Annotated in this window: 61 protein-coding genes, 1 tRNA gene and 1 riboswitch (1 of these 63 only partly in view); of the genes, 57 read left to right on the top strand and 5 right to left on the bottom strand. The window is 58.6% G+C overall.

From position 1 onward, the window contains the following. The 8 genes from VL688_08620 to VL688_08585 form a co-directional block, all read left to right on the top strand. Positions 1-515 carry part of the coding region annotated (locus VL688_08620; GenBank protein HTL48105.1) for a DEAD/DEAH box helicase on the top strand (this coding region is incomplete at its 5' end). The annotated region extends 1363 nt beyond the left edge of the window, so 515 of the 1878 annotated nt are shown. Continuing rightward, positions 512-1228 (top strand): hypothetical protein, encoded by a 717-nt coding sequence (locus VL688_08615; protein ID HTL48104.1) that lies wholly within the window; start codon positions 512-514, stop codon positions 1226-1228. The genes VL688_08620 and VL688_08615, both read left to right, overlap by 4 nt. Further along, positions 1225-1818 carry a hypothetical protein gene (locus VL688_08610; protein HTL48103.1) on the top strand — a complete coding sequence of 198 codons (594 nt, stop codon included), beginning with the start codon at positions 1225-1227 and terminating at the stop codon, positions 1816-1818. Before VL688_08615 ends, VL688_08610 begins: the two co-directional genes overlap by 4 nt. Further along, entirely contained in the window at positions 1815-3818 is a 2004-nt protein-coding gene (locus VL688_08605; protein ID HTL48102.1) for a CHASE2 domain-containing protein, read from the top strand. Before VL688_08610 ends, VL688_08605 begins: the two co-directional genes overlap by 4 nt. Then, positions 3815-4066 carry a hypothetical protein gene (locus tag VL688_08600; protein HTL48101.1) on the top strand — a complete coding sequence of 84 codons (252 nt, stop codon included), beginning with the start codon at positions 3815-3817 and terminating at the stop codon, positions 4064-4066. Before VL688_08605 ends, VL688_08600 begins: the two co-directional genes overlap by 4 nt. A 73-nt stretch (positions 4067-4139) precedes the next feature. Continuing rightward, positions 4140-4331 (top strand): hypothetical protein, encoded by a 192-nt coding sequence (locus tag VL688_08595; protein ID HTL48100.1) that lies wholly within the window; start codon positions 4140-4142, stop codon positions 4329-4331. 22 nt (positions 4332-4353) lie between these two features. Beyond that, a complete protein-coding gene (locus tag VL688_08590; GenBank protein HTL48099.1) occupies positions 4354-5754 on the top strand; it encodes a tetratricopeptide repeat protein in 1401 nt (466 codons plus the stop codon). Between the two features lie 81 nt (positions 5755-5835). Further along, a complete protein-coding gene (locus VL688_08585) occupies positions 5836-6933 on the top strand; it encodes a hypothetical protein (protein HTL48098.1) in 1098 nt (365 codons plus the stop codon). Positions 6934-7013: 80 nt separating this feature from the next. On the opposite strand, the gene VL688_08580 is transcribed toward VL688_08585, so the two are convergent. After that, positions 7014-7553 (bottom strand): transglutaminase-like domain-containing protein, encoded by a 540-nt coding sequence (locus VL688_08580; GenBank protein HTL48097.1) that lies wholly within the window; start codon positions 7551-7553, stop codon positions 7014-7016. 60 nt (positions 7554-7613) lie between these two features. Continuing rightward, positions 7614-7691: riboswitch (cyclic di-GMP riboswitch) on the bottom strand. A gap of 135 nt (positions 7692-7826) precedes the next feature. Between VL688_08580 and VL688_08575 the strand changes: the two genes are divergently transcribed. The 10 genes from VL688_08575 to VL688_08530 all read left to right on the top strand — a co-directional run bounded on the left by VL688_08575 (position 7827) and on the right by VL688_08530 (position 16887). Further along, the gene (locus VL688_08575; GenBank protein ID HTL48096.1) at positions 7827-8585 is read left to right on the top strand and encodes an exodeoxyribonuclease III; all 759 of its coding nucleotides are present in this window, start codon (positions 7827-7829) and stop codon (positions 8583-8585) included. Between the two features lies 1 nt (position 8586). Further along, complete coding sequence (locus VL688_08570) at positions 8587-9513, top strand: EamA family transporter (protein ID HTL48095.1); 927 nt, start codon at positions 8587-8589, stop codon at positions 9511-9513. A 32-nt stretch (positions 9514-9545) separates the two neighbouring features. Further along, positions 9546-10049, top strand: a complete 504-nt coding sequence (locus VL688_08565) for an FKBP-type peptidyl-prolyl cis-trans isomerase (protein HTL48094.1) — start codon at positions 9546-9548, stop codon at positions 10047-10049. Positions 10050-10051: 2 nt separating this feature from the next. Continuing rightward, a complete protein-coding gene (locus tag VL688_08560; protein ID HTL48093.1) occupies positions 10052-10372 on the top strand; it encodes a hypothetical protein in 321 nt (106 codons plus the stop codon). Positions 10373-10377: 5 nt separating this feature from the next. After that, positions 10378-10962, top strand: coding sequence for a GDSL-type esterase/lipase family protein (locus VL688_08555; protein ID HTL48092.1), 585 nt, complete (start codon positions 10378-10380; stop codon positions 10960-10962). A gap of 88 nt (positions 10963-11050) precedes the next feature. Continuing rightward, complete coding sequence (gene cysD, locus VL688_08550; protein ID HTL48091.1) at positions 11051-11932, top strand: sulfate adenylyltransferase subunit CysD; 882 nt, start codon at positions 11051-11053, stop codon at positions 11930-11932. Further along, a complete protein-coding gene (locus VL688_08545; protein ID HTL48090.1) occupies positions 11932-13779 on the top strand; it encodes a GTP-binding protein in 1848 nt (615 codons plus the stop codon). Before cysD ends, VL688_08545 begins: the two co-directional genes overlap by 1 nt. A gap of 191 nt (positions 13780-13970) precedes the next feature. Then, positions 13971-15785: an ankyrin repeat domain-containing protein gene (locus VL688_08540; GenBank protein ID HTL48089.1), complete on the top strand. Its 1815-nt coding sequence runs from the start codon at positions 13971-13973 to the stop codon at positions 15783-15785. An 8-nt stretch (positions 15786-15793) separates the two neighbouring features. After that, on the top strand, positions 15794-16255 hold the full coding sequence (locus VL688_08535) for an EVE domain-containing protein (protein HTL48088.1): 462 nt from the start codon (positions 15794-15796) through the stop codon (positions 16253-16255). Beyond that, positions 16225-16887 (top strand): class I SAM-dependent methyltransferase, encoded by a 663-nt coding sequence (locus VL688_08530; protein ID HTL48087.1) that lies wholly within the window; start codon positions 16225-16227, stop codon positions 16885-16887. Before VL688_08535 ends, VL688_08530 begins: the two co-directional genes overlap by 31 nt. Here VL688_08530 and VL688_08525 read toward each other — a convergent pair. Beyond that, on the bottom strand, positions 16870-17100 hold the full coding sequence (locus tag VL688_08525) for an RNA-binding S4 domain-containing protein (protein ID HTL48086.1): 231 nt from the start codon (positions 17098-17100) through the stop codon (positions 16870-16872). The genes VL688_08530 and VL688_08525 overlap by 18 nt on opposite strands. A 128-nt stretch (positions 17101-17228) precedes the next feature. Here VL688_08525 and VL688_08520 point away from each other — a divergent pair, with 128 nt between their 5' ends. The 5 genes from VL688_08520 (at position 17229) to VL688_08500 (ending at position 22755) form a co-directional block, all read left to right on the top strand. After that, a complete protein-coding gene (locus tag VL688_08520) occupies positions 17229-17867 on the top strand; it encodes a GDSL-type esterase/lipase family protein (protein ID HTL48085.1) in 639 nt (212 codons plus the stop codon). Continuing rightward, the gene (locus VL688_08515; GenBank protein ID HTL48084.1) at positions 17864-18787 is read left to right on the top strand and encodes an HAD family hydrolase; all 924 of its coding nucleotides are present in this window, start codon (positions 17864-17866) and stop codon (positions 18785-18787) included. Before VL688_08520 ends, VL688_08515 begins: the two co-directional genes overlap by 4 nt. Positions 18788-18872: 85 nt before the next feature. Further along, positions 18873-19475 (top strand): SPOR domain-containing protein, encoded by a 603-nt coding sequence (locus VL688_08510; GenBank protein ID HTL48083.1) that lies wholly within the window; start codon positions 18873-18875, stop codon positions 19473-19475. A 21-nt stretch (positions 19476-19496) separates the two neighbouring features. Beyond that, entirely contained in the window at positions 19497-21323 is a 1827-nt protein-coding gene (locus VL688_08505) for an AsmA family protein (protein ID HTL48082.1), read from the top strand. Positions 21324-21345: 22 nt separating this feature from the next. Further along, positions 21346-22755 (top strand): TM0106 family RecB-like putative nuclease, encoded by a 1410-nt coding sequence (locus VL688_08500; GenBank protein ID HTL48081.1) that lies wholly within the window; start codon positions 21346-21348, stop codon positions 22753-22755. Here the strand turns inward: VL688_08500 and VL688_08495 are convergent, their stop codons facing one another. Next, complete coding sequence (locus tag VL688_08495; protein HTL48080.1) at positions 22756-23472, bottom strand: lipoate--protein ligase family protein; 717 nt, start codon at positions 23470-23472, stop codon at positions 22756-22758. A 181-nt stretch (positions 23473-23653) separates the two neighbouring features. Here VL688_08495 and aceE point away from each other — a divergent pair, with 181 nt between their 5' ends. The 8 genes from aceE (at position 23654) to VL688_08455 (ending at position 32809) form a co-directional block, all read left to right on the top strand. Further along, a complete protein-coding gene (aceE, locus tag VL688_08490) occupies positions 23654-26359 on the top strand; it encodes a pyruvate dehydrogenase (acetyl-transferring), homodimeric type (protein HTL48079.1) in 2706 nt (901 codons plus the stop codon). A 26-nt stretch (positions 26360-26385) separates the two neighbouring features. After that, a complete protein-coding gene (locus tag VL688_08485) occupies positions 26386-27762 on the top strand; it encodes a 2-oxo acid dehydrogenase subunit E2 (protein HTL48078.1) in 1377 nt (458 codons plus the stop codon). Continuing rightward, entirely contained in the window at positions 27759-29198 is a 1440-nt protein-coding gene (lpdA, locus tag VL688_08480; GenBank protein HTL48077.1) for a dihydrolipoyl dehydrogenase, read from the top strand. Before VL688_08485 ends, lpdA begins: the two co-directional genes overlap by 4 nt. Positions 29199-29255: 57 nt before the next feature. Further along, positions 29256-29603 (top strand): 4a-hydroxytetrahydrobiopterin dehydratase, encoded by a 348-nt coding sequence (locus VL688_08475; protein HTL48076.1) that lies wholly within the window; start codon positions 29256-29258, stop codon positions 29601-29603. 37 nt (positions 29604-29640) lie between these two features. Next, complete coding sequence (locus VL688_08470) at positions 29641-30417, top strand: dienelactone hydrolase family protein (GenBank protein ID HTL48075.1); 777 nt, start codon at positions 29641-29643, stop codon at positions 30415-30417. Positions 30418-30437: 20 nt separating this feature from the next. Then, complete coding sequence (locus VL688_08465) at positions 30438-31946, top strand: glycerol-3-phosphate dehydrogenase/oxidase (GenBank protein HTL48074.1); 1509 nt, start codon at positions 30438-30440, stop codon at positions 31944-31946. A 121-nt stretch (positions 31947-32067) separates the two neighbouring features. Then, complete coding sequence (locus tag VL688_08460; GenBank protein HTL48073.1) at positions 32068-32361, top strand: hypothetical protein; 294 nt, start codon at positions 32068-32070, stop codon at positions 32359-32361. Positions 32362-32440: 79 nt separating this feature from the next. Beyond that, the gene (locus VL688_08455; protein ID HTL48072.1) at positions 32441-32809 is read left to right on the top strand and encodes a response regulator; all 369 of its coding nucleotides are present in this window, start codon (positions 32441-32443) and stop codon (positions 32807-32809) included. Between the two features lie 17 nt (positions 32810-32826). On the opposite strand, the gene VL688_08450 is transcribed toward VL688_08455, so the two are convergent. Beyond that, positions 32827-33072 (bottom strand): hypothetical protein, encoded by a 246-nt coding sequence (locus VL688_08450; GenBank protein HTL48071.1) that lies wholly within the window; start codon positions 33070-33072, stop codon positions 32827-32829. A gap of 45 nt (positions 33073-33117) precedes the next feature. Here VL688_08450 and VL688_08445 point away from each other — a divergent pair, with 45 nt between their 5' ends. From VL688_08445 to holA, 25 genes are all read left to right on the top strand, one after another. Continuing rightward, positions 33118-33516: a nucleotide pyrophosphohydrolase gene (locus VL688_08445; GenBank protein HTL48070.1), complete on the top strand. Its 399-nt coding sequence runs from the start codon at positions 33118-33120 to the stop codon at positions 33514-33516. A 73-nt stretch (positions 33517-33589) separates the two neighbouring features. Next, positions 33590-34207: a hypothetical protein gene (locus VL688_08440; GenBank protein HTL48069.1), complete on the top strand. Its 618-nt coding sequence runs from the start codon at positions 33590-33592 to the stop codon at positions 34205-34207. 131 nt (positions 34208-34338) lie between these two features. Then, positions 34339-35172 (top strand): response regulator, encoded by an 834-nt coding sequence (locus VL688_08435; GenBank protein ID HTL48068.1) that lies wholly within the window; start codon positions 34339-34341, stop codon positions 35170-35172. 74 nt (positions 35173-35246) lie between these two features. Further along, positions 35247-35660: a hypothetical protein gene (locus tag VL688_08430; GenBank protein HTL48067.1), complete on the top strand. Its 414-nt coding sequence runs from the start codon at positions 35247-35249 to the stop codon at positions 35658-35660. An 83-nt stretch (positions 35661-35743) separates the two neighbouring features. After that, a complete protein-coding gene (locus tag VL688_08425; protein HTL48066.1) occupies positions 35744-35887 on the top strand; it encodes a hypothetical protein in 144 nt (47 codons plus the stop codon). Between the two features lie 9 nt (positions 35888-35896). After that, the gene (locus VL688_08420; GenBank protein HTL48065.1) at positions 35897-36268 is read left to right on the top strand and encodes a CrcB family protein; all 372 of its coding nucleotides are present in this window, start codon (positions 35897-35899) and stop codon (positions 36266-36268) included. Positions 36269-36271: 3 nt separating this feature from the next. Further along, entirely contained in the window at positions 36272-36631 is a 360-nt protein-coding gene (locus VL688_08415; GenBank protein HTL48064.1) for a YkgJ family cysteine cluster protein, read from the top strand. A gap of 122 nt (positions 36632-36753) precedes the next feature. After that, positions 36754-37344, top strand: a complete 591-nt coding sequence (locus VL688_08410) for a thioredoxin family protein (protein ID HTL48063.1) — start codon at positions 36754-36756, stop codon at positions 37342-37344. Further along, the gene (locus tag VL688_08405; GenBank protein ID HTL48062.1) at positions 37341-37793 is read left to right on the top strand and encodes a 23S rRNA (pseudouridine(1915)-N(3))-methyltransferase RlmH; all 453 of its coding nucleotides are present in this window, start codon (positions 37341-37343) and stop codon (positions 37791-37793) included. Before VL688_08410 ends, VL688_08405 begins: the two co-directional genes overlap by 4 nt. A gap of 228 nt (positions 37794-38021) precedes the next feature. Next, a complete protein-coding gene (locus tag VL688_08400; protein ID HTL48061.1) occupies positions 38022-38540 on the top strand; it encodes an O-acetyl-ADP-ribose deacetylase in 519 nt (172 codons plus the stop codon). Further along, positions 38537-39031 carry a histidine phosphatase family protein gene (locus VL688_08395; GenBank protein HTL48060.1) on the top strand — a complete coding sequence of 165 codons (495 nt, stop codon included), beginning with the start codon at positions 38537-38539 and terminating at the stop codon, positions 39029-39031. Before VL688_08400 ends, VL688_08395 begins: the two co-directional genes overlap by 4 nt. A 67-nt stretch (positions 39032-39098) precedes the next feature. After that, entirely contained in the window at positions 39099-39779 is a 681-nt protein-coding gene (gene radC / locus VL688_08390; GenBank protein ID HTL48059.1) for a DNA repair protein RadC, read from the top strand. 9 nt (positions 39780-39788) lie between these two features. Beyond that, positions 39789-40151 carry a hypothetical protein gene (locus VL688_08385; GenBank protein ID HTL48058.1) on the top strand — a complete coding sequence of 121 codons (363 nt, stop codon included), beginning with the start codon at positions 39789-39791 and terminating at the stop codon, positions 40149-40151. After that, positions 40151-40714: a thermonuclease family protein gene (locus tag VL688_08380; GenBank protein ID HTL48057.1), complete on the top strand. Its 564-nt coding sequence runs from the start codon at positions 40151-40153 to the stop codon at positions 40712-40714. Before VL688_08385 ends, VL688_08380 begins: the two co-directional genes overlap by 1 nt. Positions 40715-40716: 2 nt before the next feature. Next, positions 40717-41259: a peptide deformylase gene (gene def, locus VL688_08375; GenBank protein HTL48056.1), complete on the top strand. Its 543-nt coding sequence runs from the start codon at positions 40717-40719 to the stop codon at positions 41257-41259. Positions 41260-41561: 302 nt separating this feature from the next. Beyond that, positions 41562-41645: transfer RNA gene (locus VL688_08370), tRNA-Leu, on the top strand. Between the two features lie 51 nt (positions 41646-41696). Continuing rightward, positions 41697-44168 carry a leucine--tRNA ligase gene (leuS, locus tag VL688_08365; protein HTL48055.1) on the top strand — a complete coding sequence of 824 codons (2472 nt, stop codon included), beginning with the start codon at positions 41697-41699 and terminating at the stop codon, positions 44166-44168. Between the two features lie 89 nt (positions 44169-44257). After that, positions 44258-46297, top strand: coding sequence for a beta-galactosidase (locus VL688_08360; protein HTL48054.1), 2040 nt, complete (start codon positions 44258-44260; stop codon positions 46295-46297). A gap of 169 nt (positions 46298-46466) precedes the next feature. Next, entirely contained in the window at positions 46467-47276 is an 810-nt protein-coding gene (locus VL688_08355; GenBank protein HTL48053.1) for an AAA family ATPase, read from the top strand. Beyond that, the gene (locus tag VL688_08350) at positions 47273-47788 is read left to right on the top strand and encodes a hypothetical protein (protein HTL48052.1); all 516 of its coding nucleotides are present in this window, start codon (positions 47273-47275) and stop codon (positions 47786-47788) included. Before VL688_08355 ends, VL688_08350 begins: the two co-directional genes overlap by 4 nt. Before the next feature lie 46 nt (positions 47789-47834). After that, a complete protein-coding gene (locus tag VL688_08345) occupies positions 47835-47996 on the top strand; it encodes a hypothetical protein (protein ID HTL48051.1) in 162 nt (53 codons plus the stop codon). Beyond that, the gene (locus tag VL688_08340) at positions 47993-50227 is read left to right on the top strand and encodes a ComEC/Rec2 family competence protein (protein ID HTL48050.1); all 2235 of its coding nucleotides are present in this window, start codon (positions 47993-47995) and stop codon (positions 50225-50227) included. Before VL688_08345 ends, VL688_08340 begins: the two co-directional genes overlap by 4 nt. Before the next feature lie 110 nt (positions 50228-50337). Further along, a complete protein-coding gene (gene bamD, locus VL688_08335) occupies positions 50338-53487 on the top strand; it encodes an outer membrane protein assembly factor BamD (GenBank protein ID HTL48049.1) in 3150 nt (1049 codons plus the stop codon). A 2-nt stretch (positions 53488-53489) separates the two neighbouring features. Continuing rightward, positions 53490-54011, top strand: a complete 522-nt coding sequence (locus tag VL688_08330; GenBank protein ID HTL48048.1) for an LptE family protein — start codon at positions 53490-53492, stop codon at positions 54009-54011. A 53-nt stretch (positions 54012-54064) separates the two neighbouring features. Continuing rightward, positions 54065-55027, top strand: coding sequence for a DNA polymerase III subunit delta (gene holA, locus VL688_08325; GenBank protein ID HTL48047.1), 963 nt, complete (start codon positions 54065-54067; stop codon positions 55025-55027). A gap of 140 nt (positions 55028-55167) precedes the next feature. Here the strand turns inward: holA and rpsT are convergent, their stop codons facing one another. After that, entirely contained in the window at positions 55168-55449 is a 282-nt protein-coding gene (gene rpsT, locus VL688_08320; protein ID HTL48046.1) for a 30S ribosomal protein S20, read from the bottom strand. Positions 55450-55546: 97 nt separating this feature from the next. On the opposite strand from rpsT, the gene VL688_08315 reads away from it, so the two are divergent. Beyond that, the coding region (locus VL688_08315) for a lipid II flippase MurJ (GenBank protein ID HTL48045.1) at positions 55547-56115 on the top strand (569 nt) is incomplete at its 3' end.

Below are 56115 nucleotides of genomic sequence, written 5' to 3'. Positions count from 1 at the left end.
ACATGCTCGAAGAGGTCCTGGCCGAAGGCGACAAGGCGCTGGTCTTCACGCAATTCGCGGAAATGGGGGCCCTCCTGAAGCCTGAGCTGGAAGAAAAGCTCAGGCGGCGCGTGCTTTTCCTGCACGGCGGGAGCGACGCGGCCGAGCGCGAGGAAATGATCGGGCTTTTTCAGGAAACGCAGGATTATCCGATTTTTATTCTGTCGACGCGTGCGGGCGGGCTAGGCATCAACCTGACTGCGGCGTCGCACGTTTTCCATTACGACCGCTGGTGGAATCCGGCCGTGGAAAACCAGGCGACGGACAGGGCCTTTCGCATCGGTCAGACGCGCAACGTCCAAGTGCACAAATTTATCGCCGCGGGCACGCTGGAAGAAAAGATCGACGATCTTCTGGAGCGCAAAGCCGCGCTCGCGGACAAGATCATGGGCGGGCTCGAGGAATTCCTCACGGAAATCCCGATCGAGGAATTGAAAGAAATCGTCGAGCTCGGCGGCGGGGCGGTGGCGGAATGAAGACCTGGTGGGCGCAAAAGTGGCTGGCGGCGTTTGGGGCCGATGCTCCGGGGCCCGCGGACGACGTTTTTGAATTTTTTACGGTGGAACCGGGCGAGATCAAGGCTAAGCGCGACCAGTGTTTCGTCAAGATTGCCTGGCCCGCGATTCCGGGCGAATCCTGGGAAGCCCTGCGGAAGGAAATGAAAGGCCGCGCCATCTGGGCCGCGAAACTCATGTCGGGTGAAATGCCGGAAACTCTCGAGCCGCTTTTCCAAGGCAAAGGTTTGAAGCTTTTTCCCGAGGCCGGAGAAACGTTCCGGCTTGTTTGCTCGGAAGACGGGGAGTCCGTCTTTTGCCGGCACGTTTCCGCAGCCGTTTCCCGCTTTGCGCGCGATTTTTCGGAGAGTCCATTGCTGCTTTTCGACTTCCGCGGGAAAAAAGGCGCGGACCTTTTGCGGGAGCTTCATAACGCGCCCGTAGGCGGACCGCGGCAAGCCCCGCGGCCGGAGCCCGTGAACCCCGCTTCGGAGCAATCGGGACGCGCCGCCCATTTCTGGAAACCGGCCGTGGAGGTCCGCGGCCTTGCGTCGCGGGCGCTTGAAAAAGTCCAGCCCGCACGGCCCTGGGAAAAGAGGTCCGCAGGCAAGGAAGCATCTGCGGCATTGATGGAAAAGGCGGGGCAAAAGCGCGGCGCCTTGTTGGACGATACAAAGAGGAGGCTTTCCAGATGAACCTGTGGTCTTGGCTGGCCCGGCCCGAGCGTTTTTCGGGCACGGACAAAAAAACTTACGAGAAGGGCCGGGAACTGATGGCCTCCAGCGAGAAGCGGTTCCGTCAGGATGCGGACGATCTCGGCGTGACTCCCGGGCCGGCGGCGCTTTTTCAGGCGCGGCTTTTCGGCGCCAACTTTGCGGTGAGCGCCATGACGCTCTGTTACGGCGAAGCGCGCAAAGCCGAAAGCGAAGCGGTCTACAAGGCTTTATATAAGGAAGCCGGGCAGGGGCTCGGATTAAAACCGGAAGAGGCGCGGGGATTGTCCACGGCGCTTTTGAAAGAGCAGACGCGCGCGCTGATCGCGGAAATGAGGAATGTGGGCTCGGGCCAGTTCGCGCTGGCCGCGCTGTACGAAACCGCGCTCGAGTCTTCGGCAGGAGCCGGGATCGATCCCGCCGCAGCCGCGGAAAGATGCGGGCGCGCGGCGGCTGAAATGCTCGGCCATTGGGCGGCCTTGTACGCGGAACTCGGAGGCAAGCCCATGCAGACGTATGCTTTGGGATTCAAAAAATCGGCGCGGGATTCCCAGCGCCTGGGAGACGCATGATCGAGGCCGTAAAAAAAATATTTTCGGACAAACACCGCCGTTGGGAACTCGTCATTGGCCTGAGCGTGCTTTCGGTGATGCTGCTCATCGCGTCCCGCGGCGTGCTCGAGCCGGTGGAATCGCTGCTGCTGGATGCGCGCTTTCTCATGCGCGGCGAACGCAGGCTGCCGCCGGGGGTGGTCATGATCGGCATCGACGAGGCCAGCCTCGACCATCCGCGGTCCGGGCCCTGGCCGTGGACGCGGTCCAATCACGCGCGCCTGCTTTACCAGCTCGATCAGGACGCGTCCAGGCCTGCGGCGCTGGGCTACGACCTTCTTTTCGAAAGCGAAGACCCGAAAGACGAGACCGGCGATTCCTCGCTCACGGTCCGCGCGGAAGAATGGGGCGGCCGGCTGACGCTCGGTTACTTCTTCGAGAAGGGCTACCGTTCCCGCTACGAAAAAGACCCGGCCAAAGAACAGCGGCTGAAAGAATTCGCGCTGCCGGTTTCCGGGCCGCCTCCCGCGCACCTCGAAAAATTCGACAAAGTGGCGCTGCCTTTTTCCGGGCTGGCCAAAAGCACGAGCCTGGGATTTTCCAACATCCCGCGAGACCGCCAGGGCGTGACGCGGCGCCTCAGGCTCATCGCGGGCTACCGCGGTTCGGTCTATCCTTCGCTGGAGCTCATGCTGCTGCTCAAATTCTGGAACGCGGCGCCGTCCGACGTGAAAGTCATGAAAGACAAAATCGTGGTCGGAAGAAAAGAAGGAAAAAAAATCATCCCGCTAACGCCGGAAGGCGACGTGCTGATCAATTTTTACGGCAAGACCCTGCCGCCTTCGGCGTATTACCCGTTCATTCTGGCTTCGGAAAGCGAAGACCTGATGACGCCCGCGCAGGCGCAGGAAATGAAAAAGGCCATGAAGGACGCGATCGTGCTGGTCGGAAGGACAGCCTTGTCGCTCCAGGACACGCACAACACGCCGTTCGACCACAGCGAGCCCGGACTCATGGTGCGGGCGCAGGGACTTGCCAGCATCCTTGAGGGCAAAACACTCCGCCGCGCCGGACCCGCGGCTTCGGCGGCCGTGCTGTTTTTGATGGGGGCGCTCGTCATGTTCGTCGTCATGTTCCTCTCCCTGCCTCAAGCCATGGCGCTTACGGCCGCGCTGGGCATCGGCTATTTTTTGGCTGCCTACGTTTTTTTTCTGAATAACATCTGGCTCGACGTGGCCGAACCCGAAGCGGGATTGCTGCTGGTTTTCCTGAGCATGGTGTCCTTCCGCTATTTCACGGCGCTGGAAGAGCTGAAAAAAATGCAGCAGGAACTCATCCATTCCGCGAAGCTCGCCACCGTCGGGCAGATCTCGTCAGGCATGGCGCATGAATTCCGCAACATCCTGCACGCCATCAAGCTGCACGTGGAAGGCTGCACGCGCGAAGGCGTTTCGCCCGAGCGCATCCAGAAATACATGGGCGTCATTTTTAAGACCATGGAAAACGCGGAGATGATCCTGAACGGCATCCTGACGTTTTCGCGCAAAAACCAGTCGGACAAAAAACCGGGCAGCCTGAAAAAAACCGTCGAGGACACGCTGCTGCTCCTCAACAAGGAGCTGCTGTACCAGCGCATGCACGTGGAAACCCAGCTCGACGACGTCGCGATTTTTGATTTCGACGCGGGGCAGATGTCGCAGGTGATCATGAACATGATCAATAACGCGCGCGACGCCTTGAAAGAAAGCGAGAACAAGGTCGTGATGATCCGGCTCCGCGAAGACGCAAGCAGCGCGTATCTCGACATCGCGGACAACGGCCCCGGCATTCCGCCGCATGTTCTCAAAAAACTCTTCCAGCCTTTTGTCACCACCAAAGCCGAAGGGCAGGGGACGGGCCTCGGGCTTTCCGTATCGCGCTCGATCGTCCATAACCACGGCGGAGAGATCACGGTCAACACGGTTCAGGGGCAGGGCACGGCCTGGCACATCATGCTGCCGAAGACCGGAAGCCAGGCTTGATGGACGAGTCTCAGAAGATTTTCCTTTTTAATCTGATCGGCGCTTTTTCCACGGCCGCTCTGGTCATGATCGTCTTCTATGTCCTGCCGGGCGCCATTCACGGCGATTTTTCGGTCATCGGCCGGTTTTTTAATGCCTACCCCGGCAGCCAGCCCTTTGTGATCTACGCCTTTCCCGTTGTCCTTATTCTCGGCGGCGCATGGACTTGGAGAGTTTTGACCCGCTTGTTTTCAAAGCCGCCGCGTTAAACCGCCGTAAGTCCGTTCCCCGTCAGGGATTTTCCCTTGATTCGGCCTCAAAATTCCCTATGATAGTCACGCTATGAGACTCGTCCCCCTGCTGATTTTGACCTGCGTCCTTTTCTCCGGATGCTCCCTCTTTCATTCCAACCGTGAAACCGCGGTGGATTCCGAACTGAGCCAGGGTGTTTCTTCTTCTCAGGCGCCTTCCGTGGAACCGGGTGATCCTCAGGCGGGGTTCAAACAAGAAGTCCCCGGAGCGCAGAACCCTTAACCGGGTTCCGAAAGGAAGTCCGATGCCCGGCATCTTCAAATCCCGCGTCTTGCGTTCCTCCGTGGCCTTTCTCGTTCTTCTCGCGGCTGCCAGGATCTCCAGCCATTCTTTCGTTTTTGCCGAGAACGGGGACGCTTCCGTGAAGCGCATCGCCGCGGAATCTTTCATCGAAAGCCCCGCGGGTGTTTTGTTTCAAAAGGGCGATTATCAGGGCGCGCTGAGCGCGACCGACGAGCTTCTCGTTCAATATCCCGAGGACCCGCTGCTTCTCCGCTACAAAGCCATTATCCTTTCCCGCCTCGGACGCAACGACGAAGCCATTGCGATTTTCCAGAAACTCCTGGACCAGGACCCGGCCCACACGCCCACGCATTTCTTTCTCGCGCAGGCTTACGAAAACGCGGGCCGCGGCGATGAAGCGCAGAAAGAATACCGCTGGGTGATGGACCGCGGCGAGGCCAGCGCCTACCAGCAGTGGTCGTCCGAAGCGCTCGAACGTTCCGGTAAAAAGCCGGCGGCCGCCAACCGCTGGGAGGTCGGCGCGCGTTACGGCTACGAGTACGACAGCAACGTGACCCTGAAGCCGGACGACCGCACGGTTGCGGCCCCGGGCGATCAGAACGCCGGACGCCAGACGCTGGATTTCACACTGGGATACCGCGCGTATTCGGACCGCGACAAGGCTGTGGATCTTTATTACGCCACGCGCCAGTCGTTCCATGACGACAGCCTGAACGAATTCAACTTCCATTCCGAGGAATGGGGCATCAGCTTCCGCAAGCGGCTTCAGATGGGCCAGTATGACGTGATCGCGGGCCTGCGCTACGATCTCATGCTCGGCTTTCTCGACGACGAGATGTTTTCCCTGCGCAACATCTGGACACTCAGCGCGGACACGCGCCTGACGCCGTATACGCGTACCGTGGCTTACAGCCGCTCGTCCGCCGATAATTTCGGGCAGGACGGCATTCTCCCGGGACAGACCTCACGCGACGGCTATTACCAGGACCTCGGCGTGACTCAGTATTTTTACTCCAAGGATTTTGCCCGCTACGCGTTCGTGAGGCCCGAAGTGAATGGCGCCATGACGCGCGGCGATAATTTCGATTCGCTCGGATGGAACGTGCGCACGGGTTTCCGCTCGCTGCTTTCCACCAAGCGGCCGCTCAACCGTTTTGCCGTGGATTTTTCCACCGGGCTCGGCTTTGGCTACTATCCGAATTTCTCGTCCCTTTCCACCGCGGACGTTGCAAGGCGCCGCGACGTCGACTGGGACATTTACACCGCGCTGACTTACCAGCTCACGCGCGACCTGGGCCTGCGCGCCTATTACCGCTTCATTGATTCGTGGAACCAGAACAATTTCTACGATTACACGCGGCACATCGGCGGCACGCAGCTGATTTACACGAAAAAGTTTTAACCCCTCACCCTTCCTTCTCCCCTCAGGGGAGAGGATTAAGGAGAGGGGATATCAATTCCGAGTCCAAAGGAGGACTTTAACATGACGTCGTTCAACTTGATTCTCAGGAGATCCGGGGAGGCCGCGCTTTTGGCGCTCGCTTTCTGCCTGACTTCGGTTCCGGCCCGCGCGGCGGAGACGCTCTGGAGCCGCGACGCGGACGTGGACGCGGCGCTTACCGGGCCGTCTTCGCTTTCGAGCAGTTCGCTTCCGGCCACGGGAACTCCGGCCGGCTTCAATCCGCTTCCGGCTTTTCCCACGGGCGCCGGCATGACGACGGCCGCGCTCGCAGCGCACCCTGGAGGCGCGGTGGATAACGCCAGCCGCTCCGACGGCAAGGCCGAAGTTTTCGGCTTCAAAGGCAAGGCGCGGATCATGAAGAAAGGCACGGAATACTGGACGCCGGTTTACAAAGGCATGATCGTCCAGGCCGGCGACAAGGTGCTGACCTATGACAAGAGCAGCGTCTCCGTGCGTTACGACAAGAATTACAAGAACCTGCTCCAGGTGGAATCCGGCACGGTGGCGGAATTCCGCAGCATCGAACCCACCGATATCCATCTGGAAAAGGGAACGCTTTTCCATTATCTCGACGCGCTGGTGCACGGCAAAAGCTACCGCGTCTCCACGGACACGGTGTCCATGGGCGTGCGCGGCACTTACTGGGTCAGCTCGGTCGTGGGCGACACGACGTCCGCGGGCACGATTCCGAACAACGACGACCATCAGAGCGAGATCGAAATGTCGCCGCTGGACGGCGGGGAAGGCGTCGAGATTCCCGAAGGCAAGCAGCTCGACGTGAACGGCAACAACGGCCCTGATCAGGACGGGATCCGTGATCTCGACAAGGACGTCGAAGAAGAAAGTCATCAGATTTTCGAGCAGTTTTCGTCTTACGATCCGAATTTCAACTCACAGCGCGAGCAGAACCAGGAAGGCGCCACGCTTCCTCCGACAAGCGGCAGCGGCCTGGACGCGGGCGGCGAGAACGTCGGACAAAACGATACCAAGCTGGATCCGCTCCTGGACACGCAGTCCGCGGGCGTGGAACAGTCTTCCGAGCCGGAATTACCGCCTGAAGAATCGCATGAGCCTCCTCCGGGTGGCGGTTGCCAAATTGATGGAACGAATTGCGAATAATTAAGTCTAATTTGATTTTTAAAACGATAAATAAGCGAAGGGACAGGTCAAAAACCTGTCCCTTTGTTTTAGTCAGCGTTCTAGGCGAGATCGGGATTGTCGAGACGCCGGACCATTTCGCCGCGCGTGTTGTTGCGGACGGCGACCGCGGCCCAGGTCCATAGCGGATGAATGCGCGTGAGCGCTTCTTCGATCGTGGGGGAGCGATAGGCGTAAAAGCGGTCTTCGTTCATGACGTTGTACCGCCCGTCTTCCTTGAAGAGCGTCACGGTGTGGCCGTAGCCCGTGATGTCGTAAAGACTCACGACAAACGCTTCCTTCCCCTGGAGGCTCAGCACGTACTGGCTGAACAGCGCATAATCCTCGCAGTCGCCGGTTTTCCTCCGCCAGAACTCTTCGGGCGATTGCCAGTAATCTTCCTGCCGGAAAATCCGCGCGTCGTCCTGGAAGCGAAAATTTTTCCTCATGAACCTGGCAAGGTCTTTAGGGGAAAGGGAAATCAGGTCCGCCATGGCCGGAATGCGGAGCGCGGCTTGAAAGGAGACTTGAGCGGGCAAGGGCGCGCCGGAAATCATTTGAAGGCCGATCATCAAAGCGAAGAAAGCCGCGGTTCTTTTCATTGCCGGTTCCGTTGTGTGGGAACTGCCGGCAAATTCCGCGGAGCGGAAGACGACCCGAGTGGTGGCGGCCCAGCCTCCCATGATTCAGGGACTGTGGCTTTGCGTCCTGCCCTTTCGGGCAGTTTGCCTAAGGCACGCGTTGTGCCAGACCCGCGGTATGCGGGTTTTCAGTTCTCCCCAAAAGTATGCCCGGCCCTGGCCTGCCTTACAACGCCCGGAGTACCTTTCCGGCGCCTTTTAATGCTATAATGCGCGCCTGCGAAAGGGGCGCTTATGAAGCTTATTTCCTGGAATGTCAATGGGTTGCGTGCAGTCCTGAAGAAGGATTTCCTGGGTTTCGTGAAGAAAGAGGATCCCGACATCCTTTGCCTCCAGGAGGTCAAGGCGACCCGCGAAGACGTGGAAACCCCGCTCCCTTCCCACTATGAAATCTATTGGAACGCCGCCGAAAAAAAGGGCTATTCCGGCACCGCCATCTTCACCAAGACGAAGCCCGAAAAAGTGACTTACGGCATCGGCGCGGACAAGCATGACAAGGAAGGCCGCGTCATCAACGCCGAATACAAAAATTTTTTTCTCGTCAACGTGTACACGCCGAATTCCAAGCGCGACCTTTCGCGGCTGCCGTACCGCGAGCTCGAGTGGGACGTGGATTTCCTGAAGCACGTCAAAAAACTCGAGAAGAAAAAGCCCGTCATTTTCTGCGGCGATCTCAACGTGGCGCACACCGAGATCGACCTTTCTAATCCCAAATCGAACGTGAAAAACCACGGCTTCACGCCGCAGGAGCGCGCGGGTTTCGACAACATCGTGGCCGCGGGTTTTCTTGACGCGTTCCGCGTCTTTCAGAAAGAAGGCGGCCATTACACCTGGTGGGCGCCCTTCGCCAATGCGCGCGCCCGCAACGTGGGGTGGCGCATCGATTATTTCTGCGTCTCCGGTTCGCTCCGGCCAAAACTCAAGGCCTCGTCGATCCTCCCGCATATCATGGGCTCGGACCATTGCCCGGTCAGCATCACCCTGGATTTTTAACGTGTCCGCTTCTTCCGGCCGGCATCCAAGCCGCGCGGTCATCGCCGCGGCTTTCTTCTGTATCTACGTGCTCTGGGGCGCGACCTTCCTCGCAAGGCAGCTCGCACTGCGCAGCATTCCGCCTTTCATGGAATCGTCGCTCCGCTTTTTGATCGCGGGCGCGGCGCTTTTTGCTTTTTCGAAAGCCAGGGGGCACCGGTTTCCGCCGCGCCGCGAGGCCTTGTCGCATGCGGCCGTGGGTTTTTTCCTTTTGTTCGGAGGCACGGGCGTGGTGTCGTGGTCGCAGCGCCTGGTTCCGTCCGGCATCGCATCGCTTTTCGTGGCGTCGGTGCCCATGTGGATGGTGCTGGTCGACTGGGCCTGGAACCGGGAGCGGCCGCATGGCGGCATTTATGCCGGACTATTTCTGGGTTTTTGCGGCATTGCAATGCTCGCGCGCCCTTCGGCGGTGACGGGCGGCATTAATCCCGTAGGCGCATGTACGCTGCTGATGGCGTCGTTTTCCTGGGCACTGGGTTCCGTGTTCGCCAAGAAATTGCCGGCGCCGGAATCGGATGCGATGGTCGTCAGCATTCAAATGCTGACCGGAGGCACGCTGCTTATGCTGTTTGCATTTGCGGTCGGCCAGACGCATGAGTTTTCATTCCAAAGGCTGCAGCCGGTTTCCCTGGCCGCCATGGTCTATCTGGTGGTCTTCGGCAGCATCGCGGGATTTACCGCGTACCAATGGCTTCTCAAGATGACAAGCCCGGCGATCGTGGCCACGCACGCTTACGTGAATCCTCTGATCGCCGTGCTCCTTGGCTGGACCGTGCTGGGGGAGCCGTTCTCTTTCCGCATCGCCCTTTCCGGCGTCTTGATCATCATTTCCGTGGCGCTCATCATCACAGCCTCTCCGAGACGGCCGCCCGAAACGCAAGGCGCTTGAAACCGCCGGGACAATCCGTAGAATACCTCTCCATGGAAGCCAAAAATGAAGTCATCCAGGAAGGTAAAAGCGTGCGGCTGCATTACACCGTGACCTCCGAAGGCAAAATCATCGAGAGCACGCGCGGCAAGCCGCCTTTTTATTATGTTCAGGGCAATCCCCGAGTGCTTCCCGCCTTGCAGCGCAAGGTGGAAGGAAAGCGGGAGGGCGAGACGCTGGAATTCACGCTGGCGCCGGAAGAGGCTTACGGCCTTTTAAAACCGGAAGCTTTAGTCGAACTCCCGATGAGCGAAATGCCGCAGGGCCGCGAGCTCAAAGTCGGCATGGTTCTTCAGGAAGAACAGCCGGACGGCAGCCTGAAAGTCGGGCGCATCCACGAGATCAAAAAAGATTCCGTCATCATGAATTTCAATCACCCCATGGCCGGAAAAACGCTGACCTACCGCGTTGAGGTTGTCAGCGTGACTTCGCAAAGCGCGTCCGGCGGACCGTTCCCTTTCATGGAAGATTTTCCGGACGATAAGGAAAAAGATTGACCATGAACCGCGAGCTCGCGGGCATCATCGCCTGCATGCAGGAAATCGAGATCGCCTGCCGCGTCCTCAAAAAGAGGGACGACCTCAAATGGGTGCACGCCATCCCGGAGATCCAGGAGCGCCTCGTGCGCTTTTTCAGGGAAGCGTCGGTGCCGCGCGCCAAAGAAGTGGAGCAATTCGTCCAGGATTTGGGCTCGGGCTACCGGAGCGACGACTCCGAAGATAACATCCTGAACGCGCGCATTGAAATCGACAGGACCCGCACCACGCTGGCTTCGCTTTGCGAGGAGCTGCGCGAAGTGATCGAGGACAGCATCTCTTGAAGATCGTGGGCCTTGGCGCGTCGGCGACGGCCGGCACGCCCGGTTTTTTTTCCCCTCGCGAGCGTCCGCCCGCAGGCGAGGGCAACGAACAAAGCCAGTACGCCTACTGGATGATGAAAGCCCGCCCGGGCTGGGAAGTGCTGAACCGCGGCATGCGCGGCCAGCGCACCGACCAAATCCTCCTGCGTTTCGACTACGACGTGCTCGACAATCATCCTGACGTGGTCATCATCATGGCTGGGACGAATGATCTTTATCAAGGGCATGAGCCTGCCGAGGCCATGGCCAATCTCGACGCAATGTACGAAAAAGCGCGGGGGGCGGGCATCCGCGTGATCGCGTGTTCGATCATTCCGCTCAATCTCGCAAGCGCCGAAATCAAAAAAAAGATCGTGGAGTTGAACCGGCTCGTCGGGGCGCGGGCCCGGGAGTCCGGGCTTGTTTTTGCGGACGTCTATAAAATCATGGAAGATCCGGCGCGGCCCGGTTTCATCGCGGTTTCTCCGGACGAAGTGCATCCGGACGTGAACGGCTACCGCCGGATGGGGGAAGCGCTCGTGAAAGCCGTCGAGTTCCTCGGGAACCCGTAAAAAACTCCCGGAAAACCGATGTCTGTGATAGAATACGCCTCTTACCCCGCCAAGAAAGGCAATCCCAATCGTTGTAAGGGTAATTTAGATGGACCAGTTAGAAAAACTCGAAAGCCAGTCGGTTTATATCCTTCGCGAGGCCTACAGCCACTTCAAGAGCCTGGTAATGCTGTGGTCGATCGGCAAGGACAGCACCGTCCTTTTGTGGCTGGCGCGCAAAGCCTTCCTCGGCCATGTGCCGTTCCCGCTCGTCCACATCGACACTTCTTATAAGCTCCCGGAAATGATCGAGTACCGCGATAAGCTCGCGCTCGAATGGGGCCTGAACATGGTCTACGGCCAGAACACCGAGGCGCTGAAAGCCAAGCAGACCTTTCCGGACGGCGCGCTCGACCGCGTGTCCTGCTGCAAGGCGCTGAAGACCGATGCGCTGCGCAATACGCTCGCCGGCACCTGGACGCGCTACCGCATGGATCACGACAAGAAAAAATATGTGACCGACACGAACACTGAACCCTACACGGGCGTGATCGTGGGCGTGCGCGCGGACGAAGAGGGAAGCCGCTCCAAGGAGCGTTATTTTTCGCCGCGCGACAAGCGCAGCGACTGGGACGTCGGCGACCAGCCGCCGGAACTCTGGAACCAGTTCAAGACCGATTTCGCGCCCGGCACGCATATCCGCATTCATCCGCTGCTCGACTGGACTGAGCTGGACATCTGGGAATACATCGACCGCGAAAATATTCCGGTCACGTCGCTTTATTTCGACCGCGGCGAGGGCAAGCGCTACCGTTCGCTGGGGTGCTTTCCCTGCACGTTTCCCGTCGAATCCACGGCGAAAAACGTGAAAGAAATCATCGAAGAGCTGAAGACCGGCAAATTCAAAAACATTGCCGAGCGTTCGGGCCGCGCGCAGGACAAAGAAGACGGCGGCGGCCTCGAGACCCTCCGGCGCGGCGGGTACATGTAATGCCCTCCACTCAGAAACAAACGAAATCCAAAGCGTCCGCGAAAGCGCCCCAGGAAAAAATGAACATCGTGATCGTGGGCCATGTGGACCACGGCAAAAGCACGGTGGTGGGCCGTCTTCTGGCCGACACGGGCTCACTTCCCGAGGGCAAGCTCGAGCAGGTGAAGGCCGACTGCAAGCGCAACGCCAAACCCTTCGAATACGCCTTTCTCCTCGATGCGCTCAAAGATGAGCAGGCCCAGGGCATCACGATCGATTCCGCCCGCTGCTTTTTCAAGAGCAAGAAGCGCGAGTACATCATCATCGACGCGCCTGGCCACATCGAGTTCCTGAAGAACATGGTCTCCGGCGCCGCGCGCGCCGAAGCCGCGCTTCTCATCATCGACGCCAAGGAAGGCATCCAGGAAAATTCCAAGCGCCACGGTTATCTTCTCTCCATGCTCGGCATCAACCAGGTCGCGGTCTGCGTCAACAAAATGGACCTCGTGAACTGGGACGAGAAGGTTTTCCGGAAAATCGAAAAAGAATACCGCGCGTTCCTGAAGCAGATCGGGCTCACGCCCAAATTTTTCATCCCGATCTCCGCGCTGAACGGCGTCAACATGGTCCCGGGATCCTCGCTCAAGGGAAAAGAGTGGGCGAACGTTGACACGGTCCTCGATGTGCTCGACGCTTTCGAAAAATCCGCGACGCTGGATAAAAAGCCGTTCCGCATGCCCGTGCAGGCCATCTACAAATTCACCGAGTCGGGCGACGAGCGCCGTATCGTGGCGGGCAAAGTCGAGGCGGGCACCGCGGCCGTGGGTGACAAAGTCATCTTCCTGCCCTCCAATAAACGGTCGGAGATCAAATCGATCGAAGTCTTCAACGCGTCCGCAAAGCAGCGCATTGTGGCCGGCGCTTCCAGCGCGGTCACGCTGAAAGAGCAGATCTACATCAACCGCGGCGACGTCATGTGCAAGCTGGATGAACCGCTGCCGCTTGTCAGTACGCTGGTGAAGGTGAAGATCTTCTGGATGGGCCGCCAGCCCATGGTGAAGGACAAGGAATACAAGCTGAAGCTCGGGACCGCCAAAATTCCGGTCACGCTCAAGGAAATCAAGAAGGTGATCGACGCGTCCGAGCTCAAGAAAGCGGATAAAAACAAGATCGAGCGCCACGACGTGGCCGAGCTCGTCCTGGAATGTTCGTCTCCTATTGCCTTTGACCTGGCCGGGGACATCGAAGCCACGGGCCGTTTCGTCATCGTGGACCAATACGACATCGCCGGGGGAGGCATTATCACCGAACTCGTCAAGGACGAGCAGGCCGACGTGCGTGAGCAGGTGCTGCGCCGCGAGGAAAAGTGGGATTTCAGCATCGTGGATCCGGAAGAGCGCCGGAAAAAGTACGGGCATCTGACGCGGCTGCTTCTTCTCACGGGAAAAGTCGGTGTGGACAAGAAGACTATCGCCAAAGAGGTCGAAAAAGCGCTTTTTGAGCGCGGCTGCAAGACGTATTTCCTCGGCATCGGCAACCTTCTCCGCGGTTTGGACGCGGACATGGAAAAACACAAGGCGGCGCGCCGCGAACATGTCCGCCGCCTGGGCGAAGTTTCCCACATTTTGATGGACGCGGGGCTCATCGTGCTCGCGACCGCCAGCAATTTGAATGACGAAGAGTTGAGCCTGCTCCAGGAAGTCACGAGCCGCGACGCGATCACGATCATCAACGTCGGCAAGAACGAATTCCGGCAGGGCATCGTCGATCTCAACCTTAATCCGAAAGACAGCGCGGAAAAAAACACGTCTAAAGTGATCGAACTGCTCGAAGCCGCGAAAATTTTTCGTCCCTCCGATTCCAAATAACGCGAAATCCCGCCGCGATTTTTTTTCTCACGATAATTTTGCTTGATATTTTTCGACAGATGACGATGATATGGAAAAGGTAGCTCATCGTTTCCTTTGACCCCTTTGTTTTCTTTGGATTTTTTTGGGCGCTTACGGCGTCAATCGGTGGACACGTTGCGCATCAAAGTGACAAGCCTTAAAAGGATGTGATGAAGACCATCAAAGTCTCCTTCATCCTTTGCATGCTCGTCGTTTCAGCCTTCGTCATGATTTACGTGGGCGAGGGCTTTTACGAAAGCCTCCCTGTCCCTTCTTCCCAGAAAGCTTTTCCTTCTCTCCCTGAAGCGGGTCCGCCCAAAACCCTGTTCACGCGCGTCAAAGACATGCTCCGGCCTTCCTTTATAAAGAAGCCTGCCCCGGAACCGGAACCGGCCGCGGCCGAAAGCCAGGCCGAGGAGAAGACCTACGAGGTGCATCACGGCCTCTGCGTCGCGGCCATGACCGGGGACCTGGCGAAGACCCGGGAGCTCCTGGACGCCGGGGTCTCGGCCAATGCGCGGGATTCTTTCGGCATCCGGGCCATTGCCCGTGCCACGTTGTGGGGCCATTACGATGTGGTCAAGATCCTCCTGGAAAAGGGCGCGGACGTGAACGAAAAAGAGCGCCTCGGAGTCAGCCTTCTCATGCTGGCCGCCAACCAGGGCGACGAAAAACTCCTGGAACTTTTCCTCGAGCACGGCGCGGACGTGAACATCAAGAGCGAAGACGGGGAAACCGCGCTCTCCACCGCCGCCAAGAAAGGTTTTCATGAGATCGTGGACCGGCTGAAGCAGGCAGGCGCCAAGGAAGAACCGGCACCGAAGCGGGAGATTCTCAAACAGACGGCGCCGGAAAAAAAATCGCCTATCCCTTCCCATTCTCCGACCGGAAAAGAATTGATGGAAGCGCGCAAAAGCGCGGCGCCCAAGAAAATGGAAAACGTGGTGCGAAACCGTCCCGCCCGTGTGCCGACTCAATTCGCGGACGGCGTGGAAAATCCTCCTCAGCCGCTGGAAGCCGCGCTCCCTCCCGCGGAGGGGGACGAAGCCTCGACGCCTTCTCTGGACGCGTTGACATGGGCCGCCAACATCTCGCAGGAATCCATCTCCTTTGACGAGGAAAACATGGCGCGTGAAGCTGAAGAAAAAGAGGCCGCGCCGGTGGAGACTTCATCCGCGCCCGTTTCCGCGGCTGCAAAAAAATCCGTTCCTCCCGTGAAGGCCGGGATTCCCGAGCCGCAGCCGGTCGCGGCGCCTGCTCTCAATTCGGAATCCTCGCCGCAGGATGACGTCGAACTTGAAAGCATTCTCAAAGACCTGCGCAGCCTGCGTGTCGCGGATATCGCGCCGAAGGCGCCGAAAGCTCCCGAAATGTTTTCGCCGTCCGCCGCCCGGATGCCGGCCTTTCCCGGGGCGCCGAAGCCCATGCTCAAGCCGCAGGAAATGAAGAAAGCGCCGGCTGCGGTCCAGGCCCAGCACGTGCCCGCGATGAAACCCATGGCGGTCGCGCCGATCGCCGCACCGAAGAAGAAAGTCCAGGAAGCGATTGTTGTGGAACCGCCCCAGCCGCTGCCGCCCCTTCCGACATCGCTGCGCGGAAACAAGCCCCTGAAAAAAGCGCCTCTTGCGCCGGCTGCCAAGAAAGCGGCGGCGGTGCCCATGAAGAAAAAAGTGCACGAAATGACGTTTTCGAAATCCCATCACGCGCCCGAAGAACTGCTGCGCGCCGCGCTCATCGGCACCCCGGAATCGGTCCAATCGCTCATTTCACAGGGGCTCGACGTGAACATCCGCGGGGACCTGGAAATGACGCCGCTCATGCTCGCGGCCCAGGACGGACGCCTCGAAGTAGTGAAACTCCTGCTGCAGCACGGCGCGGACGTCAACGCCCAGAACATTGTGGGACAGACCGCGCTGCGCCTGGCTTCCCTGAAGGAGCATCACGACGTGATGCTGCATCTCCGGCAATACGGCGCCAAAGATTAATCCCGCCCATGGCACGCCGTCACTGGCTCATGAAGAGCGAACCCGATGTCTATTCCATCGCCGACCTCGAAAAGGACAAGGCCACGTTCTGGGACGGCGTCCGCAATTACCAGGCGCGTAACTTCATGCGCGACGACATGAAGCCGGGCGATCTCGTGTTTTTTTATCACAGCAACGCCGAGCCCGCGGGCATTGCCGGGATCGCGGAGGTCGCGGCCAAGGGCCGGATCGACGAAAGCGCGTTCAATAAAAAAAGCCCCTATCACGATCCGGACAGCGATCCCGAGAAGCCGGGCTGGTACGGCGTCGATCTCAAATTCGTGAGGAAGTTTTCAGCGCTGATACCGCTCGAGGAGCTCCGGCGCAAGGCGGGGCTGGAGAAGATGCCGCTTTTACAGAAAGGCCAGCGGCTTTCCGTGCAGCCGGTGGCGGAAAAAGAATGGAAAATCGTGATGGAGATGACCTCATGAAACCGCTCGTGGACGAAGCTATCGAAAATTATGCGGCCGCAAAGTCCGCGGCCGAATCTGCGCTTTTCAAGGAGCTCGCGTGGAGAACTTACGCGGAAGCGAAGTGGCCGCAGATGCAGGTCGGCCATCTGGAAGGAGCGTTCCTCAGGCTGCTCGTCCGGATTTGCCGCGCGCGGCGCGTCCTCGAAATCGGGACGTTCACGGGTTACAGCGCATTGGCCATGGCCGAAGGATTGCCCGCGGACGGGGAACTCGTCACGCTGGACTTGGATCCCGAGAACACGCGCATGGCGCGGGAATTCTGGGACAAAAGCGGACAGGGGAAAAAAATTCGTCTCGTGCTCGGGCCCGCGCTGGAGACGCTCGCCACGCTCACGGGGCCTTTTGATCTGGTCTTCATCGATGCGGATAAGGAGAATTACAAGAACTACTGGGAGGCCTGCCTGCCCAAAGTGAGGCAGGGAGGCCTGATCGTCGCGGACAATGTGCTATGGAGCGGGCGCGTGCTGGATCCGCAGGACGAGACCGACCGGGCCATCGCCGCCTTCAACGAACACGTGGCCCAGGACGGACGCGTGGAAGCGGTCATGCTTCCGGTGCGCGACGGCATGACCTTAGCCTGGAAGCGGTGACGTCCGGCATTTGATCGTGATGACGCGGCCCGCCCACTCCACGCGGTCAGAATCCCGGACTTTACGCCCCTTGCGGGTTTCCACCACGCCGTTCAATTTGATTTCCCCGTGCTCGATGGCCAGTTTGGCTTCGCCGCCGGTTTGGGCAAGCCCGCTGTATTTGAGGAGTTTGGAAAGCTCGATGAAAGGTCCCTTGATGGTGATTTCAGTCATGGCGGATTTTAACACGGCTTGCGCGGGCGCACCAAGAGGCGTTCATGTATAATAGCGCTGCCGCAGACCGGGAAAAAAGCAGGCGCCGGAAGGGGTGGGCGGCGGCCTTATTTTTTTCGGGGATGGCGATGACTTCAAATCTGAATGCGGCACCTTCTTTGACCATCATGGGCCTCGGAGATTCGACGACCGCGGGCACGCCGCAGTTTTTTTCGCCGCGTGAGGTTCCGCCCGACGGGCAGGGTAATCCCGAAAGCCAGTATTCGTACTGGATGATGAAAAAACATCCGGAATGGAAAGTGCTGAACCGCGGCGTGCGCGGCCAGCGCAGCGACCAGATCCGCTCCCGTTTCGATTACGAAGTCGCCGAAACAAAGCCGGACATCATGATCATTCTCGCGGGCGTCAACGACCTGTACCAGGGGGCTGCGTTGAAGGACATCAAAAAAAATCTGGAGATCATGTATAACAAAGCCGCGGACCTCGGCATTGCGGTGATCGCCTGCACGATCCTGCCCTACAACGGCGCGGACGAAAACGTGCGGCGCGGCATGCAGGAAGTCAATGCGTGGATCCGCGAAACCGCGCAGCGCCGCGGGATGGGATTCTGCGACACGTATGCCGTGGTGGAATCTCCCGACAGGCCCGGAGAGCTGAGTTCCTCTTACGACGGCCTGCATCCGGACGTGGCGGGTTACCGCCGCATCGGCGAAGCCCTCGCGGCAACACTCGAGGCCTGGGCGAAAAGTTCGCAGGCGGCGTCATGAAAAAGACTCGCGCTTCCAAACCTCCGGCGCTCACCCAGAACATCATCGGCATCGTTTACGATTTCGATGGCACGCTGTCCCCGAACAACATGCAGGAAGACACGATCTTTCGCGCCTACGGCATCAATAAGGACGAGTTTTGGGCCAAGGCCGACCGTCTGGTCAAAGAAAAAGGCTATGAGCGCACGCTGGCCTATTTGAAGCTTCTCATTCACGACGGCGCGTTCCGCGACAAGCCGCTGCAGCGCGAGGACCTGAAGGCGCTCGCCTGCCAGATCGAATATTATCCGGGCGTGAAAGATTATTTCGATAATCTCGCCCGATTCCAAAACAGCATTCCGGAAGTCGAGAAGCTGGGAATCACGGTCGAGCATTACGTGGTTTCGAGCGGCATGAAGGAAATCCTGGAAGGCGCGGACATCTACCGTTTTTTCAAACGTGTTTACGCCTGTGAATACGAGTACGACTCAAAAGGCCCCGTGTTTCCGAAGCTCGTCATCAACGACACGAACAAGACGCAATTTCTTTTCCGCATCGTGAAAGGAAAGCTCGACCTCAACGAAGACGTGAATTCGCATATGCCGGATTCGGAACGCAGGATTCCTTTCAGTAACCTGCTTTACATCGGCGACAGTTTTACGGACATTCCGTCCATGACGGTCATGCAGCGTTATCGGGGCAGCGCGATCGCGGTTTTTGACCCGCGTCATGCCGTGCCCCCCAAAGTCATGGACATGGTCCATGAGCGCCGCGCCGACCACTTCGCGCCCGCGGATTATCGTGAAGGATCTCTTTTGATCAAGATCATCCACACGGCATTAAAGAAGATCATCTATCACATGGCCTACGACGATTCCTGCCGCATGTCGCAAGATTGGGTCAAGCGCAACAAGGACTTAGCGCTGAAGGGGAGCCTTTAATAAAGTCGTTTAAAAAGGTCTGTCCTATTGACTCCCTCCCTCAGGTTGGGCACAATACTCTTTGCGCTCTAAGAGCGCCCCAAATATGAGCAAAATCACTTCAGCTCTCGAAAAAGTCCAAAAGCTTTCGCGCTCCGAGCAAACGTCGTCGGGCCCGCACTCGGTTTTTGTGGGACCTTTGTACGAAAAGCTTCGCACGCCCACGCGCTTCGAACGCTTCATGGCATTTCTTTCGAAGGCGCGTTTCGTCCTGATCGGCGCGGGAGCGATCCTGTCGCTGGTGGTTTTTATGTTCGGCGTGCACCAGGGCATGAAAATCGAAAAGGCGATTACCGCCGGCGTTCCCGTTTCCCGGACCAAGGCCTTTGCGGAAGCCAAGGCCTCGCCCAAAACGCCGGCCAAACCCGCTCATGCCGCGAAGAAGTTCAATTTCTTCGCGCCGGCGCCCACAGGCCCCTTGACACTTCAGCTGATTTCCTATAAAAGCCAGAGCCGGGCCGATGAAGAAATCAACAAATTGAAGGCTGAAGGCTATGCCGCATTCCGCGTCAAACAAGGCAGGTATTACCTGGTCTGCATCGAACGTTTCGACACGCAGAGCCAGGCCCCTTCGATTAAAGAGCGCCTCCAGAAAGACGGCCTCCTTAGAAAATATCCCGGCGCTTTCGTCCGCAACGCGGAAGTTTAAAACCCTCCCCTTTAAGAACTCATGAAAAAAATTCTTCTGGTTCTCGGCGTGCTTTTTCTCGTCCTCGTCGTGGGGCTTGTCGCCTTCGTCGCCACGTTCAACGTGGACCATTACCGGCCGCTCCTTGTTAACCGGCTTTCGGAAATCACCGGCGAACCTGTCGAGATCCAGAAGATCACGCTCGGCTGGAGCAACGGAGCGGCGCTCGCGATCAAGGGCGTGCGGGTTTTCGACGGGCCTCAGCAGGGCGCAACGCCTTTCATCCTCGCCGACGAAGCCAGCGCTGAAGTCGATTTGAATTCGCTCCTGCATGGCCGCGTCGAGGTTTCGGCCGTGAGGCTGGAAAAACCGTTTGTTAGGCTCGTGCGCAATCCCGACGGCACGATCAAAGGCCTCGAAAAGCTGATGTCGGGGGAAGCCAAGGCCACGCGCAAGGAAACCAATGCGGCGCTCGCGCTTGCATTTTTCATGAAGAAGGCGGTCATCGAAGACGCCACGATTATTTTCCGTGACGAAGGCGCGGCCAAGCCTGCCGAATACAGCCTCGAGCAAATCGATGTGCTGCTGTCGGACGTGGCGCTGGAACGTTCGGTGCCGCTCCAGGCGTCGGCCCGGCTTTACAGCGGCGAAGATAATGTGCAGCTGAACGCCTCGCTGAAATATTCGCTTTCCAACCGGACATTTACCGTGGAAGGCGCGCGTCTTTCCCTCGACCTTGCGAAGATCGATCCCTCGCGTCTCGCGAAGGTCCTGCCGGATTTCGATCCCGCGGGTTTTCCGAAACTCCGCGGGCGCGTGAACGCGGTGCTCGACAATCTTACGGCCGCGGCGGGTCAGGAACCGGTTTTTTCTCCTGTGAAGATCACGCTCGAAGAAGGCTACGCGCAGATGCCCGATCTCCCCGCGCTGGAAAACCTGCGGGCGGAAGCGCAGGCCACGCCGGACGTCTTGACGCTGGGAAGCCTTGGCGCGGATTTCGCGGGCGGCAAGATCGCGGCTTCCGGAGAAGTCCGCGGCTTGAAAGGCCAGCCTCAGTCGCAGCTGCGCGCCTCGCTGACGGGGCTTGATTTGACGAAAGTGGCGCCGGTGCGGAACGCGGACGCCGAGCCGTGGCCTTCCGGGATTCTCGGAGTGACGCTCGAACTCCAGGGCTCGGGCCTGGAGAAGAATTCGTTCCTGCAGACGCTTGCGGGCCAGGGGCAGATCACGCTGCGCGATGGGACCCTGCACAACGTGAACGTGATCCGGGACGTGTTCCAGAAGCTGTCCATCCTTCCGGGCCTTTTGCAGCGCCTCAAGGACCGCCTGCCGCCGTCCTACCAGGAAAGATTGGAAAGGCAGGACACGCGATTTGCTCCGGTCCAGACGCCTTTTGTTTTTCAAAACCAGCAGCTGCATGTCCCTGAAATCGCGGTGATGTCCGACGAATTCGCTTTGAACGGGCCGCTGGACGCGTCCTTTGACGGCATGGTGGCCAGCCGGCTTCAATTGCGCATCGAGCCCCAGCTTTCGGAAGCCATGATCCGCACCGTGAACGAGCTTCAATATCTCACCAACGGGAACGGCGAACTCGAACTGCCGGTCGTGATCCAGGGCAAATTGCCCCAGCCGAAAGTCATGGTGGATTTGCAATACATCGGCTCCCGCCTTGCGACCGCCAAAACGCAGGAACTCCTCGGAAGCCTCTTCCAGAAAAAACAGCCGCAGACCCAGCAGGGTCAGGCGCCGCAGCAGGCCGCGAGTCCGGCCGGGGGACAACAGGTTTCGCCCACGGGCGAGCTTGTCGGCGAGCTTTTGAATTCGGTCTTCGGGGGCGGGAAGAACTCTTCCTCGCAGCCCCGGTCTTGAACGGACAGCAACGGAACCTTACATGAGTAAAGACCCGCTCATCAGCCCCAGCCAGCTGCTGCGCAGCAACATCTGCCTGCACGCCTATGCTCTCGACTGCCACGGTGACCGGTCGCAGAAGCGGCAGGAATCCCTCGCGGAAAAAAGCGTCAAGCAGGAAGGGCTCGCGTTCCAGGAAGCCATCGTGCGCAATCTCCCGGGAGTGAAGCTGCAGGAAAGTACTTACGCGGACATGGCGCAGGGCGCGGCGCTCACGCGGCAATGGATGACGGAAGGCTCGCCCTGGATCTCGCAGGGCGTGCTCACGCGCGAAGACCTGTGCGGCATTCCGGACCTTTTGAAAAAAATCCCCGGGCGTTCGGCGCTCGGACCTTATTCCTACCAGCCCGTCGAAATCAAAAGCCATCGTGCACTCAGCCTGCAGGACAGGCTCCAGCTTTTTTTCTACGCGCACCTGCTCGAGCCCATGCTTGGGCACAGGCCTCCCTCAGGCGTCGTGATTTCGCCCGACGGCGTGCAGCGCGATGTTCCTTTCTCGCCCCATCTGGAAAAATATTTTTTCGACCTGCTTGGCCAGATGAAACAGGTTCGGAACGGGGAATTGGAGACCGAACCCGTCCGGTGTTCCGGATGCGCGCGCTGCCTTTGGTCGGACGTGTGCCTTTCCGTGTGGGAAGAGACCGGGCACATTTCCCTGTTGTCAGGCGTGGGGCTCACCATGTCGCGCAAGCTCGCGCAGGAAGGCATTTCCACCTGCGCGCAGGTCGCGGCCTGCGACGAAGCCGTGCTGTCGGAAATCACGGGTATCCCGCACAAAAGCGCGCAGCGCATGGTGCAGGCGGCGCGCGCACGCGTCGAAAACCGGCCGTTCGTCATTCAGGAACCGTCTTTCGCGCCGGGCGGCACGCATTATTTCTACGACATCGAAACGCTCGACGACATCGTCTTCTGCCACGGCGTCGTGCGCGTGCGGAACGGCAAGGCCGAGGAACGGTCCTTTTTCGCCCGCTCCCCGCAGGAGGAAAAAAAGATCTGGCACGAGCTGCTGGATTTTTTTGCGGAAGAGAAATCGGAAACCATCTACTGCTGGACTTTTTACGAGCGCTACTTCGTGGAATCCTCCTGGAAAAAATTCCAAGGCAACCGCAAAGGCTACGAGAACCTGATCCGCGGCCTGAAAGACCAGTGCGCGTTCGTGCGCGATCATTTCGCGCTGCCGTGCCGCGGCTACTCCATCAAGGTCGTGGCCCCGTATTTCGGATTCGAGTGGCAGGGGGAGGATGCGAACGGCATGAACTGCGTGGCCTGGTACAAGCGCTGGCTGGAAACCGGCGGCGAAGAGTGGCGCGAGCGCGTGGTGCAGTACAACCTCGACGACGTGCGCGCCATGGTGCACGTGGACCGCAAGCTTCGCGTGCTGTTCGCGGAGTAGCTAGAACTTATGGATGAATTCCGGATCGGAAAACATCCGGTCGAGTTCCGCCGTGAGTTTCTCGGGGATTTCCTTCATGCGTTCCGACGCGCCCCAGCAGGTTTTGAGCGCTTCCTTCACCGTCTCCCTTTTCAGCGGGACATTGGCCACGAAGTCGCGGTGCGGCCTGTTTTTGCGGTAATCCGGCTGACGGGACGGCATGGACAGGGTTTTTTCGACGAGCGGCAGGTCGAAGTCGAGCAGGAACGTGCCGTGGAACAAAAGAAAATTCCGTTTCCGCCGCTGGGCATTGCCTGAAAATTTCAGATCACCGTGGGCCAGGTCCGTATGCCCGCGCACGCGGACGGGCGATCCGAGCAGTGCTTCCAGGCAGGCGCGGTGTTTTTCCATGATGAAGCCGTTGGTCCGGGTGATGTTGGAAGTTTCGGGCCGGCGTTCCGAAGCCAGCACCAGGGAATAATTCAGGCAGCCGGGCCCCTGCAGGACTGTGCCGCCGCCGCTGGTCCGGCGCAGGACCGGGATGTTGTTTTCCCGGCAATAAGAAAGATTTACTTCCGAAAGGACTTTGTTAGAATACCCCAGGACCACGAAGGGTTCCCGCGGTTCCCAGAACCGCAGGACCTCGTCGGAAGAGCCTTCTTCGCACTGGTCCAGAAGTGCTTCGTCCAGGGCGAGATTCAGGGATGGAGAGGAAAGTGTCAGGTCCAGCCAGTTCATAAAGGGCGTTATTATACAGAAATTCAGGCTTTAGGAACATCTCCGGAGTCTTCCCCGGCTCCAACCCCCGACTGATTTGACAGGGATGAGATAATAAAAAACATTTAAATGCTCTAGTCATCAAGCCTTAGGTACTAAAAAAAGGTCCGCCCCCAGGGCGGGTAACGGAAACGTGCAAACCATGTCCAATACGAAACGCAATACCGGCGCCTCCCAGGGTTCGGCGTCTGTCTCCGAACAGGATAGCCATTGGCTCGAATCCCTGGAATACGTCGTCTCCGCCGTCCTCAGAGAAAAGTCCGCCAAGGGTTCGCATCTTCTCCTCGACCGTTTGATCAAGCGCCTTCGCGACAACGGCGTCCAGGCCCCGGACCTCGTGGCCACTCCTTATATTAATACGATCCCGCCGGAAGAAGAGACGGCCTATCCGGGCGACCGCGAAGTGGAGCGGCGAATTAAAAGCTACATCCGCTGGAACGCCATGGCCATGGTCGTCAAAGCCAACCGCCTGCACAACGGCCTGGGCGGCCACATTTCGACCTTTGCTTCGTCGGCCACGCTTTATGAAGTCGGCTTCAATCATTTCTTCCGCGGCTGGGGCGGCAACGAGCCCGGCGACTTCCTTTATTTCCAGGGCCATGCTTCTCCGGGCGCTTACGGCCGCGCCTATCTCGAACGCCGGCTGGATGCCAAGCACCTGCATAATTTCCGGCAGGAACTCGCCGAAGGCGGGGGACTCTCTTCTTATCCGCATCCTTACCTCATGCCGAATTTCTGGCAATTCCCGACCGTGTCGATGGGCCTTGGCCCGATCATGTCGATTTACCAGGCGCGTTTCAACCGCTATCTCCGCAACCGTGGGTTTCTCCCGGAAGGCGCGCGCGAATCCAAGATCTGGTGCTTTGTCGGTGACGGCGAAATCGACGAACCCGAATCGCTCGGCGCGCTCACGCTTCCCGCGCGTGACAATCTCGACAACCTTTGCTGGGTCGTGAACTGCAACCTGCAGCGTCTCGACGGCCCGGTGCGCGGCAACGGCAAGATCATCCAGGAACTCGAAGGCGTTTTCCGCGGCGCGGGCTGGAACGTCGTGAAGGTGATCTGGGGCTCGCAGTGGGATGAACTCCTGCAGCGCGACACCACGGGTCTTCTGCGCAAGCGCATGGAAGAAGTGGTCGACGGCGAATACCAGAAATATTCCGTGGAATCCGGCGCGTACATCCGCAAAAACTTTTTCGGGAAATATCCCGAGCTCCTGCAGCTGGTCAACCACATGACCGACGAGCAGATCCACAAGATCCTGCGCGGCGGCCATGATCCGCAAAAAGTCTACAACGCGTACAAGAACGCGGTGGACACCAAGGGCCGTCCGACGGTTATTCTTGCGAAAACCGTGAAAGGCTACGGCCTCGGCGAAGCGGGCGAAGGCCGCAACATCACGCACCAGCAGAAAAAGCTGAACGAAAAAGAACTGCGTGAATTCCGCGCGCGGTTCAACATTCCGATTCCCGACGAAGACGTGGTCGACGCGCCGTTTTACCGGCCGCCGGTCGACAGCAAGGAAAACGAATACCTCATCAGCCGCCGCAAGTCGCTGGGGGGATTTCTGCCGGAGCGCAAGATTCGCGCGAAGCCGCTGAACGTCCCGGGCATCGAATACTTCCAGGAATTTTTGAATTCCCCGGGCACGCAGGAAGCCTCCACGACCATGGCATTCGTCCGTATTCTGAGCCGGCTGCTCCGGAACCCGGACATAGGCCGCAACATCGTGCCGATCATTCCGGACGAAGCGCGCACGTTCGGCATGGACGGCCTTTTCCGCGAGATCGGCATTTATTCGCCCAAGGGCCAGCTGTACGAACCCGTGGACAGCGAGAGCCTCCTTTATTATCAGGAATCCAAGGACGGCCAGATCCTCGAAGAGGGGATCAACGAGGCCGGCTCCATGAGTTCGTTCATCGCGGCCGGCACCAGCTACGCGACGCACGGCTTTTCCATGATTCCGTTTTTCATCTATTACTCGATGTTCGGTTTCCAGCGCGTCGGCGATCTCATCTGGCTCGCGGGCGACATCAAGGCCAAGGGATTTTTGCTCGGCGCCACGTCCGGACGCACCACGCTGAACGGCGAAGGCCTGCAGCACCAGGACGGCCACAGCCTCCTGGCTGCGAGCACCATCGCGACCTGCTATGCGTACGATCCGGCTTTCGCGTACGAGCTTGCCGTGATTTTCGAGGACGGCATGCGCCGCATGTACAAGGAAGGCGAGGACATCTTCTATTACATCACGCTTTACAACGAGAATTACGCGCAGGTGCCCATGCCCGAAGGCGCACGGGAAGGCATCCTTCAGGGACTTTATAAGTTCCGCAAAGCCGCGTCCGAAAAAGGCCCGAAGGTGCAGATCTTCGGAAGTGGTTCGATCCTTTTGTCGGCGCTGAAGGCGCAGGAAATTCTCGCGGAGAAATACGGCGTGTCCGCGGACGTGTGGAGCGCGACAAGCTACAAGCGCCTGAGAAACGAAGCTCTCGCGGCCCGGCGTTGGAACATGCTGCATCCGGAAGAGACGCCGAAAAAGTCGTATCTCGAAAAGACGCTGGAAAAAGAAAAAGGCGCGTTCGTCGCGGTCTCGGACAACATGAAGATCGTCCCGGGCCAGATCCAGGATTGGGTTCCCGGCGGCCTGTTCTGCCTCGGCACGGACGGCTTCGGAAGAAGCGAAACGCGCGAGAATCTCCGGCGGTTTTTCGAAGTGGACGCGGAAAGCACGGTCATTGCCTGCCTCTACGCGCTCGCCCAGAAAGGCGAGATCAAGCCCAAGGTCGTTTCCCAGGCCATCAAGGATCTCGGCGTCGACCCCGAAAAAGTTTATCCGATCTGCCATTAAGAAATAATCACCCAAAGGGATAAGTCATGGAAATCAGAGTACCCAAGCTTGGTGAGACCGCGGAATCCGGGTCCGTCATTAACATTTTGGTCAAAGAGGGCGACAAGGTTAAGAAAAACCAGACCGTACTCGAGCTGGAAAACGAGAAAGCGGTTGCCCCGATTCCCGCCACGGAATCCGGCGTGGTCACCAAAGTCCACGTGAAGGTCGGCGACAAAGTCAGCGTGGGCCAGGCCATCCTTTCGATTTCCGAAAACGGCAGCGCGTCCGCAGAAAAACCCGCGGAAAAACCCGCGGCGGCTCCCGCGTCCAAGACGCAGGCACCCGTCCAGGCAGCCCCGGTCCCTTCGCAGGGTCCGGTCCAGCCCGGTGCTTATCAGTACGTTTCTTCCAGCGGTTTCGCGCCTCCGGCCGCGCCTTCCATCCGCAAAATGGCTAGCGAGCTCGGCATTGACCTCGGCCGCGTGCGCGGCTCCGAACGCGGCGGCCGCATCATTCTGCAGGACGTGGCCAATTACATTCGCTATCTCCAGTCCGTGGTTTTTTCCGGCGGCGCTGCTCCCGCGGGAGCGGCCCAGGCCCCCAAGCCCGTGGCGGAAAGCATCGACTTCTCCAAGTGGGGCCCGGTCACCAAGAAGCCGCTCACGTCGCTCCGCAAGAAGATCGCGGAGAAGATGCAGGAATCCTGGACCACGATCCCGCACGTCACGCAAAACGACGAAGCGGACGTCACGGCCGTCATGGCGCTCGTGAAGAAGTACGCGCCCGACTACGAGAAAAAAGGCGTGAAACTCACGCTGACCGCCGTCATCCTGAAGGCCTGCACGGTCGCGCTCAAAAAGTTTCCGGGCTTCAACGCCAGCCTCGACGAGGCGGCAGGCGAGCTCGTCCTCAAAAATTATTATCACGTCGGCGTTGCCGTGGATACGGAGCAGGGGCTCATCGTCCCGGTGCTGCGTGACGTGGACAAGAAAGACCTGCTTCGCATTTCCAAAGAGCTCGGCGAGCTCGCGGAAAAGACGCGCCAGCGCAAGGTCGGCATGGATGACCTGAAAGGCGGCACGTTCACGGTGTCGAATCTCGGCGGCATCGGCGGCCAGCACTTCACGCCGATCATCAACAAGCCCGAGGTCGCGATCCTGGGCGTTTCGCGCGGCATGGCCAAAGCCGTCGTGATCGACAAGAAAATTGAGCAGCGCGTCCTGATGCCGCTCTCGCTCTCCTATGATCACCGCGTGGTGGACGGCGCCGACGGCGCGCGCTTCATCCGCGAGCTGGTTCAGGCGATCGAAAAGTTTCCGGAAGACGAATTGCGGCTGGGAAAGACGTCCCTTGCCGAGCCCGCTTCCGCCAAAAAAGATTCCAAGAGCGCCCCGGCGCCGGTGAAGAAAGGAAAGAAATGAATCCGACCAAGACCGATATCGTCGTCGTAGGCGCTGGGCCCGGCGGTTATGCCGCGGCCTTTTACGCGGCCGACAAGGGCAAGAAAGTCATCCTCGTCGAAAAGGAAAGCCGGCTCGGCGGCGTGTGCCTGAACCGCGGCTGCATTCCGTCGAAAGCGCTTTTGCACGCGACGGAGATGATCAAGGAAGCCAAGGAATCGGCCAAGCGCGGCATTACGTTCCAGGACCCGAAGATCGAGCTCTCGAAGCTCGTCGCGTGGAAGGAATCCATTCTTTCGAAGCTCAGTCAGGGCATCCAGGGCCTCGCGTCGCGCCGCGGCGTGGAAGTGTGGCACGGCCGCGGGCATTTCGAAGACTCGCAGACGCTGCGCGTCGAGACTTCCGAAGGCCAGAAGTTCATTCGTTACGACCAGGCCATCGTCGCCGTGGGCTCGCTGCCGGCCATGCCGTCGGCGTTTGACCTCGGCAATCCGCGCATCATGACGTCGACCGAAGCTCTCGAGGTCCAGGAAATTCCCGAGAGCCTCCTCGTCGTGGGCGGCGGCTACATCGGCATGGAACTCGGCACGGTATACGCGGCGCTCGGCAGCAACATCGTCATGGTCGAAGCCATGGACTCGATTCTCGCGGGCGCGGACCCGGATCTCGTGCGTCCCGTGGCGCACTTCGCGGAAAAGAATTTCAAGGAAGTGCGGCTGAAGACCAAGGTTTTGAAAATGGCCACGCAGAAAAAGCAGATCTTCGTTTCCATGGACTGCGATGGGAAGAAAAAAGAAGAGCTCTACGACCGCGTGCTCGTTTCTGTGGGCCGCGTGCCGAACGTCGAAGATCTCGGCCTGGAAAATACCAAGATCGAACGCGACGACAAAGGCTTCATCAAAGTGGACGAGCATCAGCAGACGTCCGATCCGGCTATCTACGCGATTGGCGACGTGGCCGGCGGCATGCTCCTGGCGCACAAGGCTGCGAAGGAAGCGCGCATCGCGGTGGAAGTCATCACCGGCGAGCCCAGCGCTTTCCGTGATATCGTGATTCCTGCTGTCGTTTTCACCGATCCCGAAGTCGCCTGGTGCGGCCTTACGGAATCCGAAGCCCGGAAAAAGAATATCAACGTCGAAGTCGTGCGCTTTCCGTGGTCGGCTTCCGGCCGCGCGCTGACCCTCGACCGGACCGACGGGGTAACGAAGATCATCGTCGAGCCTGAAACCGAAAGGGTGCTTGGTGTGGGAATCGCGGGCCATGGCGCCGGTGATCTTATTTCCGAAGGCGTCGTTGCCGTGGAAATGGGGGCTACGATACGCGACCTCGCGGAATGCGTGCATCCGCACCCCACGCTTTCAGAAACGCTCATGGAATCCGCCGAAATGTTTTTCGGCCATTCGACGCATGCCTTCTCGCGTCCGAAAAAGAAGCAGGAAGAAACCGTCGAGGCGTAAGCCGTATTTCTTCGCCAAGATCTCGTTGTCTCACCTAATCCTCCCCAGGAGGTTGCCATGCCCCAGGATATTTCCGCCGAAACCCTCAGCTCCAAAAAGTGCCGTCCCTGCGAAGGCAAGACCCAGCCCATGACGTCCGCTGAGATTACGTCCTACCTGGAACACGTTCCCGGCTGGGAATACCGCGACGGCCAGGTTCAAAAAACGTTTACCTTCAAAAATTATTATCAGACCACCGCCTTCGTGAATGCCGTGGCCTGGATCGCGCACCAGGAAGACCATCACCCCGACATCCAGTTCGGCTACAAGAATTGCACGGTCCGCTATTCCACGCACGCGATCGGCGGCATTTCCGAAAACGATTTCATCTGCGCGGCCAAAGTCAATGCGCTGACCGCCGTTTAACTTTTCGAGGAAGGAGACGTCCGTGAAAAAAATCCTCATGCTTGTCCTTGCCCTGGCCGCGGCCCAGACGCCTGCGTTTGCCGCCCTGCAGGGAAAGACCGTCGAATACAAGCAAGGCGATACCGTGCTGGAAGGCTATCTCGTTTACGACGACGCAGTGCAGGGGACGCGGCCCGGCGTTGTTGTGGTTCACGAATGGAAAGGCCTGAACGATTACGCGAAGCGCCGCGCGGACATGCTTGCGCAGATGGGCTACGTGGCTTTTGCCGCGGACATGTACGGTAAGGGCGTGCATGCCGAAACGCACGAAGAAGCGGGCAAGCTTTCCGGCGCGCTGAAAAGCGACCGCAAGCTCATGCGTGAGCGCGCGCAGGCCGCGCTCGACACCCTCAAGGCCGACCCTCACGTGGACGTAAAACGTATCGCGGCGATCGGTTATTGCTTCGGAGGTACGACCGTGCTGGAAATGGCGCGCGCGGGTTTTGACCTGAAGGGTGTGGCCAGCTTCCACGGCGCGCTTTCCACGCCGGCTCCGGCGGAAAAAGGGAACGTGAAGGCGAAGGTTATCGCCTTCAGCGGAGCCGACGACAAGTTTATTCCGAAAGAGGAACGGGACGCCTTCCAGAAAGAGATGACCGAGGCCGGCGCGGACTGGCAGTTCGTGCTTTTCTCCGGGGCTGTCCACAGCTTTACCGTGGCCGAAGCGGGGAACGACAATTCCAAAGGCATGGCCTACAATGCCAATGCGGACCGGCGCTCGTGGGAAATGCTCAAGCAGTTTTTTAACGAGATCTTTTCGGAAACACCGGCGTAATTTTTTACCCGGGAGACCTCTTGCAGCGCGATCTGCCGCGGTATCAAAAAAATAATTACGATCTTCTGGTCATCGGCGGGGGCATCAATGGCGCCTCCATCGCCCATCTTGCCGCGCTGCGGCGCATGAAAGTCGCGCTGCTCGAAAAAAACGACTTCGCGGCCGGCACCTCCAGCAAATCCTCCAAGCTCATGCACGGCGGCATCCGCTATCTGGAACGCTTCGAATTCGGCCTGGTCCGCGAGTCCCTCCGGGAACGCTATTTCCACGTGCAGGCCGCGCCGCATCTGGTCCGGCCGCTGGCTTTCATCATTCCCGTCTACGAAGGGGACAGGCGTCCGCTTTGGATGATGCGGCTCGGCGTGTTTCTCTACGACCTGCTGGCCGGTTCCCAGAAAATCGGGCAGCACCGTTTTCTGAGCCGCGACGATCTTCTCAAGCACGAACCCAACCTCAAAAGCGAAGGCCTGACCGGCGGCGTGCTTTATTACGACGCGCAGATGGACGACGCGCGCGTGTGCCTGGAGAACGTGCTTGCCGCGGACGCCCATGGCGCGCATGTCGCCAACTACGTCGAGGTGACGGCCTTCATCAAGGAAAACGGCCGTGTCACCGGCGTGCGGGCCCGCGACCGCCTCGCGCCTGAAAAGCCGGAGTTCGAGATCCGGGCCAGGAACTTTTTTTGCGCTGCGGGGCCGTGGACCAATGCCCTGCTCAAGCTCGACGAGCCTCATGCGCCGGAAAAAGTCCGGCCGACCAAAGGCGTGCACATCGTGACGCCGAAAAAAATCTGCAAACACGCGTTCCTGATTCCGGCCGAGCGCGACAACCGCATCTTTTTCGTGCTGCCGTGGAAAAATAATTCCATGATCGGGACGACGGACACGGATTACTCGGGTTCGCCGGACCAGGTGGCGCCGGAGGAGGCGGATATCGCGTACCTCATCGAAGAAACGCGCCGTGTTTTTCCGGGCCTTGAATTGCACCGCGAGGATTTCAAGGTGAGCTTCGCCGGGCTGAGGCCGCTGCTGAAAAGGGAAGGCAGCGCGTCGAATGTGTCGCGGGAGCACGCGGTTTTTACCACAGCGTCCGGTCTGTTTTTCGTGGCGGGCGGCAAATTCACGTCCTACCGCAGCATCGCGGAAGACTGCGTGGACCGGATCCGTCCGAACTCCATGGTAAAAATCGAGGCTTTGTACGGCAGCGGCCGCATCGACGAAGAAGGGCTTCCTCGCACGGCCCGCGAGCACGGCGTTTCGCTGGAGCTGATTCAAGGCCTTGTCGAAAAATATGGGGCACGGTATACGGACCTTCTGAAGCTTGGAAAAGAAAATCCCGCGCTTTTCGAAGCTGTTTCACCCGGCCTTCCTTTAATTAAAGCCGAGTTGGTTTACGCGGTCCGGACGGAAATGGCGCGCAGTGTCGACGACCTGCTCTACCGCCGGCTTTCCCTCGGGTATTCTCCGGCAGAACTCGAGCCTCACCGGGAAGACCTTCTCAAAGCCATCCACGAGGTTTGTGCCCTGTAGGGGATCCTCTTTTTCCTTCTTCCGAGCCAAAAAAGCATTGAAAAGCGGCTTGTTTCATTTTATAGTAACAACCATGTTTTAAAAGGATTTGAAAAGATTTTCTGTCAGAAAGCATGATCTCATGAACCTGAAAATCTCCTCTTTTAAAGTTCTGGCCCCCGCTCTTCTGCTGGTCCTTTGCGTCGTTTGTCCTTTCGCCTCCGCGGAGCCCGAGCAGCTCCGGGATGAAAGCGGCCGTTTCCAGCCCGTCATCACCCTCGCGGAAGCCAATCGCCGCGCAGAACTGGAAGCCGAAATCCTGGCACGCAGCGGCGAGGGAGAAGAAGTGGCCAAGGAACCTAACCGCAAAACCTACCTCGAAAAAGTCGTTTCGCCGAAGGCCGCCGCCGTTCCTGTCGTACCCGCAATCTCTTGATGCGGATCCTCGTTTCGTAAAGACATTTCCCGCGCAAGTCGTTATAATCCCTACGATTTCCTATCCCTGAGGAAGCCCGATGACCGAGATCCGCAAAAAAATTCTCGTGGTGGATGACGAAGAGTACCTCATCAAGCTTCTGAAATCCCGCCTGCTCGTCCACCGTTTCGAAGTGGTGACCGCCTACAACGGCAGGGAAGCCCTGGAAAAAGCGAAATCGGAAAAGCCGGACCTCATCATCCTGGATGTTCTGCTGCCGGTGATGAACGGCGCGGAATTCGTGAAGGAAATCAAAAAGGTTCCCGCCATCCGGGATACTCCCGTCATCGTGATTTCGGCCCAGCCCGAAACCAAAGAAGAATTCGAGCCCAAAGACATCGTCGCGTTCGTCAACAAGCCGTTCCAGCCGGACGAATTCATTTCGCAGGTTAAAAAAGCAATTCCGTAGGATTCCGCGAAAGAGCGTTACGAGCCCGCCGCGTTGATCAGGTTCTTCAGCCCCAGGAAGAGGTTTTTGAAACCCGTCCCCATGCCTTTGGCTGTTTTCTCGAGGAAGGAATCTTCGGAGGACCGCCAATAGCCGCTGGGTTTGCGGAAGTAGGCGCTCTTTTCTTTTTGGTAGGGGACTTTTCTCGCGGCTTCGCAAGGAAGCGTTGAAAAAACGCTGAGCATGCATAGAATGGACAAACACCGCAGGAGCCGGGAGCGCATGTTCCGGTATCGACGGCGGAAAGCGGAAACTAAAGCGAGGCAGTTATGCCGGACAAATCCACCACGATCGACGCCCTCAAGCAGAAAATCGGCAAGTTCATCCGGGACCGTGACTGGGAGCAATTCCATAGCGCGAAGAACCTGAGCATGTCCATGGCCATCGAGGCCGCGGAGCTCATGGAGCTTTTCCAGTGGCAGGCCCCCGACCGCAAGCCCCTGGTGCCGGACCTGCGCAAGAAAGTCGAGCATGAGCTGGCGGACGTGGCCATTTACGTCATGGATTTCTGCAATCTCTACGGCATCGACCTTTCCGAAGCCATCGTGAAAAAGCTCCGGCACAACGAAGCCAAGTATCCCGCCGCCCAGGTGCGCGGAAAAACGCACAAGTACACGTATTACCGGGAAGCGGCCCGGAAGCGCTCGAAAAACAGACGGAAAAAATAATTCCCGTCAAACCCCTCTGGAAAGAACATTCTGCCCGTGATATCATGGGCAATTCCGCAATAAGGAGAACGTTATGGCCGTGCAAGTCGATCACGATACCGAAACCATGAGACAGAGGGCCCTGGAAGCCGCCAAGAAGCATAAGGCTTCCTGGATCGAATTGGGGCAGTTTTTATTCAGCATTCATAAGGACAAGTACTTCAAGAGCTGGGGATTTTTAAGCTTCGAGACCTACTGCGTGAAGGAACTGGGCATGAAGTCCACGACCGCGGCGAAGCTCCTCAAATCCTACTCCTTTCTGGAAAAAGAAGAGCCCCGCGTGATCGATCCCCGGGACGATGGGGACTCGCCTTCCAAGGTGCCGAATTTCGAGTCCGTGAACCTGCTGCGCCTGGCCAGGGAAAACCAGAAGCTGACGCCCCAGGATTATGCCGAGGTCCGCGAATCGGTGATCGAAAAGGCGCGCGAACCGCAGGAAGTCCGGGCCCAGGTGAAGAAACTGCTTTCGGAACGCGATCCCGTGGATCCGGCCGACGTGCGCAAACAGCGCCGGAATTCCGCGATCCGGCGGGTGATCACGGTCATCACGATGGCCAAGAAGGAGCTCGAAAACGAGAGCCTTCTTCCCAAGTTCCTTATTCAGCAGATGAACGAGCTGACTTCCAAGCTGCAAGACCAAATCGAGGATTAACGACACTTAATTTTGTGCAAGATTCGAATTTTTTTAAGGCCCGCTTGCCCGCTTCCCCCCAGTGTGATATCTTTCTTTTGGTTTTAAGGCCTTAACTTTCGAGCCTTGCCGTTTTTTGAACGGAGCTTTAGATGGCCAAGAAAATCATGCTGATCGATGATGAGCCTGACACGCTCACCCTGCTTTCCACCCGTCTCACCGCGAGCGGTTTTGATGTCGTTCCCGCCCTCGATCCGATTCAAGGCCTGAAGAAAATCAAGGAAACCACTCCCGACCTCATCATTCTCGACGTCCTGATGCCCAAAATGACGGGCTATGATTTCGTCCAGGAAGTCAAAAAGTGCGGCGCCGAGGTCAAGAACATCCCGATCATCGTCATCTCCGCGCGCCGCAGCATGAAAGATTTTTTCAACCGCTGGGACATCCACAGTTTCATTCCCAAGCCGTTCAATAGTGACGAGCTGATCACCGCCGTGAACAATGCGTTGAAAATTCCCGTGCCCGGCAGCGCGGCCGAAGAAGCTGCGGGCATGACGGGCGACGCTTCGTCTGGTGCGGCGTCCGATGCTCCGGCGAAACGGGCAAGCGGCGAGAAATATCGCATCCTTGTCGTGGGCATCGAAGATTATCTGGTGGAAAAGCTGAAAACCCATTTGGGCAAGCAGGGCTATGAAGCCGATTCCACGAGCGACGAAGAATACGCCTTTCGCCAGGCCAAGCAGTGGAAGCCCGCCTACATCTATTGCCAGTATTGGGAAGACCCCAATACGCTGGACGCGAAAACCCTCTATCAAAAGCTGAAAGGCTCACCGGAGACGAACGGCATCAAGTTCGCCGCTTTCTGCCCGGCGACCATGGCCGTGGAAGCGCTGAAGCTGCTTGAGCCCGGGCAGGTCCTTCCTTATTCCAAGGGCGACGAGCTGTTGGCAAAGGTCATAGCCCATCTTCAGGCAAATCCGGTCTAAACCGCCTGCCCCCCGCGGGATTTTCAGGTTTTATCTCTCCCTTTTTTTTGATACATTGAGAGCCCGGAGGGACCATGATTTCGCCCATACCCAAGACCAACGCCATGCTCATCTGTGATTACGTGATCACGGAGCAGGAGACCAACAAGAAAAGCCTCATTGGCATTTTCGAGAATATCGGCGCGGTCAAATTTCCGTTCATGCATCCGTCCCTCTCTGTTTACATCAAGCTGACCGAGGCGCGCGGCACTTACCGCTTCCGCCTTGACCTGGTCAACCTGCAGTCGAACGCCGTGACGGGCCAGGGCGAAATTCCCAACGACATCACGATCGACAGTCCGCTCACGAGCCACGAGCTTGTCTTCAATCTTCGGGGGCTGAAATTCATGGAGCCCGGAGAGTACGAATTCCGGATTTACGCCAACGACCGCATTTTCGGCCAGAAGACGTTCAACGTCAGCGATCTCGGCGCGGCCAAGGAAGCCTGATCCTTCAAAAAGTAATGGATGGAAGCGGACCCGATGCCGACAATAGGGGAAACCGCTTTTCAACTTTAAAGGGGGATTCATCCGTGAAACAAGCGTTTATCGTCCTGTTCATCAGTTGCGCGCTCGTCATCGGCGCCGCCGTTCTTTTCACCCAGTTGATGGCCAAGAAAGCCTCTGAAATGGGAATCAAGTCGACGCCCACCCAGAGCGCTCCTGCAAAACCCTAAGACCTTCTTATGAATAAAGGATTGATCCTTGCCGCCGGAGGCATTTTAGGAACGTGGGCCCGCTACAGCCTCAGCACGTGGGTGCAGGGGACTTGGCCGTCGCCTTTTCCCTCCGGAACTTTTGCCGTCAATCTCGCGGGATGCTTTCTCGCGGGGCTTTTCTTCGCGCTGGCGGAAAAGGGAACGCTGCCGGTGGCGGGGACGCTTCTCCTGATCACGGGTTTCTGCGGCGCGTTCACGACGTTTTCCGCCTGGATGCTGGACACGAACGTGCTGCTGCGCGGGGGGAACACCGGCCTTGTTTTTCTGAATCTGGCTCTCAGCCTCGCGGGCGGATTCGCTCTGCTGCAGCTTGGCCTGAGGCTCGGAGCAAGAGGGTGAACCGTGGAACCGCCGGACCTGCAGGAACGCCTTGCCGCTTTCCAGTGCCGCCGCTGCAACCGGTGCTGCGAACAGCCCGGCTTTGTTTACGTCACGCCCCCCGAGACCGAGGCGATGGCAGCGCTTCTCGGCCTCGATCCTTTTGATTTTGTAAACCGCTACTGTGAAATCGAGGACCGGAAAAAACTCGTCCTCAAAAAAAATCCCGACGAATCCTGCGTTTTCCTAACCCGCGAAGGATGCTCCGTTCACGCGGCCAAGCCGGCCCAATGCCGGGACTTTCCCGTGCGCTGGCGCACGCCGCGAAGCTTCGAGTATTGCGAAGGCATGAAAGCGCTTTTTCCGAAAGCGGATCAGCGGTGAGTGTGGATGGGGACAGGTCTTTAGACCTGTCCCATGAGCATGAATGCAAAAGTCCCGCTGCCGGCATGCGAGCTTTTGCCGGCAGATAAACGGAATGCACATCATTACTTTAGGAGGTTTTTATGGCCCTCACTCCATCCACTATGCAGCCGCTCGGCAGCGCCGCGCCGGACTTTTCGCTTCCGGACGTTGTGACCGGCAAAAAAATCTCGTTAAAAGATTCCGCAGGCCGCAAGGCGCTGCTCGTCATGTTCATCTGCCGCCACTGCCCGTACGTTGTGCATGTGAAGCATGAGCTCGCGAAGCTCGGGCGCGATTACGCGGCGAAAGACCTCGGCATCGTGGCGATCAGCTCCAACGACGCGGAGCATTATCCCGACGACGGCCCGGCCAAACTCAAGGAAATGGCGCAGGAACTGGGTTTTGGTTTCCCTTACCTCTACGACGAGTCTCAAGAAGTCGCGAAAGCTTACGCCGCGGCCTGCACGCCGGATTTCTTTGTCTATGACGCGAAGCGCAAACTCGTTTACCGCGGGCAGCTCGACGACAGCCGCCCGGGAAACAGCCAGCCGGTCACGGGCCGCGACCTGCGGCAGGCGCTCGATGCGGCGCTCGCGGGCAAAGCGCCGGCCGGCGAACAGAAGCCGAGCATGGGCTGCAACATCAAATGGAAAGAAGGGCTTGCGCCCGCGTATTTCACGGCCAAGAAATGAAAATCGTCTTTCGACTGACCTGGGCCAAAGGTTCCGCGGGTGCGCGTGCGTTCAAGTCCAAGGAAACCTTTTCCCTTTTTTCCGAGTACTGCGAACGCATCGGCCGCTTTTCTTCGTGTGAAGTGGGAGGCGGAGCCGAATCGTGGAAAAAAAACGCGGGCGTGCTTGTCTGGATGTGCGACAGGGCGCGCAAGGCGCGTCCGCTCAGTTCCGAAGACGTGGCCGCGGCTTTGGATTCTTCGTGCTCAGCCGGAGCGCGGGAACTCCACATCCTGATCGGCGGGGCCGACGGGTTTACGGAAAAAGACGACGCGTTGTGGAAGCCGGACCTCAGATGGAGCTTTGGGCCGTTGACGCTGCCGCATGAACTGGCTTCGGTCGTGGCCGCGGAACAGGTTTACAGGGCCTGGACGATTTTAAAGAAACATCCCTATCATCAGGGGCATTAAGAGCGCCTAACAAAATCCCGGTTGAAGCGAAAACTCGCAGGCCAAAGGGATTCTAGGCGCGACGGGCAAAAAGTGTTGTGACGGGCGCTCACCATCTCGCGCCCATCGCCAAACATGCGCGACTTATTCGTCGCGCGGCGATTGCTGAGCACTTTTTGACCGGCGGAACAACGAAGCCCGCCGGCATGCGAGTTTGCAGCCAAGCGGGGTTTTGATAGGTGCTCTAACATGGGCAAGATGGAAGCATTGCTCGGCGACATCACGAAAGTGAAAGCGGATGCGATCGTGAACGCGGCGAACACGACGCTGCTCGGCGGAGGCGGCGTGGACGGCGCGATCCACAGGGCCGCGGGTCCGGAACTGCTGGAAGAATGCCGCAAGCTCGGCGGCTGTCCCACCGGCGAAGCGCGCCTTACGGCCGGCTATCGGCTCCCGGCCCGCTTCGTGATCCACACGCCCGGGCCGGTATGGCACGGCGGCAAATCCGGAGAGGCCGCGCTTTTGAAAAAATGTTACCGCAACAGCCTGGAGCTGGCGCGGAAAAACAAAATCCATTCGATCGCTTTTCCTTCCATCAGTACCGGCGTTTACCATTTTCCGTTTGAAGAAGCGGCGCACATTGCCGTGGAAACCGCGCGGCAATTTCTCGACGAAGCGCCGGAGATGGACAAGGTGATCTTCGTTTGTTTCAAAGAAGCGGATTTGAAAGTTTACGAGCGCCTGCTGGCCAAGGAGCCCGTTTCATGAAATCGAGAAACGTACCGCAAGGGACCGGCGTTCTTTATCTGGTCCGGCACGGCGCCGCTATGGAAGGTCCGGACGACGACGTACGGCCTTTGTCCGGCTATGGCCAGCGGGAGGCGCGGGAGCTGGCGGTTTTTTTGAAAGGCGGCGGCCTGGTTCCGGACACGCTTTGGACCAGCCGGAAAAAAAGGGCGGTCGATACGGCCCGGATTCTTTCGGAAGAACTGGGGTGCCCGGCCGCGGAACAGAAGGCCTGGCTTTTTCCGGAAAGCTCACCCCAAACCGCGTTCGGAAACATCGAAGAATATTTTGTGGAATACCCCGCAGGAAAGCTTCTGGTCGTTTCCCATCTTCCGTTGCTGCCTCAGCTCGCGTCTTTGCTCACGCCCTCGAACTGGGCGACTTGTTCCATGATCCCTACAGCCGGATGCCTTCATTTCGAAAAGACCACGGTCTGGTCCCTGGAACAGGTCATCGCGCCCGGGCGTTCTTAAACAGCAAAAGGACTTGCCAGGAGGGAGAGTATGCATATAATGAATAAAAAAAATGATTTAGTTAAATATGGCCGAAACTCTCAAATCCTGGCCCGCGGGCGAACGGCCCCGGGAAAAATTATTCCAGCATGGCCCAGCTTCGCTGACCGATGCCGAGCTTTTGGCCGTGCTCCTGCGCAGCGGCTTCCGCCAAACCGGCGTGATGACGCAGGCGCGTGATCTGATCGCCGCGTTCGGCGGACTGCGCGGACTTTTCAGCCAGGAAGGCAAACGGCTCGGCGAGATCAAAGGCCTTGGGCCGGCCAAGGCCGCGACGCTCCTGGCGGTCACGGAAATTTCCAAGCGCTGCCTGAAGCAGCAGATGATCGGAAAGTCTTTCATCCGGGAGCCGCAGGCTGTCGTCGATTATCTGACCGCGGATTTCCAGGACCAGAAAAAAGAGGCTTTCAAGATTTTGTTTCTGAACAAGGCGCATGCGGTGATCGAGGCGAGGACTTTGTTCACCGGCACGGTCGACCGCGCCATGGTGCATCCCCGCGAGATTATCCGGGCCGCGCTGGAATTCCATGCGAGCGCGCTGGTGCTCGCGCATAATCATCCGTCGGGTCAGATCGAGCCGAGCGCGGAAGACAGGGAAATCACGGCCAAGCTCGCTTCGCTCTGCGAGGCCATGTCCATGAAAGTGCTGGATCACATCATCATCGGCGGGAACCGCTATTTCAGTTTCCGCGAAAACGGACTTTTGTAAGGAACCGCCATGACGCGAAAAAGCGACCGGATCGATTTCGAAATCGCCTTTTACGAAAGCCTGGTCAAGGACAAGGAAGATTTCGTGGATGCCCTGATCCCGCTCGCGCATGCCTACACCGAAAAAGGGTGGTTCGAAAAAGGGCTGGAAATCGACCGCAGGCTCGCGCGGCTTTTGAAAGACGACGGCATCGTCCATTACAATCTCGCCTGCAGCCTCGCGCTGCTCGGCAAATCGCGCGAAGCGCTGCGCGCCCTGCGGCGGGCGCTTGTTCTGGGCTACGAAGACTTCGAGCACCTGAAACAGGACCCGGACTTGAAAAGCCTGCACAAAATGCCGGAGTTCAAAAAAATTCTGGCCTCGATCGAGTAATGGACGTAAACGCGAAATACGGCCGCACCCTGTTGGGATTCGCGCTTGTGTTTTTTCTCGCGGGCACGGCGTCCGCGGAAAAAGTGCGGCACGTGATCGACGGCGACACATTTGTTCTCGAAGACAATCAGCGCGTGCGGCTGATCGGCGTGGACACGCCCGAAATCGATCATCCGCGGTACAACCGTCCGGGCGAATATTACGGCGAAGAAGCGCGGCTGTATTTGAAGAAACGCGTCGAAGGCAAAGACGTGAGGCTGGAAAACGGGCCTGAAGGTTTCGATAAATATGGAAGGCGTCTGGCTTACGTTTATGAAGGCGGCGTTCTGGTCAATGCGGACTTGATCGCGCTGGGATTCGGAGAGGCAACTCGCGCGTTTCCGCATCCGCGCCAGGCGGAATTTCTCGAATTGGAAGAGCAGGCGCGGCAGAAAAAAGCCGGCCTGTGGGACAAGACATCAGTCCGGAATTCCCGGCCCCCGGCGCTGAGGCGTGCGGCGGCCTGGGTCACGCCGGTTCTTGCGGTTCTTTTTCTGCTTCCGCTTTTCCGGAAAAGGAGATAATCATGGCCATCTTGAAAGTCGCCCGCCTCGGGCATCCCGTGCTGCGTCAAAAAGCGGCGAATGTGGATCCGAAAGAAATCGGCACGCCGGAATTCCAGCGCTTCCTCGACGACATGGTCGACACCATGCGCGAATACGACGGCGTCGGCCTTGCCGCGCCGCAGGTCCACGCTTCCAAACAAATCTTCGTCTGCGAAGTGGAAAAAAATCCCCGCTATCCCGAGGCGCCTTCGGTGCCGCTGACATGCGTCATCAATCCCGTGCTGAAAGACCTGTCGGACAAAAAGGTGCCGATGTGGGAAGGATGCCTCAGCATCCCGGACATGCGGGGCGTGGTGCCGCGGCATGAGTCTCTGATCTGCGAAGGCCTGGACCGGAAGGGGAAGCCGCTCACGCTGGAAGTCTCCGGCTTTTTCGCGCGCGTCATCCAGCACGAATGGGACCACTTACAGGGCCACGTCTATCCCGACCGCATGAAAGACCTCAGAACCCTGACCTTTTTGCAAGAATTCGGCCGCTACTGGGTCGACGACGAGGAAGATTAGCGTCCTTTGCTCTTAAAGCCGCTTGTGCTAGAATTTCCGGACTTTTGGCTTTGATGCGGGGGTGGTGGAACTGGCAGGCTTACACACGGGGCCAAAATCCAGCGCTCAATCGTCGCGCGACGAATAAGTCGCGCATGCTTGACGATGGGCCCGAGACGGTGAGGGCCCTTAACAGAGAGTTCGACTCTCTCCCTCCAATCGCCGCGCGACGAATAAGTCGCGCACGCTTGGCGATGGGTCCGAGACGGTGAGGACCCTTAATGAATTAATATCGCACGGATCTTTGAGTAAGAAGATTTGATGCGGGGGTGGTGGAACTGGCAGACACACTGGACTCAAAATCCAGCGCTCGCAAGAGCATGAGAGTTCGACTCTCTCCCTCCGCATTTTGTTTTCAACTCTCTCCTTGATTTCGAAAACCAAACACAGGAATCCAAATGGCATCCGGCTTCAAAGCCTACCCCTTCGACGAACTCGAGCCCAAGTGGCAGGCGTTCTGGGAAAAGAACAAGACCTTCCGCGCGCCCGATCCGGGAGAGCCCGGAAGTAACAAGCCCAAGTACTACGTGCTCGACATGTTCCCGTACCCATCGGGCGCGGGCCTTCACGTCGGCCATCTCGAAGGCTACACCGCCACCGACATCACGGCCCGTTATAAAAGGATGCGCGGCTTCAACGTGCTTCATCCCATGGGCTGGGACGCGTTCGGGCTTCCCGCCGAGCAGTACGCGATTGAAACCGGCACGCATCCTCGCGAGACCACGAAAAAGAACGTCGACAATTTTCGCCGCCAGATCAAACGCCTCGGCTTCAGCTACGACTGGGACCGCGAAGTCGACACGACCGATCCGGGCTACTTCCGCTGGACGCAGTGGATCTTCATGAAGCTTTTCGAAAGGGGCCTGGCCTACGAAGCCGAGATGCCCGTGAACTGGTGCCCGGAACTCGGCACGGTGCTCGCGAACGAAGAAGTGATCGACGGCAAATCCGAGCGCGGCGGGCATCCGGTCATCCGCAAGCCCATGCGTCAGTGGGTGCTGAGGATCACAAAGTACGCCGACCGCCTTCTGGAAGACTTGGAAGAACTCGACTGGCCGGAAGCCATCAAGGAAATGCAGCGCAACTGGATCGGGCGCTCGGTCGGCGCGGAAGTGGATTTTAAAATCGACGGCGCCGGCGATACGGTCCGCATTTACACGACGCGGCCGGACACGCTTTTCGGCGCGACCTACATGGTGCTTTCGCCCGAGCATGCTCTCGTCAAAAAAATCACGACGGACTCGCAGAAAGCCGCGGTCGGAAAATACGTCGATGCCGCCTCGAAGAAATCCGATCTCGACCGGACGGAACTCAATAAAGAAAAAACAGGCGTGTTCACCGGCGCGTACGCGGTGAATCCCGTGAACGGCCAGAAGATCCCGATTTGGATTGCCGACTATGTGCTGATCAGCTACGGAACCGGTGCCATCATGGCTGTTCCCGCGCATGACGAACGCGATCACGAATTCGCGGTGAAGTACGGCATCAAGATCGTTCCCGTCATCAAGCATCCCGAAGAAGCGAATTTCGATTTTCAGAAAGAGGCCTTTACGGGCGTGGGCGTTTGCTTCAATTCCACGACGCCGGACAAAGGATTCTCGATCGACGGCCTGAAAAGCGACGGGGCCAAGGAAAAAATCACGGCCTGGCTCGAACAGAAAACGATCGGCAAGAAATCTATCCAGTACAAATTACGCGACTGGCTATTCTCGCGCCAGCGCTACTGGGGCGAACCCATTCCCGTGATTCACGCGGATGGGAAGCCGAAACTTATTTCCGAAAGCGAATTGCCGCTGCGCCTTCCTGAGACGTCGAGCTTCAAGCCTACGGGAACCGGCGAGCCGCCGCTCGCCGCGGTCAAAGACTGGGTGCAGACAAAAGACGAGACCGGAAAGCCCGCACTGCGTGAAACCAACACCATGCCGCAATGGGCCGGTTCCTGCTGGTACTATTTGCGCTACATCGACCCGAAGAACGACAAAGCGCTGATCGATCCCGCGAAAGAAAAATACTGGATGCCGGTGGACCTTTACATCGGCGGCGCGGAACACGCGGTGCTGCATCTTCTGTATTCGCGCTTCTGGCACAAAGTGCTCTACGACATCGGCGTCGTCAAAACCAAAGAACCGTTCCACAAGCTCATCAACCAGGGCATGATCCTGGGCGAGGACAGCCAGAAGATGTCGAAGTCGCGCGGCAATGTCGTCAATCCCGACGACCTTATAGCCGATTACGGCGCGGACAGCGTGCGCCTCTACGAAATGTTCATGGGCCCGCTGGAAATGACCAAGCCCTGGTCCATGAACGGCGTGGAAGGCGTGTACCGTTTTCTTTCGCGCGTGTGGCGCCTTTTCATCGAACGAGAAGGCACGCTCAGCCCCAAGATCCAGGACAGGGAATTGACGCCCGCGGAAAACAAACGCATGAACCAGACCGTGAAGAAGGTGACCGAAGATCTGGAAGGCGGCCGTTACAACACTGCGATCTCGGCGCTCATGATCTTCATCAACGAAACGTTGAAAGACGAAACCTACGCGGCTTCCATGTTGAAAAATTTCATTCTTCTCCTGGCGCCCTTCGCGCCGCACCTGTCGGAAGAACTCTGGCAGCGCCTCGGCGGCAAGGAAACCCTGGGCTGGGCTCCTTGGCCGAAATGGGACGAGAAGTGCCTGGCGGAAGCGAGCGCCGAGCTGGCTGTCCTGGTGGGCGGTAAAGTTCGCACCAAAATAGTCGTTTCTTCATCGAGTAGCGAAGACGAAATCCGGAAAATGGCCCTCGAACACGAGGCCATTGTTCCCTGGCTGGAAGGGAAGACCCTCAAGCAAGTCGTGGTCGTGCCCGGCCGCATCGTCAATATCGTCTTGAATTAAATTCCGCACCGAGCGCCTGTCAGGACGGCAACCCAGGACGCGCCCGCGGCGGTTTCTCTCCACCGGGACACAGGAGTCCCGCGATCTCGATGCCTAAAGTCCAGATCAAAAAAAATGAAATTTGGGCCGGCTCAAAAAAAGTTCCTCTGATTTCGGGAGAAGTCCATTACTGGCGCCTGAACCCGAGCTATTGGAAGGAAGTGCTGGCGCGCGTCCGCGAAATGGGCCTGCAGACGGTCGCGACCTACGTGCCGTGGGACTACCACGAATACCACCGCGGCAAATTCGACTTCACGGGCAAGACCGACCAGACGCGCAACCTCAAGAAATTCCTCGAGCTCACGCGTCGCGAAAAATTCAACGTCATCATCCGGCCCGGCCCGTACATCTACAGCGAATGGCCCAACGAGGGCGCGCCCGCTTACGCGTACAAATACCACCGCCTTCATCCCACGTTCCTTAAATACGCGCGCGTGTACCTGGAAAAAGTCTGCGCGGTTTTAAAGCCGTATCTCGCGTCGCGCCGCGGCGGCCACATCATCATGCTGCAGGCGGACAACGAGATCGACCCGTGGCCGGACACCTTCGGCCCGCAGTACGGCCTCGGCCATACCCCCGGCATGTTCCAGGACTTCATCCGCGAGCTCTATCACGGGGACCTCGACGACCTGAACGCGAGCTGGGGCACGGAATACCGCAAGTTCGAGGAAGTGGGGGCGCATATCGCGACCATGCTGCAGGGCGAGACCGGCCTCATGCTGAAGGGCGACAAAGAGCTCAAGCGCAACATCGACTATTTTAAATTCAAATACGATTATTCGCGCAAGGTCGCGGAATGGAACGTGGAAACGTTCCGCGAACTGGGCATCGACGTCCCGATCTACCTGAACATGTACCCGTTTTTTTATGCACACGACTGGCGGGAAATGCAGTCGGCCTGCGACATGATCGGCGTGGACTTGTATCCGTCCAGCGAGCTCGCCGAAGATCAGTACGAGCAGCGCAAGCTGATCGACAAAATCCGTTTCCTCAAGAACACGTCGAAGGTCGCCTACATCGCGGAATTCGCCGCGGGTGTGTGGCACGCGCGCCATTACGAGACCGGCGTGCTGACGCCGAACCATTACCGGCTCATCGTGCTGTCGGCCATCATGGGCGGCGTCACGGGCTGGAACTGGTACATGCTGGTCAACCGCGACAACTGGTATATGTCGCCGATCAACGAGTGGGGCCGCGTGCGCGGCGAGCTGTACGAGGTCTTCAAGGAGATGGTTTCCGTGTTCCATCAGATGCATCCGCCCAGCCTGAAGAAGATTACGGAAGTGGGCGTGACCTACAATCCGCTGCAGTATGCCGCGCGCACGCTCAGCGCGAAAAGCCCGATCCTCGTCGGGCTCTACGACGCGGACATCGATTACCAGCTCTACGACCCGAGAGTCATGACCTGCGACCAGAAAGTCCTTTTTTATTCCGGCAACCAGTGGCTCGAGGAAACATCGCACCGGCGCCTGCGCGAATACGTGGAAAACGGCGGCACTCTGGTCGCGTTCCGCGATTACCCGCGCAAAGACGACCGCTTCCGGCACCTGGACATCATCGGCTTCGAAGATCCGAAAAGCATCCTGTTCGAATTCAAGAAAGCATTCACGATCCAGCTCGCCCCCGGCCGGCAAAAGGTGAGGCAGGTCAGCTCGGTTTACACGTTCCCGGACGGAAGCGGGCAGAGGATCATGGCCGACTTCGGCAGCTACGGCAAGCACGTCGTCGGCTACATCAAAAAAGTCGGCAAGGGCAGGCTCGTGCATTTCGGCATGGATCCCACGCGCGAGCTGATCCTGGAAATCCTGAACTATCTCAAGATCGGCCTTGTCTCCTATTCGCCGACGCGCGACATCAAGACCGCGCTGTTTTCGCGCGGCAGCCGCCATTACCTGGTCGTCACCAACAACGGCGGCGAAGACAAAAGCGCCAGCATCTTCCTGCCGGCGCTGGAGCGTTACAAGGGCCGCATGAAGATCCGGGACCTCATGACCGGCCGCACCGACCTTTCTTCGAACGAGCGCCGCCAGCCCTTTACCGCCGACATCCACCGCAAGGACGGCAAGGTCTTCGAGTTCATTCCCGTTTAAGAGCACCTAATAAACCCCGCATGGCTAGGCCCGGATAACAGGCCATGACCGTAATTGCTATAAGGGCAGCCTTGCCCTGCCTGAAACCCGGCATTAAGATATTTTCCGCCCTGCCGAACTATTAGAGAGCGGGGACCACTCCCACACACTCAGCCGAGCCGAGGCCTTTATGTACGAATCCTTTTTCAATTTGAAAGAAGCCCCTTTCAACGTTACGCCCGACCCGCGCTTCGTCTATTTCAGCCAGCAGCACCGCGAGGCGCTCTCTACGCTAATCTACGGCGTGGAAAGCCGGCGCGGCTTCATCCAGATCACGGGGGAGATCGGGACGGGCAAGACCACGCTTTGCCGCGCGCTGCTTCAGCGCATGAGCGACCGGGTGCACAGCGCGCTCGTCTTCAATCCCAAGCTGTCCGAGTTCGAGCTGCTGCAGACCATCGTCGAAGATTTCGGGATCAAGCCTTCGGGCAAGAAAAGGAAAGATTATTTCGATTCGTTGAATCGTTTCCTGCTGGAGCAGCTCGAAGAAGGCTACAACGCCATCGTCATCATCGACGAGGCGCAGCTTCTCAGCCCGAAAGCGCTCGAGCAGATCCGGCTGCTGTCGAACCTCGAAACCTCGACGCAGAAACTTTTGCAGATCATCCTCGTGGGCCAGCCCGAGCTGAAGGACCTGCTCAACCGCAAGGACCTGGTCCAGCTCTACCAGCGCATCACGATCCGTTACCATCTCACGGTCCTGTCGCGCGAAGAAGTCGACGAGTACATCCGGCACCGGCTGCAGGTCGCCGGCGGCCAAAACGATTTTTTTACGCCCGAAGCCATCGACCGCATCCACCAGATTTCCGGCGGCGTGCCGCGCCTGATCAACGTACTGGCGGACCGCTCGCTTATGGCAGCGTTCACGCAATCCAGCCGTCTCATCGACACCGGCATGGTCGATTATGCTTACGGCGATCTCCAGGGGGTAAGAGCATGAGTTTGATCCACGACGCGCTCCAGCAGAAGAAAAAACCTTTGGCCGCGGTCATGGCCACGATGAAAGTCCCGGCCGCGCCGCTTCCCGCGGTGATGCACGCGTCCCAGGCGGCCGCGATGCCGAAAGCCGCGCCTGCCCGCCGCGCGCACGAATCCCGCATGCCTTATGTTTTCTGGGGCCTTCTGGCCGTCGTCTGTTTGTTTTCCGCGTGGCCGCTTTTCACGGCCGCGCGTTTCATGAACGTCCAACCCGCGCATTCCTCTCCACTTCCGGCGGCGCCGAAAACCTTTCCCGAGCGCCACCCGGTGCGGACGTTTGCTACGACTCCGACCGCGATTTCCGCGGGCTTTACGCTGAGCGGCATCATCGACGGCAACGAAGAGCTCGCCGTAATTAACGATGAAGTGGTCGGCGTCGGAGACCGTATCGGCAACGCCCTCGTCAAAGAAATTCAAGGCAGGAGAGTGATCCTTGAGTCTCAGGGAAGGGAAGTCTACCTGACGCTCGCGTAGTCCTTCTTCGCGGGAAGTCAGCGGCTTTTCTAATCCGGGGACCGGAATGCCTGCGCTGAAATTCCTGCACCACACCTTTTTGTTCTGGCTGCTCTTTTGTTTTCTCGCCTTCCAGGCCGCCCGGATTTTTTCCTCTCCCCAAAAGGAACCGCCGCCCGCTTTCCGGCTCGTGCGGGAAAACGCGGCGCCCGCGGGAGAAAGGCCTTGAGCCTGCCTTTTTTGTGGCCCGCGCTTGCCGCCACGCTTGGCATCCTGTCCGCGCCTTTTATTCCGGTTCCTCCGCAGATTTTGGCCTGGCTTTGCCTTGCCGGACTCTGGCCTGCCTGGAAGGCGAGAGGCGGAAAATATTTTCTTTTTCTTTTCGTCCTTCTCTTTGCCGCGGCCTTTGCCCTCCGTCTCCGGCTCGACGCCGCGCCCCGGCCGCATCCCCTGGAATCCTGGATTTTCGACGCGCAGGAGCAGCAGGCCAATGTCGGGGGAACCGTGGAGGGCGCACCCGAAATTTTACCCGCGGGAAGGGGCCAGAAAATTTCGTTTGTGCTCCGCGCGAAGAGAATCATCCTGGTGACCGCGCGAGGCCGTTTGGAGTTTCCCGTGGAAGGCCGCGCCTGGGTCACCGCGTTTCATCCGGGAGAAATTCCGGAAGCGGGCGACGCGGTCCTTGTCTGCGGGAGGCTCCGCAAACCGGCGCGGCCCGCGCATCGATATGATTTTGACGCAGAATCGTTTTATCGCGGCCGGGGAATCGGCACGCTGGCGCAGGCCTACGGCGGCCCGTCGCTGCGCGTCCTGGCCCGCGGTCCCGGAGCGGGAAACGGATTTCTGCGGGCCGTCGAGGCCTGGCGATCCGCGATCCGCAGTCAAATCGCGCGCCTCTGGGACCCCGAGCCGGCCGCGTACGTTCGCGCGCTCGTTCTCGGGGACCGCCAGCAGCTTTCGCCCGCGGCGCGCCAGGCGTTTCTGGCCACGGGCACCACGCACATCCTCTCGATCAGCGGGCTGCACGTGTCGCTTGTGGCCGGCACTTTTTACGGGCTGCTCCTTCTCTGCGGTTATCCCGGACGGCCCGCGGCCGCATGGAGCGCGGGATTCGTGCTGCTTTACGTCCTGGTTTCCGGCCTCGGCATTCCTGTGATGCGCGCGGGCTGGATGAGCGGCCTTGTGTTCGCGGCCTTTTTCCTGGAACGCGACAGGCCCGCGTGGAATTCGTTTTTCTTCGCCTATTTTGTTCTCGCGGCCGCGGACCCGGGCGCGCTGAGCCAGGTGTCGTTCCAGCTTTCTTTCCTGTCGGTTTTCATGCTGCGGCTTGCGGCGCCGTCCGCCAAGGACGATCCGGCGCTCGAGGCCTGGGGGTTCGGCGCGACGCTCGCCGTCATGCTCGGCACGTTTCCCCTGGCAGCCTATTATTTTTACGTGTTCGCTCCGGCCGGCCTTCCGGCCAATCTCGTGGCCATTCCGCTTTTCCACGCGGCGCTGGTCCTGGCCTTTGCCGCGCTCGCTTTTTCTTTTTCTTTTCCGCCCGCGGCTTTTTTCGCGGGAGCGTCCGCTTTTTTTCTGAAAGCCGCGCTGGCCTCGATCGCTTTTTTCGCGCGCCTGCCCGGCGCTTTCTTTCATGTGCCCAAGCCGTCGATCCTTCAGATGCTCGCGTATTACTTCGTCCTGGCCGGCTTGTGGATGTTTCGGCGCGGTCAGGCCCCGGGCACGCGCCGTTTGCGCGTGGCCTTGTCCGGCGCCCTGGCGGGCCTTGTCCTGACTTTTTTTGTGCGGCCCCAGCCGGAATTCCAGCTCACGGTTTTTTCCGTCCGGGAAGGCGCGGCCTCGCACGCGGTTTTCGACGGCAGCTCCCACTGGCTGCTTCAAAGCGGCGCGCGTCCGGACCGCACGCTTAAAAAATATTTCGAAGGCCGGGGCGCTCCGCCGCTCGCGGGAATCTTCCTTCCGTCTGCCCCCGCGTCGGGGCTGCTTCCGGCCGAAAGGATTTTCGAAGCGCTTCCGCCGAAGCGTCAACCCGCGGCCGGTCCTGTCCACTACGTGCTGCAGCCGGGAAATCACGTGGACATCGGTCCGCGGGGCAGGATCGAAACCCTGTCGGCCGGAAAAAATTTGGCGCTGTCGGTCTGCTATGGCGGGGACTGCGTGCTCTGGCTCGAAAACTTATCCGCGGAAACCCTGGAATCTTTGAAGCGTCCGGGGAAGAGGTACCGGGCCGTGATCCTGGCGCGCGCCGGGGAAAGCCCGGAAAAGTTATGGGAGGAATTAGGCGCGGCAACGGGGATGGAATCGGTGGTGCTGCCGGGACGCGATCCGGGGCTGCTTTCATTTTCCGCAAGGCGGCCGGTCCGGATTTTCAATTTGAGCGAGTCTGGAGACGTGCGTTTTACACCCGGAAAAGACGGGATTTTGAGGCTTGTTCCGCGCTTCTTATCCGCCGCTGGATAAAGGATTTGGAGCGGCCGGGTAAGGGAAAATCCTTCGTTGACATTTTAAAAATGCTTTGTTATAGTAGGGCGTTTTAAAATCCCACGCAAATCGAGGTATTCACACAACTTATGAAAATCAACAAGCGCGCGCTTGTCCTCCTCGCCTTCCTTCTTGTTCCTTCTGCCGTTTCTAATGCTTACTGGGTGTGGTCTCCTGAACAGGGGAAGTTCGTCAATTCCGAGGGCGGAGCCCAGGATGCTTCCGACGAACAATACGAATATGCGATGAAACTTTTCCGCGACAAAGATTACAAGAAGGCCGAAGACGAATTCAAAGACCTCCTGAAAAAATACCGCAGCTCCAAAGCGGCGCCCGAGGCCCAGTACCAGCTCGGCATTCTCTACGAAGAAAAAGGGGATTACCTCAAAGCGTTCGAGGCGTACAAAGATCTTTTCCAGAGTTATCCGCAGAACAACCGCGCCGACGAAGTGATCGAGCGCGAATTCCGCATCGGCAATGTTTTCCTTTCCGGCCGCAAAGGCAAGCTGATGGGCCTCGAGATCCTGCCCTCTCTTCCGCGCGCCATCGACGTCTTCGATCACATCGTGAAGCAGGCGCCCTATGGCGCATACGGCGACAAGGCCCAGTTCAACCTCGGCCTCGCGGATAAGCAGGCCGGCCGTTTCGACGCGGCCGTCGACGCGTTCCAGGCCGTGATCGACAACTACCCGAAAAGCGAGCTCGTGACCGAGGCCCGCTACCAGATGGCGGAAGCGTCCTTCATGAAATCCAACGTCCAGGCCCGCGACCAGCGCGCCCTCGACAACGCCGCCGATTCCATGGACAGCTTCCTCACGCGTTATCCGGACAGCAGCGTTTCGGAAAAAGCGCAGAAGATCCGCCAGGAGATCGACGAGAAAAATGCGGAGAAGAATTACCGCATCGCCGTGTATTACGAAAAGACGAATTATCTCTCGAGCGCGCTCATTTATTATAAAGACGTGGCCAAGCGCTATCCCGACACCCAGTGGGGGCAAAAGGCCAAGGAAAAACTGAGCAGCCTTCAGGAGCCCGTGACCTATCACGGCGGCAAGAAAACCGAGCTCGACCAGGAAATCCAGGTGACGGAAGCGAACCTCGGCGCATTGCCCAAGGGCGATTCCGTGGAACGCTCCACGCTGGAACGCACGCTCGAGCGCCTCAAGCAGAAGCGCAAGCGCCTTGAGGCTTCCAAGAAAGAGAGCCTGTCCAGCCGCGAAGAAGATTTGAAGCGCCGCGAAAAGGAACTCGTGGAAAAACAGAAGAACCTGGACCTGAAGCGCAAACAGTACGCTTCGAACACGTCCGAAGATTTCAAAAAAGCCATGGACCGCTGGCAGTCGTCGCTCGACGAAGAACGCGACGGGCTGGCCGCGGAAAGAAAGCAGCTTACCGGATGGAAGCAGTCGCTCGGCATGGAATCCAAGGGAAGCTTTCTGGACATCCTGCCGTTCGTCGGCGAGCAGCCCACCGAGCTCGACAGGGTCCGCCAGATCGAAGCCCGCAAGCTTTACAAGGTCTCCGACGAGAAGAAAGACCTGCTCGAGGAAAAGGAACTCCTTTACAAGCATTACAACGAAGTGGCCGCTATGCTGGGCGTGCACGAAGAATCCATGACCGGCCTCGAATCCGACCAGAAGGGTTTTTACGAAGCCTTCCAGGCGGGCCAGGAAGACATCAAGAGCCGCGAGAAAAATCTCGGCGACAGCGAACAGCACATCAAGTCCCTGGAAAAGGAACTCGACGACAAGAAGCAGATCTTCGAATCCAAGTACGGGACCAGCGCCTGGAAGGCTCTTTTGTCCGCTCCGGGCAAGATGATGGGATCGCTCGGCGCTTCGACCGGCGCGGTCGGCCGTTCGATCGATGCCCTCAACCCTTTTGACGGAAAGTCCACGGGCTCGGACGAACCCGTGCAGAAGCTCCTGGAATACAAGATGCACCTGCAGGAAAAGATCACCGCGCAGAAGAACATCGTGGACATCATGTCGCAGGCCTTCAACGAAGAACTGGCCATGCAGGAGCAGCGCCGCCTGCTGGATTCGCTCAGCGCAGGCAACCCCACGGACAAAGAAGTCCGCGACCTGCGCAAGGAAATCAAAGGCATTGAGAAGGAAATGCGCAAGGCGTATCAGGAAATCAACGACCGGCACGACAAGATCAAGGCCATGACCGGCGAATTGAACGGCCTGCTCCAGACGCGCGAAAAGGAAAAAGTGCCCGCGGTGGCCCGCGCGGCTGCTGCTCCCGCCCGCGCCGTGCTGAAGGGCGCGCACGAATTTATTTTCGGCCGCAAGTCCCAGGCCGCCCAAGCCTCCGATACGGCCGCGAAGCTTCCGGAAAACGATGCCTACGCGGACCGTGCGAAGTCCCTGAAAGAAGAGATCGAACTGGAAAGCATGATCATCGAGGCCCGCAATCAGGAAATCTTCAAGCTTCGGAAGGAGCTCGACATCCTGAAGGCCAAGGCGTCGCTCGGCGGCGGCTACAAGTTCCGCTCGTCGATCGTGAAGGTGCCGTATGAATTCATGGAAGACGCGGTCGACAGCGCCCGCAGCGTCCTTCCCAAGAAAGACCGCAAGGAAAGGCTGATCCACCGCCTCGACGAAGAAACGCGCAAGCTCGAAACGTACCGCCAGGAGCTCAATCGCGTCGAATCCGAAATTACGGCGAAGGGCGGCGCGCCCGAAGCCCCGGCGGCTCCTGCCGCTCCGGCGGAAGAAACCGCGGCGCAGCCCGAACAAACGGCCCCGGCCGCCGAAGCCGCGCCGGTCGACGTGGAAAAGCAGACCCTCGAGCAGGAGATCCAGAGCATTGCCGCGCGCCTGCAGAACGCGCGCCAGGACTTCCAGCGCCAGAACCAGATGATTTCCCACGAGGCCGAAGCGCTCGACCGCGAAGCCGAGCAAAGCAAAGGCGAGAAGAAGTGGGAAGAAAAGAAGAAAGACATTTCCGGCAAGGAAAAGAATCTCTTCAAGGAACTCAATGGCCTCAAAGGCGACTTAGGCAAACTGATCCAGCGTGAACGGGAACTGGAAAAGGAGGAATCCGAGATTATCGAGAAAAAGATCAACAAGATCGATCAGCTTGTTCAGAGCGTCGGCTCCAAAGCCACGGCCCAGGATCTTTTGACCGAGAGGGAGCGCCTGGAAGAACGCCTGGTCCAGATCGAATCCCGCCACAGTTTTCTTTCCCGTGAACTCGACCGGTTTGAACCCGGCAAGACGAAAGTAGCCTAAGAATGAAAAAATATGCAGTGCTTGCGCTCGTTGCCCTGACGGCCACGCTTTATCCCGGCTGCGGGTATACCAGTAAGACCGTCCTCCCCAAAGACATCAAGACGATCTACGTCGACACGGTGAAAAACAAGATTCCGATCCAGGAAGTGTACGCTTACGTGCCGGGGCTGGAAATCGACATCACCAACGCCATCATCAACCGCCTGCACCGCGACGGCAATCTGAAAGTCGTGAAGAAGGAAGAAGCCGACGCGATTCTCGAGCCGACGCTCATCCAGTTCGAGCAGGAAGGGCTGCGGTTTACGAGCCTGGAGTCGGTGGAGGAATACCGCTTGTACATTGTTCTGGATGTGCAGCTGATCGACCGGGCGACCGGGGACGTGATCTGGCATGAGCCGGATTTTTCAGGCGACGCGGAGTACAAGGTCAGCACCGTTCGTACGATCAACAGGGAAGAAGCGGCCGCGGACGCGGTCCAAAAAATCGCCAAGAACGTCGTGGACCGGATCGTCGAAGACTGGTAAGCCCGGCCCTAACCGAAATCGAACAGAAAACTTTCCCCCTGTCACGGCTAAACATGGCGAAACTGTTTTATCTTTTTCTCGGCGATCCTTTCATCGTGGACGAGCAGATCCGGGAGCTCACCGCCCGCCTTGAAAAAGAAAATCCCGGCGGCGTCTCGAAGCAGACTTTCCGCCTGAAAGAAACCCCTCTGGCTGCCGTGCTGACCCAGGCGCGCACGCTGCCGTTCCTCATCTCGCTCCAGATCTTCAAGATCGCGGACGCGGACCTCCTGAAGGAGGGCGACCTCGAGGCCTTTTCCCAGTACTGGGAAGCGCCGGCTCCGGCCACGTGCTTCATCCTCCAGTCTCCGGTGACGGATCTCAAAAAAAATCCCCTGGCCAAATGGGCCCAGAAGGAAAAAGCGGAGATCCTGCTTTTTTCCGACCGCGACAAGCAGGGCGCGGCCTCCAAATTCATTCGGGATAAGCTGAGGCAATACGGCAAGAAAATGGCGCCGGACGCCCAGAGGCGTCTAGAAGAGCAGGTGGGCGACGCGCCCGGCATGCTCGATTCGATCCTGAATCAGATGGCCACGTACGCGGGCGAGCGGGAAGAGATCACGCTGGAAATGCTGGAGATGTTCGAGGAAAAGCTGACCGCGGTGAACGTCTATCACCTGGTGGACGCGATCAGCTTCGGAAAGACGCAGGCCGCGCTGAAACTCTTCAACGAGTACATCCGCGAAAACGACGCGGACATTCTTTCGTTCCTGGGCCTCCTGCACTGGCAATTGCGCCGGCTGTGGCTGGCGGCGGTACTGCTGGAACAGGGCGTGTCGGAAAACTCGATTCTCTTCCGCTGCGGCGTGTATGAAAGCCAGGGGAGAAACTTCATGCGTCAGGCCCGGCAGGTTTCAAGGCTGCGCCTCGAAAAGACGGTCGAAGGCCTTTTTCAGCTGGATTGGGCGATCAAGACCGGAAGGGCGTCCGAAGACACGCTGGCCGTGGAACAATGGATCGTTGGGTGCGGCGCGTAATCGCCGCGCGACGGATAAGTCGCGCATGCTGGCGATGGGCGCGAGAGGGTGAGCGCCCTTTATTTAAAGGAGACCGTTCAAAAAGTATGAGAACACACCAAGGGCCTGCGGAAACACGGAAAATGTTTGACCGGGAAAGCTTACTTCTTGGAGGCTTTTTTCTTGGGCTCGAGCGTCGCGAGAAAGCGGGTAATGCGCGATTTGCGGCGGTCAGCGCGTCCGCGGGGGATAATGCCCCGGTTGACGGCCCTGTCGTAACGCGAAATGGCGCGCATGGCAACTTCCCGGGCCTTTTCGGGCTGGTCTTTCAAAGACGCGAGTTTCTGGGAAAGCGTCTTCAGCTCCGAAATGGCGCCCTGGTTGCGGTCGCGCTTTTTCGCATCGCTGCGCACTCTTTTCTTAGCAGATTCGATATTCGGCATGGATAAACCTGATTCCTTTCAAAAAGGTCCGGACAATGTAACACAGGAGGTACCCCCTGTCAACGGGAATGCTCCCCGGGAGGGGCGCAGGCACCTGGTGAAAGCGGCCGGGCTCATGGGCTTCATGACGCTCATCAGCCGGGTGATCGGCATGATCCGGGACGTGGTCAGCGCCCAGGCCTTCGGCACGACCTGGCAATGGGACGCGTTTTTGTACGCCTTCATGATCCCGAACTTTTTCCGCCGCCTCGTCGGAGAAGGAGCGCTGTCGAGCGTTTTCATCCCGGTGTACAACGAGATCTATCAGACCCAGGGCAAGGAAGAGGCTTTCCGTTTTTCCAAGTCGCTGCTCAGTATTCTCGAGACCTCCTGCCTCGTCATCATCGCTGTCTTTCTCATCGGCATCCAGTTTTTCCTCCAGATCAAAGGCCTGCCGCCGCGGGCGCTGCTCATCGCGGACCTCTTGCGTTTCCTGCTTCCTTACATGGCGCTCATGTCGTCCTACGCGCTTTTCATGGGCGTTCTGAACAGCCACAAGGAGTTTCTCACATCTTCTTTCGGTCCGGTGATCATGAACGTGGGCTGGATCGCGGGCATTATCCTGATCACGACTTACGGACCGCGGGACCTCGTGCTGCAGCTGCGGTGGCAGTCGCTCGTCACGGT

Source organism: Verrucomicrobiia bacterium, assembly GCA_035495615.1.
GTDB lineage: Bacteria > Omnitrophota > Omnitrophia > Omnitrophales > Aquincolibacteriaceae > DATJFP01.
The sequence above is the reverse complement of the archived record's forward strand: the minus strand, read 5'-3'. Positions and strand labels throughout refer to the sequence as shown.

Coding starts and splice junctions, on each gene's coding strand:
- VL688_08615 (HTL48104.1), top strand. CDS start 512: ATGAAGACCTGGTGGGCGCAAAAGTGGCTGGCGGCGTTTGGGGCCGAT.
- VL688_08610 (HTL48103.1), top strand. CDS start 1,225: ATGAACCTGTGGTCTTGGCTGGCCCGGCCCGAGCGTTTTTCGGGCACG.
- VL688_08605 (HTL48102.1), top strand. CDS start 1,815: ATGATCGAGGCCGTAAAAAAAATATTTTCGGACAAACACCGCCGTTGG.
- VL688_08595 (HTL48100.1), top strand. CDS start 4,140: ATGAGACTCGTCCCCCTGCTGATTTTGACCTGCGTCCTTTTCTCCGGA.
- VL688_08590 (HTL48099.1), top strand. CDS start 4,354: ATGCCCGGCATCTTCAAATCCCGCGTCTTGCGTTCCTCCGTGGCCTTT.
- VL688_08585 (HTL48098.1), top strand. CDS start 5,836: ATGACGTCGTTCAACTTGATTCTCAGGAGATCCGGGGAGGCCGCGCTT.
- VL688_08580 (HTL48097.1), bottom strand. CDS start 7,553: ATGAAAAGAACCGCGGCTTTCTTCGCTTTGATGATCGGCCTTCAAATG.
- VL688_08575 (HTL48096.1), top strand. CDS start 7,827: ATGAAGCTTATTTCCTGGAATGTCAATGGGTTGCGTGCAGTCCTGAAG.
- VL688_08565 (HTL48094.1), top strand. CDS start 9,546: ATGGAAGCCAAAAATGAAGTCATCCAGGAAGGTAAAAGCGTGCGGCTG.
- VL688_08560 (HTL48093.1), top strand. CDS start 10,052: ATGAACCGCGAGCTCGCGGGCATCATCGCCTGCATGCAGGAAATCGAG.
- cysD (HTL48091.1), top strand. CDS start 11,051: ATGGACCAGTTAGAAAAACTCGAAAGCCAGTCGGTTTATATCCTTCGC.
- VL688_08545 (HTL48090.1), top strand. CDS start 11,932: ATGCCCTCCACTCAGAAACAAACGAAATCCAAAGCGTCCGCGAAAGCG.
- VL688_08540 (HTL48089.1), top strand. CDS start 13,971: ATGAAGACCATCAAAGTCTCCTTCATCCTTTGCATGCTCGTCGTTTCA.
- VL688_08535 (HTL48088.1), top strand. CDS start 15,794: ATGGCACGCCGTCACTGGCTCATGAAGAGCGAACCCGATGTCTATTCC.
- VL688_08530 (HTL48087.1), top strand. CDS start 16,225: ATGGAAAATCGTGATGGAGATGACCTCATGAAACCGCTCGTGGACGAA.
- VL688_08525 (HTL48086.1), bottom strand. CDS start 17,100: ATGACTGAAATCACCATCAAGGGACCTTTCATCGAGCTTTCCAAACTC.
- VL688_08520 (HTL48085.1), top strand. CDS start 17,229: ATGACTTCAAATCTGAATGCGGCACCTTCTTTGACCATCATGGGCCTC.
- VL688_08515 (HTL48084.1), top strand. CDS start 17,864: ATGAAAAAGACTCGCGCTTCCAAACCTCCGGCGCTCACCCAGAACATC.
- VL688_08510 (HTL48083.1), top strand. CDS start 18,873: ATGAGCAAAATCACTTCAGCTCTCGAAAAAGTCCAAAAGCTTTCGCGC.
- VL688_08505 (HTL48082.1), top strand. CDS start 19,497: ATGAAAAAAATTCTTCTGGTTCTCGGCGTGCTTTTTCTCGTCCTCGTC.
- VL688_08500 (HTL48081.1), top strand. CDS start 21,346: ATGAGTAAAGACCCGCTCATCAGCCCCAGCCAGCTGCTGCGCAGCAAC.
- VL688_08495 (HTL48080.1), bottom strand. CDS start 23,472: ATGAACTGGCTGGACCTGACACTTTCCTCTCCATCCCTGAATCTCGCC.
- aceE (HTL48079.1), top strand. CDS start 23,654: ATGTCCAATACGAAACGCAATACCGGCGCCTCCCAGGGTTCGGCGTCT.
- VL688_08485 (HTL48078.1), top strand. CDS start 26,386: ATGGAAATCAGAGTACCCAAGCTTGGTGAGACCGCGGAATCCGGGTCC.
- lpdA (HTL48077.1), top strand. CDS start 27,759: ATGAATCCGACCAAGACCGATATCGTCGTCGTAGGCGCTGGGCCCGGC.
- VL688_08475 (HTL48076.1), top strand. CDS start 29,256: ATGCCCCAGGATATTTCCGCCGAAACCCTCAGCTCCAAAAAGTGCCGT.
- VL688_08470 (HTL48075.1), top strand. CDS start 29,641: ATGCTTGTCCTTGCCCTGGCCGCGGCCCAGACGCCTGCGTTTGCCGCC.
- VL688_08460 (HTL48073.1), top strand. CDS start 32,068: ATGAACCTGAAAATCTCCTCTTTTAAAGTTCTGGCCCCCGCTCTTCTG.
- VL688_08455 (HTL48072.1), top strand. CDS start 32,441: ATGACCGAGATCCGCAAAAAAATTCTCGTGGTGGATGACGAAGAGTAC.
- VL688_08450 (HTL48071.1), bottom strand. CDS start 33,072: ATGCGCTCCCGGCTCCTGCGGTGTTTGTCCATTCTATGCATGCTCAGC.
- VL688_08445 (HTL48070.1), top strand. CDS start 33,118: ATGCCGGACAAATCCACCACGATCGACGCCCTCAAGCAGAAAATCGGC.
- VL688_08440 (HTL48069.1), top strand. CDS start 33,590: ATGGCCGTGCAAGTCGATCACGATACCGAAACCATGAGACAGAGGGCC.
- VL688_08435 (HTL48068.1), top strand. CDS start 34,339: ATGGCCAAGAAAATCATGCTGATCGATGATGAGCCTGACACGCTCACC.
- VL688_08430 (HTL48067.1), top strand. CDS start 35,247: ATGATTTCGCCCATACCCAAGACCAACGCCATGCTCATCTGTGATTAC.
- VL688_08420 (HTL48065.1), top strand. CDS start 35,897: ATGAATAAAGGATTGATCCTTGCCGCCGGAGGCATTTTAGGAACGTGG.
- VL688_08410 (HTL48063.1), top strand. CDS start 36,754: ATGGCCCTCACTCCATCCACTATGCAGCCGCTCGGCAGCGCCGCGCCG.
- VL688_08405 (HTL48062.1), top strand. CDS start 37,341: ATGAAAATCGTCTTTCGACTGACCTGGGCCAAAGGTTCCGCGGGTGCG.
- VL688_08400 (HTL48061.1), top strand. CDS start 38,022: ATGGGCAAGATGGAAGCATTGCTCGGCGACATCACGAAAGTGAAAGCG.
- VL688_08395 (HTL48060.1), top strand. CDS start 38,537: ATGAAATCGAGAAACGTACCGCAAGGGACCGGCGTTCTTTATCTGGTC.
- radC (HTL48059.1), top strand. CDS start 39,099: ATGGCCGAAACTCTCAAATCCTGGCCCGCGGGCGAACGGCCCCGGGAA.
- VL688_08385 (HTL48058.1), top strand. CDS start 39,789: ATGACGCGAAAAAGCGACCGGATCGATTTCGAAATCGCCTTTTACGAA.
- VL688_08380 (HTL48057.1), top strand. CDS start 40,151: ATGGACGTAAACGCGAAATACGGCCGCACCCTGTTGGGATTCGCGCTT.
- def (HTL48056.1), top strand. CDS start 40,717: ATGGCCATCTTGAAAGTCGCCCGCCTCGGGCATCCCGTGCTGCGTCAA.
- leuS (HTL48055.1), top strand. CDS start 41,697: ATGGCATCCGGCTTCAAAGCCTACCCCTTCGACGAACTCGAGCCCAAG.
- VL688_08360 (HTL48054.1), top strand. CDS start 44,258: ATGCCTAAAGTCCAGATCAAAAAAAATGAAATTTGGGCCGGCTCAAAA.
- VL688_08355 (HTL48053.1), top strand. CDS start 46,467: ATGTACGAATCCTTTTTCAATTTGAAAGAAGCCCCTTTCAACGTTACG.
- VL688_08350 (HTL48052.1), top strand. CDS start 47,273: ATGAGTTTGATCCACGACGCGCTCCAGCAGAAGAAAAAACCTTTGGCC.
- VL688_08345 (HTL48051.1), top strand. CDS start 47,835: ATGCCTGCGCTGAAATTCCTGCACCACACCTTTTTGTTCTGGCTGCTC.
- bamD (HTL48049.1), top strand. CDS start 50,338: ATGAAAATCAACAAGCGCGCGCTTGTCCTCCTCGCCTTCCTTCTTGTT.
- VL688_08330 (HTL48048.1), top strand. CDS start 53,490: ATGAAAAAATATGCAGTGCTTGCGCTCGTTGCCCTGACGGCCACGCTT.
- holA (HTL48047.1), top strand. CDS start 54,065: ATGGCGAAACTGTTTTATCTTTTTCTCGGCGATCCTTTCATCGTGGAC.
- rpsT (HTL48046.1), bottom strand. CDS start 55,449: ATGCCGAATATCGAATCTGCTAAGAAAAGAGTGCGCAGCGATGCGAAA.